Origin of the sequence: Streptomyces sp. 3N207 (assembly GCF_052246355.1) — a bacterium.
Classification (GTDB): domain Bacteria; phylum Actinomycetota; class Actinomycetes; order Streptomycetales; family Streptomycetaceae; genus Streptomyces.
Genome location: NZ_JBQQBV010000008.1, coordinates 228,415 through 283,097 on the forward strand (window position 1 = coordinate 228,415; position 54,683 = coordinate 283,097).

The 54,683-nt window shown below is 71.6% G+C and carries 52 protein-coding genes, 3 pseudogenes and 1 riboswitch (1 of these 56 running past the window's edge); of the genes and pseudogenes, 26 read left to right on the forward strand and 29 right to left on the reverse strand.

Features of this window, described 5'->3' with window-relative positions:
- Positions 1 to 102 precede the first annotated feature (102 nt).
- Positions 103 to 972 carry an NAD-dependent epimerase/dehydratase family protein gene (locus ACTWP9_RS15225; protein WP_443246657.1) on the reverse strand — a complete coding sequence of 290 codons (870 nt, stop codon included), beginning with the start codon at positions 970 to 972 and terminating at the stop codon, positions 103 to 105.
- A 264-nt stretch (positions 973 to 1,236) separates the two neighbouring features.
- Between ACTWP9_RS15225 and ACTWP9_RS15230 the strand changes: the two genes are divergently transcribed.
- Together ACTWP9_RS15230 and ACTWP9_RS15235 are read left to right on the forward strand one after the other, a co-directional pair.
- On the forward strand, positions 1,237 to 2,232 hold the full coding sequence (locus tag ACTWP9_RS15230) for a 5-dehydro-4-deoxyglucarate dehydratase (protein ID WP_443246658.1): 996 nt from the start codon (positions 1,237 to 1,239) through the stop codon (positions 2,230 to 2,232).
- The gene (locus ACTWP9_RS15235; RefSeq protein ID WP_443246659.1) at positions 2,232 to 3,476 is read left to right on the forward strand and encodes a hypothetical protein; all 1,245 of its coding nucleotides are present in this window, start codon (positions 2,232 to 2,234) and stop codon (positions 3,474 to 3,476) included. Before ACTWP9_RS15230 ends, ACTWP9_RS15235 begins: the two co-directional genes overlap by 1 nt.
- Before the next feature lies 1 nt (position 3,477).
- Here the strand turns inward: ACTWP9_RS15235 and ACTWP9_RS15240 are convergent.
- The 5 genes and pseudogenes from ACTWP9_RS15240 to ACTWP9_RS15260 all read right to left on the reverse strand — a co-directional run.
- Positions 3,478 to 3,780 (reverse strand): annotated as a pseudogene (locus tag ACTWP9_RS15240) (penicillin-binding transpeptidase domain-containing protein); the annotation flags it as partial.
- The gene (locus tag ACTWP9_RS15245; protein WP_443246660.1) at positions 3,777 to 4,436 is read right to left on the reverse strand and encodes a response regulator; all 660 of its coding nucleotides are present in this window, start codon (positions 4,434 to 4,436) and stop codon (positions 3,777 to 3,779) included. The pseudogene ACTWP9_RS15240 and the gene ACTWP9_RS15245, both read right to left, overlap by 4 nt.
- The gene (locus ACTWP9_RS15250) at positions 4,433 to 5,764 is read right to left on the reverse strand and encodes a sensor histidine kinase (protein WP_443246661.1); all 1,332 of its coding nucleotides are present in this window, start codon (positions 5,762 to 5,764) and stop codon (positions 4,433 to 4,435) included. Before ACTWP9_RS15250 ends, ACTWP9_RS15245 begins: the two co-directional genes overlap by 4 nt.
- 29 nt (positions 5,765 to 5,793) lie before the next feature.
- The gene (locus ACTWP9_RS15255) at positions 5,794 to 6,786 is read right to left on the reverse strand and encodes a hypothetical protein (RefSeq protein ID WP_443246662.1); all 993 of its coding nucleotides are present in this window, start codon (positions 6,784 to 6,786) and stop codon (positions 5,794 to 5,796) included.
- A 121-nt stretch (positions 6,787 to 6,907) separates the two neighbouring features.
- Positions 6,908 to 7,678 (reverse strand): IclR family transcriptional regulator, encoded by a 771-nt coding sequence (locus ACTWP9_RS15260; RefSeq protein ID WP_443246663.1) that lies wholly within the window; start codon positions 7,676 to 7,678, stop codon positions 6,908 to 6,910.
- A 173-nt stretch (positions 7,679 to 7,851) separates the two neighbouring features.
- Between ACTWP9_RS15260 and ACTWP9_RS15265 the strand changes: the two genes are divergently transcribed.
- Together ACTWP9_RS15265 and ACTWP9_RS15270 are read left to right on the forward strand one after the other, a co-directional pair.
- Positions 7,852 to 9,360 carry an aldehyde dehydrogenase (NADP(+)) gene (locus ACTWP9_RS15265; protein WP_443246738.1) on the forward strand — a complete coding sequence of 503 codons (1,509 nt, stop codon included), beginning with the start codon at positions 7,852 to 7,854 and terminating at the stop codon, positions 9,358 to 9,360.
- Between the two features lie 45 nt (positions 9,361 to 9,405).
- A complete protein-coding gene (locus tag ACTWP9_RS15270) occupies positions 9,406 to 10,470 on the forward strand; it encodes an aminotransferase class V-fold PLP-dependent enzyme (RefSeq protein WP_443246664.1) in 1,065 nt (354 codons plus the stop codon).
- A gap of 66 nt (positions 10,471 to 10,536) precedes the next feature.
- Here the strand turns inward: ACTWP9_RS15270 and thpD are convergent, their stop codons facing one another.
- The 4 genes from thpD to ectA form a co-directional block, all read right to left on the reverse strand.
- The gene (thpD, locus tag ACTWP9_RS15275) at positions 10,537 to 11,436 is read right to left on the reverse strand and encodes an ectoine hydroxylase (RefSeq protein ID WP_443246665.1); all 900 of its coding nucleotides are present in this window, start codon (positions 11,434 to 11,436) and stop codon (positions 10,537 to 10,539) included.
- Between the two features lie 172 nt (positions 11,437 to 11,608).
- Positions 11,609 to 12,013, reverse strand: a complete 405-nt coding sequence (locus ACTWP9_RS15280; RefSeq protein WP_443246666.1) for an ectoine synthase — start codon at positions 12,011 to 12,013, stop codon at positions 11,609 to 11,611.
- A 155-nt stretch (positions 12,014 to 12,168) separates the two neighbouring features.
- On the reverse strand, positions 12,169 to 13,437 hold the full coding sequence (gene ectB / locus ACTWP9_RS15285; protein ID WP_443246667.1) for a diaminobutyrate--2-oxoglutarate transaminase: 1,269 nt from the start codon (positions 13,435 to 13,437) through the stop codon (positions 12,169 to 12,171).
- A gap of 91 nt (positions 13,438 to 13,528) precedes the next feature.
- Positions 13,529 to 14,044, reverse strand: a complete 516-nt coding sequence (gene ectA / locus ACTWP9_RS15290; RefSeq protein ID WP_443246668.1) for a diaminobutyrate acetyltransferase — start codon at positions 14,042 to 14,044, stop codon at positions 13,529 to 13,531.
- Between the two features lie 515 nt (positions 14,045 to 14,559).
- On the opposite strand from ectA, the gene ACTWP9_RS15295 reads away from it, so the two are divergent.
- The 4 genes from ACTWP9_RS15295 to ACTWP9_RS15310 all read left to right on the forward strand — a co-directional run bounded on the left by ACTWP9_RS15295 (position 14,560) and on the right by ACTWP9_RS15310 (position 18,486).
- Positions 14,560 to 15,660 (forward strand): amidohydrolase family protein, encoded by a 1,101-nt coding sequence (locus ACTWP9_RS15295; RefSeq protein WP_443246669.1) that lies wholly within the window; start codon positions 14,560 to 14,562, stop codon positions 15,658 to 15,660.
- 207 nt (positions 15,661 to 15,867) lie between these two features.
- Positions 15,868 to 17,295 (forward strand): carboxyl transferase domain-containing protein, encoded by a 1,428-nt coding sequence (locus ACTWP9_RS15300; RefSeq protein ID WP_443246670.1) that lies wholly within the window; start codon positions 15,868 to 15,870, stop codon positions 17,293 to 17,295.
- 28 nt (positions 17,296 to 17,323) lie between these two features.
- A complete protein-coding gene (locus tag ACTWP9_RS15305) occupies positions 17,324 to 18,082 on the forward strand; it encodes a DsbA family oxidoreductase (RefSeq protein WP_443246671.1) in 759 nt (252 codons plus the stop codon).
- Entirely contained in the window at positions 18,079 to 18,486 is a 408-nt protein-coding gene (locus ACTWP9_RS15310; protein ID WP_443246672.1) for a J-domain-containing protein, read from the forward strand. Before ACTWP9_RS15305 ends, ACTWP9_RS15310 begins: the two co-directional genes overlap by 4 nt.
- 116 nt (positions 18,487 to 18,602) lie before the next feature.
- Here ACTWP9_RS15310 and cobC read toward each other — a convergent pair whose 3' ends face one another.
- From cobC to ACTWP9_RS15355, 9 genes are all read right to left on the reverse strand, one after another.
- Positions 18,603 to 19,712, reverse strand: a complete 1,110-nt coding sequence (gene cobC, locus ACTWP9_RS15315) for an Rv2231c family pyridoxal phosphate-dependent protein CobC (protein WP_443246673.1) — start codon at positions 19,710 to 19,712, stop codon at positions 18,603 to 18,605.
- Positions 19,709 to 20,197, reverse strand: a complete 489-nt coding sequence (locus tag ACTWP9_RS15320; RefSeq protein WP_443246674.1) for a cobalamin biosynthesis protein — start codon at positions 20,195 to 20,197, stop codon at positions 19,709 to 19,711. Before ACTWP9_RS15320 ends, cobC begins: the two co-directional genes overlap by 4 nt.
- The gene (locus tag ACTWP9_RS15325) at positions 20,194 to 21,600 is read right to left on the reverse strand and encodes a cobyrinate a,c-diamide synthase (protein ID WP_443246675.1); all 1,407 of its coding nucleotides are present in this window, start codon (positions 21,598 to 21,600) and stop codon (positions 20,194 to 20,196) included. Before ACTWP9_RS15325 ends, ACTWP9_RS15320 begins: the two co-directional genes overlap by 4 nt.
- A 37-nt stretch (positions 21,601 to 21,637) precedes the next feature.
- Positions 21,638 to 22,246 (reverse strand): cob(I)yrinic acid a,c-diamide adenosyltransferase, encoded by a 609-nt coding sequence (gene cobO, locus ACTWP9_RS15330; RefSeq protein ID WP_443246676.1) that lies wholly within the window; start codon positions 22,244 to 22,246, stop codon positions 21,638 to 21,640.
- Positions 22,246 to 24,366 (reverse strand): putative cobaltochelatase, encoded by a 2,121-nt coding sequence (locus ACTWP9_RS15335; RefSeq protein ID WP_443246677.1) that lies wholly within the window; start codon positions 24,364 to 24,366, stop codon positions 22,246 to 22,248. The genes cobO and ACTWP9_RS15335 overlap by 1 nt, the downstream gene beginning before the upstream one ends.
- A 58-nt stretch (positions 24,367 to 24,424) precedes the next feature.
- Positions 24,425 to 26,002, reverse strand: coding sequence for a cobyric acid synthase (locus ACTWP9_RS15340; RefSeq protein WP_443246678.1), 1,578 nt, complete (start codon positions 26,000 to 26,002; stop codon positions 24,425 to 24,427).
- Positions 25,999 to 26,991: a cobalamin biosynthesis protein gene (locus ACTWP9_RS15345; protein WP_443246679.1), complete on the reverse strand. Its 993-nt coding sequence runs from the start codon at positions 26,989 to 26,991 to the stop codon at positions 25,999 to 26,001. The genes ACTWP9_RS15340 and ACTWP9_RS15345 overlap by 4 nt, the downstream gene beginning before the upstream one ends.
- Before the next feature lie 187 nt (positions 26,992 to 27,178).
- Positions 27,179 to 27,300: riboswitch (cobalamin riboswitch) on the reverse strand.
- A 299-nt stretch (positions 27,301 to 27,599) separates the two neighbouring features.
- Positions 27,600 to 27,812, reverse strand: coding sequence for a hypothetical protein (locus ACTWP9_RS15350; RefSeq protein WP_443246680.1), 213 nt, complete (start codon positions 27,810 to 27,812; stop codon positions 27,600 to 27,602).
- Between the two features lie 17 nt (positions 27,813 to 27,829).
- Positions 27,830 to 29,158, reverse strand: coding sequence for an inorganic phosphate transporter (locus tag ACTWP9_RS15355; RefSeq protein ID WP_443246681.1), 1,329 nt, complete (start codon positions 29,156 to 29,158; stop codon positions 27,830 to 27,832).
- 346 nt (positions 29,159 to 29,504) lie between these two features.
- Here ACTWP9_RS15355 and ACTWP9_RS15360 point away from each other — a divergent pair, with 346 nt between their 5' ends.
- From ACTWP9_RS15360 to ACTWP9_RS15380, 5 genes are all read left to right on the forward strand, one after another.
- Entirely contained in the window at positions 29,505 to 30,662 is a 1,158-nt protein-coding gene (locus tag ACTWP9_RS15360) for an alpha/beta hydrolase (RefSeq protein ID WP_443246682.1), read from the forward strand.
- 142 nt (positions 30,663 to 30,804) lie between these two features.
- Positions 30,805 to 32,193 carry a hypothetical protein gene (locus tag ACTWP9_RS15365; protein WP_443246683.1) on the forward strand — a complete coding sequence of 463 codons (1,389 nt, stop codon included), beginning with the start codon at positions 30,805 to 30,807 and terminating at the stop codon, positions 32,191 to 32,193.
- Between the two features lie 193 nt (positions 32,194 to 32,386).
- Positions 32,387 to 33,985, forward strand: coding sequence for an ABC-F family ATP-binding cassette domain-containing protein (locus ACTWP9_RS15370; RefSeq protein WP_443246684.1), 1,599 nt, complete (start codon positions 32,387 to 32,389; stop codon positions 33,983 to 33,985).
- A gap of 347 nt (positions 33,986 to 34,332) precedes the next feature.
- A complete protein-coding gene (locus ACTWP9_RS15375; RefSeq protein ID WP_443246685.1) occupies positions 34,333 to 34,554 on the forward strand; it encodes a helix-turn-helix domain-containing protein in 222 nt (73 codons plus the stop codon).
- Positions 34,555 to 34,630: 76 nt separating this feature from the next.
- Entirely contained in the window at positions 34,631 to 35,410 is a 780-nt protein-coding gene (locus ACTWP9_RS15380) for an enoyl-CoA hydratase/isomerase family protein (protein ID WP_443246686.1), read from the forward strand.
- A 204-nt stretch (positions 35,411 to 35,614) separates the two neighbouring features.
- Here ACTWP9_RS15380 and ACTWP9_RS15385 read toward each other — a convergent pair whose 3' ends face one another.
- The gene (locus ACTWP9_RS15385; protein ID WP_443246687.1) at positions 35,615 to 36,412 is read right to left on the reverse strand and encodes a hypothetical protein; all 798 of its coding nucleotides are present in this window, start codon (positions 36,410 to 36,412) and stop codon (positions 35,615 to 35,617) included.
- Between the two features lie 211 nt (positions 36,413 to 36,623).
- Between ACTWP9_RS15385 and ACTWP9_RS15390 the strand changes: the two genes are divergently transcribed.
- The 5 genes from ACTWP9_RS15390 (at position 36,624) to amaP (ending at position 39,239) form a co-directional block, all read left to right on the forward strand.
- A complete protein-coding gene (locus ACTWP9_RS15390; protein WP_443246688.1) occupies positions 36,624 to 37,133 on the forward strand; it encodes an Asp23/Gls24 family envelope stress response protein in 510 nt (169 codons plus the stop codon).
- 152 nt (positions 37,134 to 37,285) lie between these two features.
- Complete coding sequence (locus ACTWP9_RS15395; protein WP_443246689.1) at positions 37,286 to 37,474, forward strand: hypothetical protein; 189 nt, start codon at positions 37,286 to 37,288, stop codon at positions 37,472 to 37,474.
- Positions 37,475 to 37,478: 4 nt separating this feature from the next.
- Positions 37,479 to 37,859, forward strand: a complete 381-nt coding sequence (locus ACTWP9_RS15400; protein WP_443246690.1) for an Asp23/Gls24 family envelope stress response protein — start codon at positions 37,479 to 37,481, stop codon at positions 37,857 to 37,859.
- A 74-nt stretch (positions 37,860 to 37,933) separates the two neighbouring features.
- Positions 37,934 to 38,632, forward strand: coding sequence for a DUF6286 domain-containing protein (locus ACTWP9_RS15405; RefSeq protein ID WP_443246739.1), 699 nt, complete (start codon positions 37,934 to 37,936; stop codon positions 38,630 to 38,632).
- Positions 38,633 to 38,642: 10 nt separating this feature from the next.
- Positions 38,643 to 39,239: an alkaline shock response membrane anchor protein AmaP gene (amaP, locus tag ACTWP9_RS15410; RefSeq protein ID WP_443246691.1), complete on the forward strand. Its 597-nt coding sequence runs from the start codon at positions 38,643 to 38,645 to the stop codon at positions 39,237 to 39,239.
- A 32-nt stretch (positions 39,240 to 39,271) separates the two neighbouring features.
- Here amaP and ACTWP9_RS15415 read toward each other — a convergent pair whose 3' ends face one another.
- From ACTWP9_RS15415 to ACTWP9_RS15430, 4 genes are all read right to left on the reverse strand, one after another.
- Positions 39,272 to 40,051 (reverse strand): SDR family oxidoreductase, encoded by a 780-nt coding sequence (locus ACTWP9_RS15415; protein WP_443246692.1) that lies wholly within the window; start codon positions 40,049 to 40,051, stop codon positions 39,272 to 39,274.
- A gap of 103 nt (positions 40,052 to 40,154) precedes the next feature.
- Positions 40,155 to 40,946 carry an SURF1 family cytochrome oxidase biogenesis protein gene (locus ACTWP9_RS15420; protein ID WP_443246693.1) on the reverse strand — a complete coding sequence of 264 codons (792 nt, stop codon included), beginning with the start codon at positions 40,944 to 40,946 and terminating at the stop codon, positions 40,155 to 40,157.
- Between the two features lie 25 nt (positions 40,947 to 40,971).
- The gene (locus ACTWP9_RS15425) at positions 40,972 to 42,027 is read right to left on the reverse strand and encodes a DEDDh family exonuclease (RefSeq protein ID WP_443246694.1); all 1,056 of its coding nucleotides are present in this window, start codon (positions 42,025 to 42,027) and stop codon (positions 40,972 to 40,974) included.
- A 96-nt stretch (positions 42,028 to 42,123) separates the two neighbouring features.
- Positions 42,124 to 42,435 (reverse strand): hypothetical protein, encoded by a 312-nt coding sequence (locus ACTWP9_RS15430; protein WP_443246695.1) that lies wholly within the window; start codon positions 42,433 to 42,435, stop codon positions 42,124 to 42,126.
- Between the two features lie 84 nt (positions 42,436 to 42,519).
- Between ACTWP9_RS15430 and ACTWP9_RS15435 the strand changes: the two are divergent.
- From ACTWP9_RS15435 to ACTWP9_RS15445, 3 genes and pseudogenes are all read left to right on the forward strand, one after another.
- Positions 42,520 to 42,669 (forward strand): annotated as a pseudogene (locus ACTWP9_RS15435) (acetoacetate decarboxylase family protein); the annotation flags it as partial.
- A pseudogene (locus ACTWP9_RS15440) lies at positions 42,669 to 43,051 on the forward strand (SDR family NAD(P)-dependent oxidoreductase); the annotation flags it as partial. The pseudogenes ACTWP9_RS15435 and ACTWP9_RS15440, both read left to right, overlap by 1 nt.
- A gap of 103 nt (positions 43,052 to 43,154) precedes the next feature.
- On the forward strand, positions 43,155 to 44,111 hold the full coding sequence (locus tag ACTWP9_RS15445; protein ID WP_443246696.1) for a sterol desaturase family protein: 957 nt from the start codon (positions 43,155 to 43,157) through the stop codon (positions 44,109 to 44,111).
- A 34-nt stretch (positions 44,112 to 44,145) separates the two neighbouring features.
- On the opposite strand, the gene ACTWP9_RS15450 is transcribed toward ACTWP9_RS15445, so the two are convergent.
- A complete protein-coding gene (locus tag ACTWP9_RS15450; protein WP_443246697.1) occupies positions 44,146 to 45,690 on the reverse strand; it encodes a S8 family peptidase in 1,545 nt (514 codons plus the stop codon).
- 259 nt (positions 45,691 to 45,949) lie between these two features.
- Between ACTWP9_RS15450 and ACTWP9_RS15455 the strand changes: the two genes are divergently transcribed.
- The 3 genes from ACTWP9_RS15455 to moaA all read left to right on the forward strand — a co-directional run bounded on the left by ACTWP9_RS15455 (position 45,950) and on the right by moaA (position 49,520).
- Positions 45,950 to 46,387, forward strand: a complete 438-nt coding sequence (locus tag ACTWP9_RS15455; protein ID WP_443246698.1) for a DUF485 domain-containing protein — start codon at positions 45,950 to 45,952, stop codon at positions 46,385 to 46,387.
- On the forward strand, positions 46,384 to 48,030 hold the full coding sequence (locus ACTWP9_RS15460; protein ID WP_443246699.1) for a solute symporter family protein: 1,647 nt from the start codon (positions 46,384 to 46,386) through the stop codon (positions 48,028 to 48,030). The genes ACTWP9_RS15455 and ACTWP9_RS15460 overlap by 4 nt, the downstream gene beginning before the upstream one ends.
- Positions 48,031 to 48,530: 500 nt before the next feature.
- Positions 48,531 to 49,520 (forward strand): GTP 3',8-cyclase MoaA, encoded by a 990-nt coding sequence (gene moaA, locus ACTWP9_RS15465; protein WP_443246700.1) that lies wholly within the window; start codon positions 48,531 to 48,533, stop codon positions 49,518 to 49,520.
- Positions 49,521 to 49,804: 284 nt separating this feature from the next.
- On the opposite strand, the gene ACTWP9_RS15470 is transcribed toward moaA, so the two are convergent.
- The 3 genes from ACTWP9_RS15470 to tyrS form a co-directional block, all read right to left on the reverse strand.
- A complete protein-coding gene (locus tag ACTWP9_RS15470) occupies positions 49,805 to 50,050 on the reverse strand; it encodes a hypothetical protein (protein ID WP_443246701.1) in 246 nt (81 codons plus the stop codon).
- A 192-nt stretch (positions 50,051 to 50,242) separates the two neighbouring features.
- Positions 50,243 to 50,620 (reverse strand): DUF3099 domain-containing protein, encoded by a 378-nt coding sequence (locus ACTWP9_RS15475; RefSeq protein WP_443246740.1) that lies wholly within the window; start codon positions 50,618 to 50,620, stop codon positions 50,243 to 50,245.
- 219 nt (positions 50,621 to 50,839) lie between these two features.
- Positions 50,840 to 52,258, reverse strand: coding sequence for a tyrosine--tRNA ligase (tyrS, locus tag ACTWP9_RS15480; RefSeq protein ID WP_443246702.1), 1,419 nt, complete (start codon positions 52,256 to 52,258; stop codon positions 50,840 to 50,842).
- A 249-nt stretch (positions 52,259 to 52,507) separates the two neighbouring features.
- Here tyrS and fabG point away from each other — a divergent pair, with 249 nt between their 5' ends.
- Complete coding sequence (fabG, locus tag ACTWP9_RS15485; protein WP_443246703.1) at positions 52,508 to 53,212, forward strand: 3-oxoacyl-[acyl-carrier-protein] reductase; 705 nt, start codon at positions 52,508 to 52,510, stop codon at positions 53,210 to 53,212.
- Positions 53,213 to 53,214: 2 nt separating this feature from the next.
- Positions 53,215 to 53,985 (forward strand): enoyl-ACP reductase FabI, encoded by a 771-nt coding sequence (gene fabI / locus ACTWP9_RS15490; protein ID WP_443246704.1) that lies wholly within the window; start codon positions 53,215 to 53,217, stop codon positions 53,983 to 53,985.
- Positions 53,986 to 54,035: 50 nt separating this feature from the next.
- On the opposite strand, the gene ACTWP9_RS15495 is transcribed toward fabI, so the two are convergent.
- Positions 54,036 to 54,683 carry the 3' portion of a FadR/GntR family transcriptional regulator gene (locus ACTWP9_RS15495; protein WP_443246705.1) on the reverse strand. Its footprint extends 63 nt past the window's final position, so only the last 648 of its 711 coding nucleotides appear in the window; the start codon falls outside the window, past its right edge — the gene reads right to left on this strand; it ends in the stop codon at positions 54,036 to 54,038.

A 54,683-nucleotide genomic window follows, 5' to 3' on the forward strand; every position in this document is an offset into this window, starting at 1 on the left:
AGCGGTGTGGCGAGCATGGGTGGAGCCTCCCCGTGGCTGATCGGTTGCGGCCCCATGATGCCTGCTGGGTCCGGCCTTCCCGGTACGCCCTTCAGCTCTCCCTCAGTGTGGCCACATCGGCGGCTGCGTGCAGAAGTGGCCGCCCAGGTACGCCTGGTCGGGCCGGGCGGGGTCCAACTCACCTTGCTCCGCGAGGAGTTCCGCCGCGTACGGCTCCGAGTCGTCGCGCGGTTCATAGCCCAGGGCTCGGGCCGAGCTGAGGTCCCACCACAGCCGGGTGTTGGCGGAGGAGCCGTGGACGACGGTGTGGCCGACGTGCTCGGCGGTCAGTGCCGCGTGGAAGAGGCGGGCGCCGTCGGCGGGGCTGAGCCACACCGAGAGCATCCGCACGGACGTCGGTTCGGGGAAGCAGGAGCCGATGCGGACGGAGACGGTCTCGATGCCGTGCAGATCCCAGTAGAGCTGTGCGAGGTCCTCGCCGAAGCACTTGGAGAGGCCGTAGAAGGTGTCGGGGCGACGCGGGGTGTCCACGGGGATCAACGCGGCCCCGCCCTCACCGGCCGCGCCCTTGCCGTCACCGGGTACCGGGGTGAAGCCGACCGCGTGGTTGGAGGAGGCGAAGACCATACGGCGTACGCCCTCGGCGCGTGCCGCCTCGTAAAGCGCATACGTACCCCGGACGTTGGCGTCGAGGATCTTCTCGAACGTGGACTCCAGCGAGATGCCCGCGAGATGGATGATCGCGTCCACGCCGCGTACGGCCGCGCGCAGGGTTTCGCTGTCCGCGGTGCTCAGGTCCAGTACGTGGGCTTCCGGCTCGCCGCAGACGGGGCGCATGTCCAACAGCCGCAGGGTGTAGCCGTAGGAGGGCAGCAGTCCGCGCATCAGGGTGCCGAGGCCGCCGGCGGCGCCGGTGAGCAGCACGGTGCGGTCGGCGGGCTTGGCGGGCTCGGCTGAGGGGCTCTCGGACATGGCGGCGGTCTCCATCCATGGACCTGGTTCATATATAGGGAGACGCTATGAAGTGCCCTCAGGCCCGTCAAGAGAGCGCCGAGCGTCGGGTCGTTGGTTCTCAGTGTGCGGCCAAGTTGCGGTCTTGACCCGCGAGTCCGACCTTGACCGGTGGCGCGCCACTGCCTTAGCGTGACCAGCGTTCAGGAATATGGACGCATATCAGAAGAGTGCACGACTGGAGGGCGTTTCCGCCCGCCCGTCCCGGCTCGCAAGGAGCTCCGTATGCCCTCGTCCCCGTCCTCCCCGGCCTCCGAGGCGTCGCTCGCCGAGCGGCTCGACGGACTGCTCTTCTTCCCCGTGACGGCCTTCGCCTCCGACGGATCCATCGACCTCGACGCCTTCCGCGCGCATGTGCGGCACGGGGTGGTGGCGGGCGCGGGGGCGGTCTTCGCGTGCTGCGGCACCGGTGAGTTCCACGCGCTCTCACCGGAGGAGTTCAGCGCCTGTGTGGCCGCGGCCGTGGCGGAGACGGACGGCAGGGTGCCGGTGGTGGCGGGCGCCGGCTACGGGCCCGCGCTCGCCCAGGACTTCGCCCGCCGGGCCGAAGTGGCGGGCGCCGACGGGCTGCTGGCGATGCCGCCGTACCTCGTTCTGGCCGACCAGGACGGGCTGGTGCGGCACTACACCGAGCTGGCGGAAGCCACCTCGCTGCCCACCATCGTCTATCAGCGCGACAACGCCCTCTTCACGCCCGAGGCCGTCGTACGCCTCGCCCGGCACCCGCGCATCATCGGCCTCAAGGACGGCCACGGCGACCCGGACCTGATGCAGCGCATCATCACCGCCGTCCGACGCGCGGGCCTGGAGGAAGACTTCCGATACTTCAACGGACTGCCCACCGCCGAGCTGACCGGGCTCGCCTATCGGGGCCTTGGCATCTCCCTCTACTCCTCCGCCGTCTTCTGCTTCGCGCCCGAGATCGCCCTCGCGTTCCACCGGGCACTGGCCACAGGCGACGAGGCGACGGTACGGGAGCTGCTCGACGGCTTCTACGTACCGTTCGTCGAACTCCGTAACCAGGGCCGCGGCTACGCCGTCTCGCTGGTCAAGGCGGGGGTGCGGCTGCGGGGTCGGGACGTCGGCGGGGTGCGCCCGCCGCTGTCCGACCCCGCGCCGGCGCACGTCGAGGAGCTGGCCGCGCTGCTGGAGCGGGGCCTGGAGTTGGCCGGCGCCGCGCCTGGCAGCACCGCGTCGGCTCAGGACGAGGGGGCGCGCTGATGCGGGCAGCGGCGTTTCTCTACCCCTGGGACGTGGTCGGCGATCCCGGGGCACCCGGCCGCCTCGCAGCGCTCGGCGTCCAGCAGGTCACTCTCGCCTCGGCCTACCACTCCACCCGCGCGCTCACCCCGCGTCACCCCCGGCACCGCGTCATCACGGCACGGCACTCCGCCGTCCTGTACCCGCCCGACCCCGCCCGCTGGCAGCACGGCGCCCCGCAGCCGTACCACCAGGACTGGGTGGTCTGCGACGATCCGGGCGGCCCGTACGCCGAGGCGGCCCGCGCACTGACCGAGGCGGGCCTGGAAGTGCACTCCTGGGTGGTCCTGGCCCACAACTCCCGACTGGGCGAGGACTTTCCGCACACCAGCGTCCGCAACGCCTACGGCGACCGCTATCCGTGGGCCCCGTGCATCGCGCGCCCCGAGGTGCGGGCCTACGCCGTCGCGCTGGCGGCCGAGGCAGCCGTACGGCCCGGCACCGGAACCCGCGGTACCGAACTGGAGTCCTGCGGCTGGTACGGGCTCGCCCACCTGCACGCGCACGACAAGACCGGTGGCGTCCCGCTGCACGGTGCCGCAGCCGCGCTGATGTCGCTGTGTTTCTGCGAGGTGTGCGAGGAGGGTTACGCCACCCTGGGCGGCGACCCCGAGCGGTTGCGGGACGGTGTGGTGCGGGCCCTGGAGCCGCTCTGGCGGAACGAGCGCGCCGCGGCCCCGCCCGGGGAAAGCGGCAGGGCGGGGGAGCGGGCGGCGATCGAGGGGCTGCTCGGCGCCGAGGCCGCGGCCCTCGTCGCGGGGTGGCGGGACGCCGCGGCGAGCCGCCTCCAGCGCGAAGCGGTCGCGGTGGTACGGCAGGAGGCGGCGCCCGGGCGTTTCCGGGTGCTCCTGCACGCCGATCCGGCCCCGCACCGTACGGGCGCCAACGCGGGCACCCGCCCCGCCGACGTGCTCGGCCATGCCGACGGGGTCGTCGTCCCCTGCCCCGGCGGGCCGGCGGGCGGTGCCGAACGCGGCGACGCGCTGGGCCCGTTCGCCGCGGACGGCGGCCCCGGTGCGACGCTCGCCGCCAACTTCACCGTCGTCTCCGGCATGGGCGGCAGCCCGCACACCCTCGCCGACGACGCGGCACACGCCCGCGCGCTCGGCGCGACCGAACTGCGGCTCTACCACGCCGGGCTGGCCTCGGACCAGGACCTCGCCGCGGTGGCCGAAGCTCTTGCGGGGCAAGGGCCCGAGGGCTGAATCACCGCAGCGCCGCCTCCATCATCTTCTTGGCGAAGGGGGCCGCCAGCCCGTTGCCGCTGACTTCGGCGCGGGCCGCGTCCGAGTCCTCCACCACGACCGCGACGGCGACCTTCTTGCCGGAGTCCGTCTCGCCGTAGGAGGTGAACCAGGCGTACGGCGTACCGCTGTTGTCGACGCCGTGTTGGGCCGTTCCGGTCTTGCCGCCCACCGTGATGCCGTCGATCTTCGCGTTGCTGCCGGTGCCCTTGTCCACCACCGTGTCCATCGCGGATCGCAGCTGTTCGGCGGTGCGCCGGCTCATCGCGGGGTCACGACACCGTTCTCGTACGCCAGGATGACCGCCTGGGTGCGGTCCCGGGCGCCCAGCTTGGCCAGCACGCCGGCGACGTGCGTCTTCGCGGTCGCCATGCTGACGGCGAGCTGTTCGGCGATCTCCGCATTGGTCAGCCCCTGGGCCATCAGCCGCAGAACCGCTGCCTCCCGGTCGGTGAGCCGCGCGGTGAGCGTCTCGGCGCGGCGGTCCCGCGCGTGATGGGCGGCCAGGGCGCGGACGGCGGCGGGGAACAGCAGCGAATCGCCGCGCTTCACCAGCCGGATGCCGGCGATCAGATCCTCGGCCGTCGCACGCTTCAGCAGGAATCCGTGGGCGCCGGCCCGCAGCGCGTCGTAGACATAGCTGTCGTTCTCGAAGGTGGTGAGGATCAGGATGCGCGGCGCCTCCTCGCCCATCGTCCGCACCAGGTGCTCCGTGGCGCGGATGCCGTCGACACGTGGCATGCGGACATCCATCAGCACCACGTCAGGGCGCAGCTCGCGTACCGCGGAGACCGCCTCGTCCCCGTCCGCCGCCTCGCCCACCAGCTCGATCCCGGGCTCGCTCGCCAGGATCGCGCGCAGTGCCGTACGGACCATGCGCTCGTCGTCCGCGAGAAGGACCCGCAAGGGCGCCGCTGTCATGGGGTGCTCTCCTGTCTCGTGCTTTCCCGTACCGCTCTTTGCGGCCTGCCGTCCCCTCGTACAGCCGGGGCCAGCGGCAGGCGGGCCGTCAGCCGCCATACGCCGTCCTCGCCGCCCGCCCGTGCGGTGCCGCCCAACAGCGCGGCACGTTCGGCGATCCCGGCGAGGCCCCGTCCGCCCGAGGCCCGGGTGACAGCTGCCTCGCTGGCCGCGTTCTCGACCGTGACCGCGAGCAGCTCGCCCTGCGGGGAGCGTTGCCGCTCCAGCCGGACGTCCACGGCGGCGCCGGGCGCATGCCGCAGCGCGTTGCTCAGCCCTTCCTGCACCACGCGGAAGGACTCGGCGGAGACTTGAGCGTCCAGCAGCGCGAGAGGGCCGAGCGCTTCGTCCACCCGCAACCGGACCTCGGTGCCGGTGGCGCGGGTGCGGGCGACCAGTGCGTCCAGGTCTGCCGCCAGGCTGGGGCCGGTCGCCGGGGCGCTCTCCCCCTCCCGCAGCACTCCGAGCACCGCGTCCAGCTCCGCCACGGCGTCCCGGCTGGTCTCCTCGATCGCGGCCAGCGCCTGCCGTACGAACTCCGGGTCGCCGTCCAGCACCCGGCGTGCGGCGCCCGCCTGGAGCGACACCGCGCTGAGCGCGTGCCCGACCGAGTCGTGCAGCTCGCGCGCCAGCCGGTTGCGGACCGCCAGGTCGGCGGCGCGGCGCTCGGCGGCGGCGAGCCGGTCGGCAGGCGTAGGGCCCAGCAGTACGGGCGCACAGCGCGCCAGCAGCGCCCCGGCCCCGTACACGGCCGCCACCAAGGCCGCCAGCAGCGCGAATCCGGCCACCGGGGCCGTCCACAGTGCGCTGCCCGCGTGGTCCCACGGCCAGGCCCAGTGCTTGCCGCGCAGGGCCGGGAAGAGCGGGAAGGCCAGCAGGACGACGGCCATCGGCGGTACCGCCAGCGAAGCCCCGCTCAGCAGTCCGCCGAGGCCCACGTGCAGCGTGAACCAGACCGCGGAGCGGCGCCGGGCCGCCCACGAGTCGGCGGGCCCCAGGGCGAGCGTGCCGCCGGGCAGTTCGCACAGGGTGCGCGCTGCGGCGGACTCCAGCGCCCGCAGCACCGGGATCAGCCCGGCAACCGCGACCAGCGGGAGGGAGAGTCCGTACGCCAGGAACTGCGGGCCGGGCCGGGTGTTGAGGAACTGCGACATATCGGGCCGCACGACGCCGATACCGACGTTCACCAGCAGGTAGAACGGCATCAGCAGCGCACCGCCCTGGAGCAGATGCACCCAGCGCAGCGCCAGGGTCCGCACCCTGCCGCGGACTTGCGGCCGTTCTGTCATGCCGTCCCCCCCTCGCTGTGTGTACCTGCTCAGGCGTTCGGCCGCACTGTCGCACCGGGCACAGGGCGGGACGCCGGCACACGCGCCCGGCGGCGCAGTTGCTGCGCGCCCAGCGCCGCGAGAAGCAGCCCGGCGAGTGCCTGGCAAGCGTAGGCGAGCAGCATCGTGGCGGTTGCATTCTCACCCAGCGATCCGCTGGAGAGCGCCCCCATGAGCAGCCAGCCGCCCCAGCACGCAAGCACTCCCGAACCGACCCAGGCCGCGGTCAGCGTCGGCCACAGCCGTGCACCCGAGTGCCCGGCCCGGTTGCCCCGGGGCAGTAGCCGTCCGACTCCGACGAAGGCGATGACCACATACAGCACGAATGTGGCGTCCGTGATCCGGCCGGCGATGCCGGAGTGCTCCGCGGTCAAGCCGGCCTCCGAGCCGGCAGCCCACAGCGTGTGCGCCACCAGAGCGGGCAGCGCCACGAGCGACGCTGCGGCAAGCCCCCATCTCGCCACCACCTGCGTGCCGTCAGCCCGGAGGCGGAGCGGTGAGCGCAGCAGCGGGCCCCAGCGGTCACGCACGTACAGCACGGCCAGCACGCTCAAGGTGATGGCCTGCGCCAGGAAGCCCGTGTAGACGAGCGTCCACACCCAGCCGTCCAGCAGCTTGTCGGCTCTGTCGTCACCGCCCCCGCCGGCGGAATCTCCCGTCAGCACCGTGTACACGGTCTGCAGCGGGAAAGCGACCACGATCGGGCCGAGCAGGCCGCAGGCGATCCAGATCGGCAGGGCCAGCAGCGGGCCGGGGACCCGTCGTCCCCAGGGACGGGTGAGGGTCAGCACCAGCAGGATGACGGCACCGTCCATGGCGACGGTCAGCGCGTTGACGATCCACAGCGTGGCGCCGCCGTCGAGCAGCCGGCTGCCCTCGGGGATGCCGATGTGGCTCCCCGAGAGCCAGAGCACCTTCAAGGTGAGATAGGGCAGGCAGGCGGCCACGGTGAGCGGCGCGAGGATCTTTCTCGTTCTCTCCATGGAGAACACGCTCCCGGCCGCACCCGGGTACGGGCGTCCTGCCCTGCGACGAACCACCTCCGCCGCGCGGCGGAGGCTTCCGCCCTCAGGGAGGGGGGAGGTGGCGTCCTGCGGCGGAGGGTCAGAGCGTGCGCGTGGCGTGCATCAGCCGGTCCCGCGCGTCGAACAGCGCGTCCTTGATCATCTGCTCGTGTGCGGGCGTCAGCCGGGCCACCGGCACCGAGCAGCTGATGGCGTCCCGGGCCGGGGTGCGGTACGGGACGGCGACGCCGAAGCAGCGCAGCCCCAGCGTGTTCTCCTCGCGGTCCACGGCGTACCCCTGCTCGCGCACCAGTTGCAGCTCCTCGATCAGCTGCTCCCGGTCGGTGAGGGTGTGCTCGGTGAGCTGGGCCAGCGTCTCGGGCAGCATGGTGCGCACCTGCTCGTCCGAGTACGTCGCGAGCAGTGCCTTGCCCAGCGAGGTCGAGTGCGCGGGCAGCCGCCGCCCGACGCGGGTGAACGGGCGCAGATAGTGCTGGGACTGGCGGGTGGCGAGGTAGACGACGTTGGTGCCGTCCAGCCGCGCCAGATGGATGGTCTCCGTGGTGTCGTCCGAGAGCCGGTCCAAGGTGGGCTTGGCCGCGGCCACCACCTCGTCACCGTCGATGTACGACGTCCCCACCAGCAGCGCCCGCACCCCGATGCCGTACCGGGTGCCGGTGGCGTCCGTCTCCACCCAGCCGAGGTCGACCAGGGTGCGCAGCAGCATGTAGAGGCTCGACTTGGGATAGCCGACCGCCTCCTGGACGGCAGCCAGCGTATGCATCCCGGGCCGCCCCGCGAAGAACTCCAGCAGCTCCACCGTCCGCACGGCCGACTTGACCTGCGAACCCCCCGCTTCGGTACCCGACATCGACCTTGACCCCTCTGTTCGCGCAGACCTACAGTCCCAAAGGAATTCACCTACAGGGATATTGTTCAGCATACCGAACAAGACGGCTCCGCAGGCCGGGAAGGCCGTGCGGGACGCCTGCAGGAGAGCAGATCCGCAGGACCAGGAGGACCCCGGTGGCAGCAGCAGTACCAGTGTGGAGCGTCGACCCCCGTACCGGAAAGCAGCGGGAACAGGTCGCCGACGAGGCCACGGCGGCCGACGTGGACGCCGCCGTACGGGCCGCGCACGAGGCGCTTCCCGCACTCGCCGACCGGGTGGTCCGCGCAGCCTTCCTGCGCGCCGCCGCGAAGCGCCTCGAAGCCGACGGCGAGCGGATCGTGGCGACAGCCGACGCCGAGAGTGCCCTGGGCACCCCCCGGCTGACCGGCGAACTCGCCCGTACGACAGGACAGCTGCGGGCCTTCGCCGACGAGATCGAGGATGGCGGCCACCTCGACGTCGTCATCGACCACGCCGACCCCACGCTCACCCCGCCCCGCCCCGATCTGCGCCGCTACAAGCTGCCGATCGGCGTCGTCGCCGTCTACGCCGCCTCCAACTTCCCGCTGGCCTTCTCCGTTCCCGGCGGCGACACCGCCAGTGCGCTCGCCGCCGGCTGCTCCGTCGTGGTCAAGGCGCACCCCGACCACCCCGCCACCTCAGCCCTGTGCGGAGCTGCGCTGCGGGCCGCCGCCGTGGACTCGGGACTGCCCGAGGACGTCGTCTCCGTCGTGTACGGATTCGAGGCGGGCGTCGAACTGGTGCGGCACCCGCTGGTGTCGGCGGCCGGGTTCACCGGCTCGGTCAAGGGCGGCCGTGCCCTCTTCGACGCGGCTGCCGCGCGGCCCCGGCCCATCCCGTTCCACGGTGAGCTCGGCTCCCTCAACCCGGTTGTGATCACGCGCGAGGCCGTCGCCGAGCGTGCCGAGCAGATCGGCGAGGGACTCGGCGGCTCCATGACCCTCGGCACCGGCCAGTTCTGTGTGAAGCCCGGCCTCGTCCTCGTCCCGGAGGGCCAGGACGGCGACCGGATGCTCGACAAGCTCTCCGAGACCCTGCGCGGTACGGCCCCCGGCCATTTGCTGGACGACCGAATGCGGCAGGCGTTCGTGGCGGGCGTCGCCGAACGGGCGGCGCTGCAACGGGTCGAGGCGCCGGTTGTCGCCGGGGTCGGTGACGACGAGCGGACCGTGCGCCCCGGGCTGTTCACCGTGGCGGCCGGTGAACTGGGCGAGGAGCACGAGCTGTTGCTGGAGGAGTGCTTCGGCCCGGTGACCGTCGCCGTCCGGTACGCGGACGAGGCGGAGGCCGAAGCCGTGCTGGCGCGGGTACCCGGCAGCCTCACCGCCACCGTGCACCTCGGTGCGGACGAGGCGGCGGGCGACGAGGGCGCGGCCTCGCTGGTCGCGCGGCTCACCGCGGTCGCGGGGAGGGTGCTGGTGAACGGCTGGCCCACCGGGGTCGCCGTCGCTCCGGCCCAGCATCACGGGGGGCCGTACCCGGCCACCACGTCGACCTCCACCTCCGTGGGGGCCACCGCCATCGAGCGCTGGCTGCGGCCGGTCGCTTTCCAGGACACGCCTGAGGCCCTGCTCCCGCCCGAGCTGCGGGACGGCAACCCGCTGGGCCTGCCGCGCAGGGTGGACGGCGTCCGGGAGTGACGTAACCCGGTGGACCGGTCGCAGCCGCCCCGCGACACTGGCGGGATGGATCAACGCGTGCTCGCCGCCGAGTTCAAGCCCGAGGTCACCTACTTCAACACCGCCTCCCACGGCCTGCTCCCCGCCCGCGCGGCAGCGGAGATCACCGGGGCCGTCGCCGGAATGTCCGTAGGCCGCATCGACCAGCCGGCCTACTACGCGGAGGTCGACAAGGCGCGCGCGGCGTTCGCGCGGATCGCCGGCACATCCACGGCCCGCGTGGCGGCGGGCAGCGCGGTGGCCACGCACACCGGACTGATCGCCGCCTCCCTCCCCTCCGGCGCCGAAGTCCTGGCGCCGGAGGGCGACTTCAGCTCCGTGGTCAACCCGTTCACGGTGCGCGACGACATCACCCTGCGCACCGTGCCCCTCGGCGAGCTCCCGGAGGCGGTGGAGCCCTCCACCACGCTGGTGGCCCTCAGCGCCGTGCAGTCGGCGGACGGCCGGATCGCCGATCTGCCCGCCGTCCGGGCAGCCGCCCGTGCCGCCGGTGCGCGGGTCCTGCTGGATGCGACGCAGGCGGCGGGCTGGCTGCCCTTCAGCGCCGACGACTACGACTACGTGGTGTGCGCCGCGTTCAAGTGGCTGCTGTGCCCGCGCGGTGTCTCGTTCCTGGTCGTCTCGCCCGAGGCGCAGCAGGAACGGGCGCTGCTGCCGCTGCATGCGGGATGGGTGGCGGGGGCCTCGCCCTGGGACGACTGCTACGGCCCCATCGCACGGCTCGCCCCGGACGCGCGGGCGTATCAGGAGTCGGTGGCGTTCCTGCCGTATCTGGGTGCCGCGCGCTCCCTCGAACTGGTCGGGGAACTGGGCGGGCCGGAGCCGATCGGGGCGCACGACAGGGCGCTCGCCGCGCGGTTCCGCAAGGGGGTCGCGGGGCTGGGCCGCGGGTACGAACCGGTTCCGGGGGACTCGGCGATCGTCGCGGTGCCCGGTCTGGGGCATGCCGCGGGCGCGCTGGCGGCGGCCGGGGTGGCGGTGTCGGACCGGGAAGGCAATCTGCGCGCTGCCTTCCACCTCTACAACACCGAGGAGGACGTGGACCGGCTGCTCAACCTGCTGGCGGGCTGAGCCACTTACGACACGGGGGCGGGACCGTGTGCGCCCCGCCCCCGCATCAGCAGGTCACCGGCAGGGTCACTCCACAGGCGTGAAGTCCCGCGCTCCGATGAACTCGGGGCGGCGGACCGGCGCGGCGAAGGGTTCCACCGCCTGGTTCTCGACGCTGTTGAAGACGATGAACACGTTGCTCCGCGGGAACGGAGTGATGTTGTCACCGCTTCCGTGCATGCAGTTGCAGTCGAACCAGGTCGCCGAGCCGGGCTTTCCGGTGAACAGCTTGATGCCGTGTGCTTCGGCGAACTTGGTCAGGGACTCGTCGGTCGGGGTCCCCGCGTCCTGCATCTGCAGCGACTTCTTGTAGTTGTCCTTCGGCGTCGCGCCCGAGCAGCCGAGGAAGGTCTTGTGCGACCCCGGCATGATCATCAAGCCGCCGTTGGTCTGGTAGTTCTCCGTCAGCGCGATCGAGACCGACACGGTCCGCATCCGGGGCAGACCGTCCTCCGCGTGCCAGGTCTCGAAGTCGGAATGCCAGTAGAACCCCGTGGCGCCGAAGCCCGGCTTGACGTTGATCCGGGACTGGTGGACATAGACGTCCGAGCCCAGGATCTGCCGTGCCCTGCCCACGATGCGCGGGTCGCGCACCAGCTGTGCGAAGACCCCGCTGATCTTGTGCACCTCGAACACGGTCCGGATCTCCTGCGACTTCGGCTCGACGATCGAGCGTTCGTCAGCACGCATCTCCGGATCCGAGGTGAGCCGTTCCAGTTCCGCGCGCAGCACATCGACCTCGTCAGGTCCGATGAGCTGGTCGATGGCGAGGAACCCGTCCCGCTCGAAGCCCGCCAGAGCCGCGGCCTCGATGGGCCCCGGCGTACCCGGTTCGGACCACACGACGGGGTCCATCCGCGGGATGGCCACCTCGGTGGTTCCGCGAGTCGGGTACAGGTCGGCGGTGCGCTCGGGTGCGGTGGTCATGGATGTGCCTTCCTCTCCTCTCGTACGGTCCTGTTCAGTTGGCGGAACGGCCAGGACGGCCGAAGTGGACCGGCGAACGGTCCAGTCACGAAGGGGCTTGCTGCCTCAGCGTGTCAGCACGTCGACGCTTCGGCGCGGCGGTGCTGCGGCGCGTCGCCGCTCAGCCTTCGGCTCAGTCGTCGTCGGGCTCGGTGAGCAGCGGGTAGACGCCGTTCTCGTCGTGATCCTCGCGGCCGGTGACCGGCGGGTTGAAGACGCACACGCACCGGAAGTCGGTCTTCGGGCGCATCGTGTGCTTCTCGTGCCCGTCGAGCAGGTACATCGTGCCGGGAGTGATCCAGTGCTTCTCGCCGGTCTCGTCGTTGGTCAGTTCCGCCTCGCCCTCGACGCAGAGCACGGCCTCTATGTGGTTGGCGTACCACATCGAGGTCTCGGTGCCCGCGTAGAGGACTGTTTCGTGCAGGGAGAAGCCCACCTTCTCCTTAGCGAGAACGATGCGCTTGCTCTCCCAGGTGCCCGACGCCGCCTTGACGTGTCGGTCTGTGTTTTCGATGTCCTTGAATGAACGCACGATCACGGTCTGATGGTGCCTTTCTCTGTGTTCCTTATGGAAGAGGCTCTTTGTTGTCCATTCCGGACGAAGCCCCTTCCAGCTGTGGCCATGACGGCTCTTGCTCATTACGGATGTGGCCCGTCCCGGCGGAAAAGCCGGGACGGGCCACGTAGTTCGGGTCAGACGGTCTCGCGGACTGCCCGTGCCAGGATGCGCAGCCCCTCGTCCAGTTCCTCGGGGGTGATGGTCAGCGAGGGCAGCAGTTTGACGACCTCGCTCTCCGGGCCCGAGGTCTCGATGAGCAGCCCCAGCTCGAAGGCGCGCCGGGCGATGGCGGTGGCGCGGCTCTTGTTGTGGAACTCCAGGCCCCACACCAGGCCACGGCCGCGGTGGTCGGCGACCTCCTCGGAGTGCTCCTCGGCGATCGCCTTGAGCACGGCCTCGACCTGCTCACCGCGGGAGAGCGTCTGCTTCTCCATCTGACCGTCGGCCCAGTAGGTCTGGAGCGCCGCGGTCGCGGTGACGAAGGCCGGGTTGTTGCCGCGGAAGGTGCCGTTGTGCTCGCCCGGCTCCCAGATGTCCAGCTCCGGCTTGAACAGGGTGAGCGCCAGCGGCATCCCGTAGCCGCCGATGGACTTCGACAGCGTGATGATGTCCGGCTTGATGCCCGCTTCCTCGAAGGAGAAGAAGGCGCCGGTGCGGCCGCAGCCCATCTGGATGTCGTCGACGATCAGCAGCATGTCGTGCCGCTCGCACAGGTCGGCGAGGGCGCGCAGCCACTCGGCGCGGGCGACGTTGATGCCGCCCTCGCCCTGCACCGTCTCGACGATGACGGCCGCGGGCTTGTTGAGCCCGGAGCCCTGGTCCTCCAGCAGCCGCTCGAACCAGACGAAGTCCTCGGTGGTGCCGTTGAGGTAGTCGTCGAACGGCATCGGGGTGCCGTGCACCAGCGGGATGCCGGCGCCGGCGCGCTTGAAGGCGTTGCCGGTGACGGCGAGCGAGCCCAGCGACATGCCGTGGAAGGCATTGGTGAACGAGACGATCGACTCGCGGCCCTTGACCTTACGGGCCAGCTTCAGCGCGGCTTCAACGGCGTTGGTGCCGGTCGGCCCCGGGAACATCACCTTGTGGTTCATGTCGCGCGGCTTGAGGACCAGCTCCTGGAACGTCTCCAGGAACGAGCGTTTGGCGCTGGTGGACATGTCCAGTCCGTGCACCACGCCGTCGCGCTCCAGGTAGTCCAGCAGGGCGCGTTTGAGCACCGGGTTGTTGTGGCCGTAGTTGAGAGTGCCTGCCCCGGCGAAGAAGTCGAGGTAGGTATGGCCGTCCTCGTCGTACATGTGCGCACCCTGCGCCCGGTCGAAGATGGTCGGCCAGCCACGGCAGTAGCTGCGCACCTCCGACTCCACGGTTTCGAAGACGCTGAGGTCCGGCTGGGTGATGGTCACAGCTTGCTCCAGGGAGTGAGTCGCGTGAGAAGAAAGTCTGGTTATGGGCGGTCGGCGACGGTGCCTACCCGCGGGTGTACGGCCGTATACGTCAGCGCTTCGATGCGCCGGGAAACACGACCGGGCCGATCCGGTACAGCACTTCCGGCAGGTGGCCGTCCTCCGGGAAGAGAGCGGCGTCGAACAGCACGTCCTGCGCGACCGCGGCCGAATGGCGCTGCGCGTAGGAGGTGAACAGCCGGTTGGAGGGGGTGTTGTCCGGGGTGACCGTGGTCTCGACGGTGTCGATGCCGTACTCCTCGGCAACGCGGAGGGTCAGTCCGTCCAGCATCGCTGCGGCGAGTCCGCGACCGCGGGCGGCCTCGTCCACGGCGACCTGCCAGACGAGGAGGGTACGCGGCTGCTCGGGTCGTACGTAGCCGGTGATGAAGCCGACCGGCTCGCCCGCGCCGTCGCGGGCGACGACCGAGGTGGCGGCGAAGTCGCGGCACCACAGCAGGTAGCTGTACGAGGAGTTCAGATCGAGGGTCTTCGAGTCGCGGGCGATGCGCCAGATCGCGGCTCCGTCGTCCACACGGGGTGTGTCGAGCTTCAGTCCCTCCGGCATTTCGAGAAATCCTCTATGGGCACGTGCATGGTCTGCTTGTGCGGCGGTCATGTGAATTCAACTTACCCAGCAGAATCCGAAACTGCACGGGGGTGAGGGGTTACGCAAAGGGGCGGCCCTGTGTTATCGCGCGCGGGCGGGCGGGCGCGCTGAATCGCCGCGCTGCGCCCCTGCTTAAAGGGATATGTCCCGGTATAGCAGGCGACCTGTTGGATGCGTCACAGTCCGATAACGTCCGCGAGATCTGCCGGTGATTAGTCCGCTGAAGCTGCGATGAAGCTAACGAAATCTTAGCGTTTGAGCTGGCGAAGAGCGGGCAGAAGAATACGGGCACCTGCACCGGAAATGCAGTCTGGATTGCATCGTAAAGCCGGAGCTTAGGGCCTGTCTGCCTTTTCGTGGATCTCATTCTTCGCTTTCGGTCCCGGCAATGTTCACGCAGCAGCCGCCCGCGGGCCCGCCGGCCGGGGACATGCCCTCGACGCCGCCACGGCGGGCACTCGTACAGTGCGGACATGAGCGAGTGCGCGAGTCTGCATATCAAGGGGCGGGTGCTGGTCGGGCCCGAGGAAGTACGGGACGAACTGTGGGTGGTGGACGGACGCGTCACCTACGAGCGGCCGTCCGGGCCCCGCGGTGGTGCCGAGCCCGCCGTGCTGACCGGCTGGGTGCTGCCGGGTCTGGTGGACGCGCACTGCCATGTCGGACTGGATGCGCACGGCCCCGTCGACGACTCGACCAGCGAGAAGCAGGCGCTCACCGACCGGGAAGCGGGCGCTCTGCTGCTGCGCGACGCCGGGTCGCCCTCCGACACCCGCTGGATCGACCACCGGGACGATCTGCCCCGCATCATCCGGGCCGGCCGCCACATCGCCCGTACCCGCCGCTATATCCGTAACTACGCACACGAGATCGAGCCCGGCGACCTGACCGCGTACGTACGCCGCGAGGCACGGCGCGGCGACGGCTGGGTCAAGCTCGTCGGCGACTGGATCGACCGCGACAAGGGCGATCTGAGCTCCTGCTGGCCGCGCTGGGCGGTCGAGGAGGCAATCGCGGCGGCCCATGAGGAGGGTGCCCGCGTCACTGCGCACTGCTTCGCGGAGGAGTCGCTGCAGGACCTGGTGGAGGCGGGTATCGACTGCATCGAGCACGCCACCGGGCTGACCGAGGAGACCATTCCGCTCTTCGCCGAGCACGGCGTCGCCATCGTGCCCACCCTGGTCAACATCGCCACCTTCCCGGACCTCGCGGCGGGCGGCGAGGCCAAGTTCCCGCGCTGGGCAGCGCACATGCGGGAGCTGCACGCCCGCCGCTACGACACTGTGCGGGCCGCCTGGGAGGCGGGCATCCCCGTCTTCACCGGCACCGATGCGGGCGGCTCCCTCGCCCACGGACTCGTCGGCCGGGAGATCGGCGAACTGGTCAAGGCGGGGATACCGGTGCTGGATGCGTTGTCGGCCGGCACATGGGGGGCCCGCGATTGGCTGGGGCGCCCTGGTCTGGCCGAGGGGGCGCCTGCGGATTTCGTTGTCTATGAGAGCGATCCGCGTGTTGATGTGCGGGTGCTGGAGGCGCCGAGTCGTGTGGTTTTGCGGGGGCGTGTGGTGCGTTGACTTGCTCCTTCGGGCTGGGGAGGGGGTGCCCCTGTCTGCCCGTCGCAGGCTGCGGATGCGTTGTGCTTGCTCGCGCAGTTCCCCGCGCCCCTCACGGGGCGCGTCTTTTGCGCTTGGGAGGTCTGCGCCCTGGGGGTACCCCCTGCTCGAAGAGCTTGGGGGAGTAGGGCTGGCAAGCGCAGCCCCCATGCCGGGTAGGCAGGATGTATGACCTCTACCGCGCGTACGCTGCTCGCCCAGGTGGCGAGCGATTTCACGGAGCTGCACGCCCCCGAGGGGCGGCCCGCGGCGGCGGACGGGCCGCTGGGTTGGCCCGGATATGACGAGATGCGCAAAAAGGCTCAGCAACGCACTGGGGAGCCCGAATCCGTGGTGTGCGGCACAGGGCGGGTCGGCGGCATTGAGGCCGTGCTGCTCTGCTTCGAGTTCGGGTACCTCGGCGGCTCGCTGGGGGAGCGCACGGGCGACCACATCGAGGCGGCCCACGTCCGGGCGCGTGAGGGGCGGCTCCCTCTCGTCACGCTGGTGGCCACCGGAGGCAGCCGGATGCAGGAGGGCATGCGCGCCCTCGTACAGCTCCAGCGCGTGGCCCGGCAGACCGCGCTGACCCGTGCTGCCGGACTGCCGCAGCTCGCGGTCGTCCGCGACCCCACGACCGGCGGCGGCTGGGCCACCCTCGCCGCGGGCGCCGATGTGGTGCTCGCCCTGCCCGGCGCCCAGGCCGCGTTCGCCGGCTCACGCGTACGGCCCCGCGGCGCCGACCCAGCCGCGTACACCGTGGAGGCCCAGCACGCGGCCGGCCACCTCGACCGGATCGTGCCGGAAGCGGAACTCCCCACCACCCTCGCCCGCTGGCTCGCCCTGCTTGCCGGGCCGGGCACCGGTCGAGCCCGGCCGACGCCCGCACCGGTGCCGTACGCGCTGCCCGGTCCGACCGCCTGCGGCCGGCTGCCCGACAGCGGTACGGAAGCCGTCGCGCGCGCCCGCGCCGCGGGCCGTCCGCGCGCCGCCGCCTATCTGGACGCCTACTTCGCGGACCGCGAGGAGATCAGCGGCGACCGCTGCTCGGGCGCCGACGAGGGCGTGCTGTGCGGGTTCGGGCTGCACGACGGACGTACGGTCGCCTACGCGGCACAATGCGGCACCCCGACCCGGCCGGCCGGCTACCGCACCGTCGCGCGGCTCATCCGGATGGCGGGGCGGCTGCACATCCCCGTCCTGACCCTGATCGACACGCCCGGCGCCGCCAACGGGCCGGAGGACGAGCGCAGCGGTGCGGGGCCCGCCATCGCCGAGGTGTTCGCCGCCGTCGCGGAGGCCACCGTGCCGGTCACCTCGCTGCTGATCGGCGAGGGCGGCTCGGGCGGCGCCCTCGCGATGGCAGCCCCCGGCAGGCTGTGGGTCAGCCCGGACAGCTACTTCTCCGTCATCGCCCCCGAGCTGGCCGCCGCCATCCTCAAACGCGACTCCGAGCAGGTGCCCCGAACCGCCGAGGAGCTGCGGCTGCGCCCCCAGGACGCCGTCGAACTCGGCGTCGCCCGAGGCGTGGTGGACACCGCGCACGGAGCGGTCAGGACACCCGGCGTCAAGGGAACGGTGCGCGGCGTCACGGGCATGCCGGCCGACGGGGAATAGCCGGTGCGCGGCGGCGGTTCGACCGGGCATGCGCGTAGAGATCTGGTCGGACATCGCCTGCCCCTGGTGCTACATAGGCAAGGCCCGCTTCGAGAAGGGCCTGGCGGCCTTCGCCCACCGGGACGAGGTGGAGGTGGTCCACCGCTCCTTCGAGCTCGATCCGGACGCGGGCGCGCCGACCGGGCTGCCGGTCACCAGGCTCCTGGCGGACAAGTACGGTCTCTCGCCCGAGCAGGCCGAGGCCGCCGAGGCACGGGTTGCCGGGACCGCGCACGGAGAGGGTCTCGGCTATGCGTCCGGCCGCCTGATGAACGGCTCCACCTTCGCACTGCACCGACTGCTGCACCACGCCAAGCGGCAGGGCCCGGCCGTGCACACCGCGCTGCTGGACGCCCTCTACCGTGCCAACTTCGCCGAGCTGCTGCCCCTCGGCGACCCGGAGACCGTCGTCTTTGTCGCCACCGGCGCCGGGCTGGACGAGGCGGAGGTACGCCGCGTCCTGGCCGACGAGGACGCCTACGCCGCGGACGTACGCAGCGACGAGCGCGAGGCAGCAGCCCTCGGCGCCACCGGAGTGCCGTTCTTCGTGCTGGACCGCCGCTTCGGTGTCTCCGGCGGCCAGCCGGCCGAGGTGTTCACCCAGGCGCTGGAGCAGGCGTACGCGGCGGCGGGCGGACCCGTGCCGGTGGTGGCGGCCGGATCCGGCGCACCCGGACCGCACGACGGAGCGGCGTGTGACGATGGGACTTGCGAAGTGCCCGCACACCGCACGGAGGACGTGCCGTGACCGAACGCAAGCCCCCGGGAGTCAGCTTCGAGAGCTGGGCGGACCGGCAGATCCGTGAGGCCGAGGAGCGCGGCGAATTCGCAAACCTCCCCGGCGCCGGAAAGCCGCTCCCCGGCCTCGACAAGCCGTACACCGATCAGTGGTGGGTCGAGCGCAAGATGCGCGACGAGAACCTCTCCTACCTGCCACCCTCCCTCGCGCTCCGCAAGGAGGCACAGGAAGCCCGGGAGCGCGCGGCGGAGGCGCGGTCCGAGGCCGAGGTGCGCTCGATCCTCACGGAGATCAACGCGAAGATCGACGAGGCGATCCGCCACCCCCTGGAGGGCCCACCCCATCGGCTCGTCCCCTTCGACGTGGAGAGCGCCGTGCGGCAGTGGCGCTCGGCGCGCCGGGAGCACCGCTGAAGCCGGTCCGGCTGGGCTGGGAGCGCCGTATCGAGCCGCGCTGACGGTGACCGGCGGCGTCGTCACGCCTCGCCGTAGTGTGCCGTGTGGGGGTGCCGGCACGGTGGCCGCTCCGGTCAGTGCTCGCCCGTCGTGTGCTCGCCTGCGGCGTCCAGCGTCTCCAGCGCGCGGTGCAGCGCGCCCACGAACCGGTCGGTCGTCGCCCGGTCCCGTACCGCCATCCGGAGCCACTCCTGGCCGAGCCCGGGGAAGGTGTCCCCGCGCCGTACGGCGAAGCCCAACTCGCGCAGCCGCTCGCGCAGCGTCGCCGCATGCGGGTGCTCCACCAGCAGGAAGGGTCCCTCCGGCGTGGGCGTCGCCTCGCGCAGGCCGGCCGTGCGCAGTGGCGCCAGTCGCTCCCGCAGATAGCCGCGGTCCGCTACGAACTGCCGGGCCGCCTGCTGGGCTTCGGCCAGTGCCTCCGGCGTGCTGCACGCCTGGGCCGCCACCAGCGCCGGGGCCGAGACGGGCCACAGCGGCTGCTGGTGTGCCAGTGCCCGCACCGTCTCCGGGTCGCTCAGCACATAGCCGACGCGCAGTCCGGCCAGCCCCCAGGTCTTGGTGAGGCTGCGCAGTACCACCGTCCGTCCGGGCAGCTGCCCCAACAGCGGGACCAGCGACTCCCGCTCGTCCGGTACCGCGTCCACGAACGCCTCGTCGACGACCAGCGTGCGCCCCGCGCGTGCGAGCCCGGCCAATGCCGTTGCGGGGTGCAGCACGGACGTCGGGTTGGTGGGGTTGCCCACCACCACCAGGTCTGCCTCGGGCGGTACGGAATCCGTCTCCAGCCGGAAGCTGTTCCCGGGCCGCAGCAGCACCCGCTCCACCCGGTGCCCCGCATCCCGCAGCGCGGCCTCCGGTTCGGTGAACTGCGGGTGCACCACGACCGGTCGGCGCGCGGACACGGCCCGTGCGAGCAGGACGAACGCCTCTGCCGCGCCCGCAGTCAGCAGTACCTGGTCCTCCGGCAGCCCGTGCCGCTCGGCCACCGCACTGCGCGCCGGAGTGCTGTCCGGGTAGGCGGCCAGCGTCGTCAGCGAGGCCGCCAGCCGCTCCCGCAGCCACGCCGGGGGAGTGCCGGTACGGACGTTGACGGCGAGATCGGTCAACCCGCTTCCGGCGCCCCGTACTTCCGCGTCCCCATGGTGCCGCAGGGCGTCGCCCAGGGTGGTTCCGTCTGCGCTCACGGCTCTCTCCCCGGCACGGCAACGGCAGCCACGGCGGCGGTGACGCGCACCGGAGCCCCGGCCGTCGCCCGCGCCTTGGTCTTCGGCACCAGCAGCACCGGCGCCCCTCCCTGCACCGCCGATCCGCTGCCCCCGTGGCTGCCCCCACCGCCGGCCAGCAGCGCCGCCGCCTCGGCGACGGAGGGTGTGCCGACTGCCGTACGGGAGAAGTCCGAGGGGTGCGGCACCCGTACGCGGGCCAGTGTCCGTGCGTCGTAGGCGATCAGCGGCAGGCCCAGCTTCCGTGCCGCCGTCAGCAGTCCCGGCTCCTCGGCCCGCGCCTGGACGGTCGCCAGCGCCGCGGCGTCGTCTGCTGCGAGCCCCGCGGCGGTCAGCACGCTTCGCACCAGCTCCAGCACCTCTTCGGCCGTCACCCCGGCGCAGGTGCCCACGCCGACGGTGACCAGGCGGGGGCCCGGCCCCGTACCGGCGCCGAACGGGCTCATGCCGCGTTCCCCGCCCCGTCGCCCACCTGGTCCCCGGCTTTGTTTCCCGTTTCCCATTGCGCCGCGCAGCGGGCCACGAACCGCGCCGCCATCCGCGGCGCCGCGGCCCAGTGCACATGCAGATAGGAGGCGTGCACATTGCCCTGGACGAACCCGTCCGGGCGCCGCTCGGGCCGCACCAGTCCCCAGGCGGGTACCTGCCCCGCGCCCGGCAGCAGTTCCGTGCGGTGGAACTCGTGCCCCCGCACCCGGGTGCCCGTCTCCGCGAGTGCGCTGTCCGCGACGGCCACCGCCTCGCGGTAGCCCAGCGTCAGCCGCTCCGCCATCCGTCCGTGCGCATCGAGCACACCGCACATCGGCTTGCCGTCCAACTCCCGTGCCAGATACAGCAGCCCGGCGCACTCGGCCGCGACCGGCCCCTCGAAGGCCGCGATCTGCTGCCGTAGTGGTCGATTTTCGGCCAACTCCGGAGCGTAAACCTCCGGAAAACCGCCGCCGATCACGAGCCCCGCCGTGCCGTGCGGCAGCGCCTCGTCCCGCAGGGGGTCGAACCCGACGACCTCCGCGCCCGCAGCCCGCAACAGCTCCGCGTGCTCGGCGTACGAGAAGGTGAACGCCTCACCGCCGGCCAACGCCACCCGCGGCGCCCGCGCCACCGGCTCCGCACCCACCTCGGCGGCCGGGTCCCACAACTCCTCCGGCAGCGGCGGAGCCTGCCGCGCCAGCGCCAGCAGCGCCTCCAGGTCGCACCCCTCGCGCACCCGTTCCGCCAGCGCCGCCACCGACTCGACGGCCTCCGCGCGCCGTTCGGCCACCGGCACCAGACCCAGATGCCGGGAGGGCGCCCGCACCACCTTCTCACGCCGCAGCACGCCCAGCACCGGCACCCCCGAGCCGTCCAGCGCCTCGCGCAGCAGCTCCTCGTGCCGGTCGGAGCCCACCTTGTTGAGGACCACGCCTGCGACCCGCACCTCCGGGTCCCAGGAGGCGAAACCGTGCACCAGCGCCGCCACCGAGCGCGACTGCGACGAGGCGTCCACCACCAGCACCACCGGGGCGCGCAACAGCTTGGCGACGTGCGCGGTCGACGCCAGCTCGCCCTGCCCCGCAGCGCCGTCGTACAGCCCCATCACGCCCTCGACCACCGCGAGATCAGCGCCCTGCGCGGCGTGGCCCAGCAGCGGTGCGATCCGCTCGGGACCGCACAGATACGCGTCCAGATTGCGGCCCGGACGGCCGGTCGCCAGCGCGTGGTAGCCCGGATCGATGTAGTCGGGGCCGACCTTGTGCGGGGAGACGGTCAGCCCGCGGCCGGCGAAGGCGGCCATCAGCCCCGTCGCCACCGTCGTCTTGCCGCTCCCGGAGGACGGCGCGGCGACCACCAGTCGCGGTACCCGGATCACGCGGCGTCCCTCCAGCCGTGCGCACCGGTGGCAGTCGTCACCACTCGATGCCCTTCTGCCCCTTCTGGCCCGCGTCCATCGGGTGCTTGACCTTGGACATCTCGGTGACCAGATCGGCCGCGTCGATCAGCTGCTGCGGCGCGTTCCGTCCGGTGATCACCACATGCTGGGTACCGGGCCGGTCCCGCAGCACAGCGACCACCTCCTCCACGTTCACCCAGCCCCAGTGCATCGGGTAGGCGAACTCGTCCAGCACCAGCAGCCGGTACGTCTCCGCGGCCAGATCGCGCTTGACCTGCTCCCAGCCCTCCCGGGCCGCCGCCTCGCTGCTCATCTCACCGTCCTGGACGTTGCGCTGGATCCACGACCAGCCCTCGCCCATCTTGTGCCAGGTCACGCTGCCGCCCTCGCCGGAGTCGCCGAGCACCCGCAGCGCGCGCTCCTCCCCGACCTTCCACTTGGCGGACTTGACGAACTGGAACACCCCGATCGGCCACCCCTGGTTCCACACGCGCAGCGCCAGCCCGAACGCGGCCGTCGACTTGCCCTTGCCGACGCCCGTATGGACCGCCACCAGCGGCCTGTTGCGCCGCTGACGAGTGGTGAGACCGTCCTGCGGCACGACGCTCGGCTGTCCCTTCGGCATTACGCCGCCCTCCCTGCCTGCTCGGCTGCCTGTTGTGCAGCACGCGAATTCCGTGAGTCGGTTGTCCGCCGGACGAGTTCGGTGACGGCGTCGGCGCGCAGCTCGTCCAGCGTGACGGCGTTGCCGCCCAGTTCGGCGGCGAGCTCGCGCGCCAGCCCCAGCCGCACATGCCCCGCCTCGCAGTCCACAACCACCGAAGCGGTACCGTCCGCCGCCAGCAGCCGCGCCGCCTGCCGGGCCCGCACCAGCGGCTCCGGGCCACCGGTGGCGCGTCCGTCCGTGACGGTGACCAGCAGCGGCCGCCGCGCCGGGTCCCGCAGCCGCTCGACCCGCAGCACCTCGCGTGCCCGCAACAGCCCCGCCCCCAGGGGAGTGCGCCCCCCGGTCGGCAGCGACTCCAGCCGGGCCGCCGCCGCATCCACCGACGAGGTGGGCGGCAGCGCCACCTCCGCCTCGCCGCGCCGGAAGGTCACCATGCCGACCTTGTCCCGCCGCTGGTAGGCGTCCAGCAGCAGCGACAACACCGCGCCCTTGACGGCACTCATCCGCTGCCGCGCCGCCATGGAGCCGGAGGCGTCCACCACGAACAGCACGAGATTGCCCTCGCGGCCCTCCCGCACGGCCTCCCGCAGATCGTCCCTGCGCACCACCAGGCCGCTGCCGCGACGGCCACGTGCGTGCTGGTACGGAGCCGCCGCCTGCACCGTCGCCGCCAGATGCAACGTGCCCAGCGCCCCCTGCGGGCGGCGCGCCCCTGTCGTACGGCCGTGCGCCGTGCGGGCCCGCGAGCGCCGCCCGGCCGCGCCCTCGCCGAGCCCGGGGACGGTGAGCGTGCGCGCCTTGAACGGTTCGCCGGAGGGAGCAGTGGGTTGATGCGCGGCAGCGGGGGCCTGCGGGTCGGGCTCGGGTTGCCCGGGGGAAGGTGTTTCGGATACCGACCGGTCGGTGGGTTCGGATCTCTCCCCCTCGGCGCCGTCCTGTGGGGCGTTCCCCGGATCGCGCTGCGGCGGCAGTCCGCCCCCGCCGTCGGGGCCGCCACCGGGCCCGTCGTCGTCCGGTCCCTCCGTCCCCTCCGGCCGTTCCGGCTCCGGTGTGTCCTCGTCCTGCGGTGGGCTGTTCTCCTCCAGCGTCTGGTCCAACTTGTCCTCGTCGAGGCCGGGGGCGTCGAACGGATTGCGCCTGCGCCGGTGCGGCAGCGCCAGCAGCGCCGCCTGCCGCACATCCGCCGACTCCACCTCGGTACGCCCCGCCCAGGCCGCCATCGCCGTCGCCGTACGGGCCATGACGAGGTCGGCGCGCATGCCGTCCACCTCGAACGCCGCGCAGGTGGCGGCGATCTGCCGGAGTGCCGCGTCACCGAGCCGTACCCGGGGCAGCAGTTCCCGCGCTGCGGCAATCCGCTCGCGCAGTTCCTGCTCGTCGTCCGCCCAGCGCGCCGCGAAGCCCTCCGGATCGTCGTCGTAGGCGAGCCGCCGCCGTACGACCTCCACCCGCTCGTCCGTCTCGCGGGAGGCGGCCACCTCGACCGTCAGCCCGAACCGGTCGAGCAACTGCGGGCGCAGCTCGCCCTCTTCCGGGTTCATCGTGCCGACCAGCAGGAACCGTGAGGCGTGCCGTACGGAGACGCCTTCGCGCTCCACGTAGGAGGCGCCCATGGCGGCGGCGTCCAGCAGGAGGTCCACCAGGTGGTCGTGCAGGAGGTTGACCTCGTCCACGTACAGCACGCCCCGGTGCGCGTCCGCCAGCAGCCCCGGCTCGAACGCCTTCACGCCCTCCGAGAGCGCCCGCTCGATGTCCAGTGCGCCCACCAGCCGGTCCTCGGAGGCGCCGACGGGCAGCTCCACCATGCGGGCCGGGCGGGACCCGGCAGCGCCGGCGCCCTCGTGCGGGCCGTCCGGGCACGCGGGGTCGGGTGCGGCGGGGTCACAGGAGAAGCGGCAGCCCGGCACGACCTGGACGCCGGGCAGCAGCGCTGTGAGCGCTCTGACGGCCGTGCTCTTCGCCGTTCCTTTCTCCCCCCGTACCAGGACGCCGCCGATCGCGGGGGAGACGGCGTTCAGCAGCAGGGAGAGCTGGAGGTCCGCCTGGCCGACGAGGGCGGTGAAGGGATAGGGGGTCACGCGACGGTCACTCCTTCGAGTGGCTTGGGTGTATCAAGGGCGGCGGACTGCGGGCCGGTCACGACGGCGCCCCCGGCGGTACGAACGGCAGGCCCTTGGGCACGCCGTCCTCGATGAGCCGCAGCAGCGCCGCCGTGTCCGCGTGCTCCTCGATCAGGTCGCCCAGCCGGTCGAGCTGTTCCTCGCGCAGTGCGGCGAACCGAGTGTCGGGCGCCGGTTCGAAGGCGCGGCCCGCGTCGGCGGCCACCTGGCGCAGAAAGGCGCGACGGAAGCCGTCCGACTCCAGCGAGCCGTGCCAGTGGGTGCCCCACACGCTCCCTACCCGGCAGCCGTCCAGCGGAGCACCCTCGGGGCCGCTCAGGAACGGCTCACCACCGTGCACATCCGCCACCCCGTGGTGGATCTCGTAGCCCTCCACCGGCTCGCCCAGCGCGATCCCGTGCGGCCGGGCCAGCGTCTTGTCCCGGTCGAACCGCACCCGCACCGGCAGCAGCCCGAGCCCGTCCACCACACCCGCGCGCGACTCGACCTCGTCCTCGATACGCTCGCCCAGCAGTTGGTAGCCGCCGCAGACACCCAGCACGGGCCGCCCCTCGGCCGCACGCCGCGCCAGCGCCCCGGCCAGGCCCCGTTCGCGTATCCACTCCAGCGCCTTGACCGTGCCCCGGGTGCCCGGCACCACCACCAGGTCGGCGTCGGCCAGTTCCTCCGGGCGGTCGCAGAACCGCACCACCACACCGGGTTCGGCAGCCAGCGCGTCCACATCGGTGAAGTTGGACATCAACGGCACCGGCAGCACGGCGACCCGCAGCACATCGGCCCCGTAGGGGGGCGCGACAGTGGACTCGCGTACGGTGCCGCGCAGCGAGACCCTCAGCCCGTCCTCCTCGTCGATGCCCAGCCCGTGCTGGAACGGCAGTACGCCCAGCGTGGGCCGTCCCGTCAGCCTGTGCAGCATCTCCAGGCCGGGCTCCAGCAGCGTGACGTCGCCGCGGAACTTGTTGACCAGGTAGCCCGCGAGCAGCGCCTGGTCCTCGGGTGCCAGCAGTGCCGTCGTACCGAAGAGCGAGGCGAACACCCCGCCGCGATCGATGTCGCCGACCACCAGCACCGGTAGCCGACAGGCGCGTGCCAGCCCCATGTTGACGATGTCGCTGCGCCGCAGATTGATCTCGGCGGGGCTGCCCGCGCCCTCGCAGATGACCGCGTCATGGGTGCTCCGCAGTTCCTCCAGACAGCCCGCGACGGTCTCCAGCAGCTCCGCACGCCCCCCGTGCCGTACATCGCCGCTGCCCTCCGGGTGGCGGCCGAAGTACCCCCGGGCCGACATCTCGCCGACCGCCTTACCCAGCAGTACGACCTGACTGGTGCGGTCGCCGCCCGGCTTCAGCAGCACCGGGTTCATCAGCGCGCTCGGCTCGACCCGTGCGGCAGCCGCCTGCATGGCCTGCGCGCGGCCGATCTCGGCGCCGTCGAGGGTGACGAACGAGTTCAGCGACATGTTCTGCGCCTTGAACGGCGCCACCCGCAGCCCCTTGCGGGCCAGCCAGCGGCAGATGCCCGCCGTCACCACGCTCTTGCCGGCGTCCGAGGTCGTCCCGGCGACCAGCAGCCCGCCTCCCGTACGCGCGCTCATCGCACCCCTCCCTCGCCGCGGCCACGCCCGAAGCGGCCTACTGCCGTGCGCACCAGACAACTTGTGGCCAGCGCCAACAGTCCTACCCGCCGCGACAGCCGCACAGCGCGCTCGATGTCCGCCGTGCGGACGGCCCGGCCGGGCGCGTTGAGGACGGGCCGGTGCTCCACCCGCCCCCCGTACGACAGCGTCCCGCCCAGCCGCACGCCCAGTGCGCCCGCGAACGACGCCTCTACGGGGCCCGCGTTGGGGCTGGGGTGGCGGTGCGCGTCGGCGCGCCAGGCGCGTACGGCACCGCGTGGGTCCGGCCCGGCGAACGCGGCCAGTACGGCGGTCAGCCGTGCCCCCGGCCAGCCCGCCACGTCGTCCAGCCGCGCGGCGGCCCAGCCGAACCGGCGGTGCCGCGGGGAGGTGTGCCCGACCATCGCGTCCAGTGTGTTGACAGCGCGGAAGCCCACCAGCCCGGGTACGCCCGCCAGCGCCCCCCACACCAGTGCTCCCACCACGGCGTCGGAGGTGTTCTCCGCGACCGACTCGACCACGGCGCGGGCCACTGCGGGCGCGTCCAGCCGCTGCGGGTCGCGTCCGCACAGCGCGGGCAGCCGTTCGCGTGCCAGCCCCAGGTCTCCCGCCTCCAGCGCGGCGCCCACGGCCCGGGCCTCGCGGGTCAGCGACGTACCCCCGAGGACGGCCCACGCGGTGGCGGCCGTCAGCGCGATGCCGGGCACCGGGGAACGGCCCGCTGCGGGGGAGGGGCTGCGTGCGGCACCGACCGTCTTCAGCGCGCCCGCTGCGGCGACGGCGCCCCCCGCGCAGAGGGCGACATAGAGCGCTCCCGCACCCCGGTGGTCGCGCCACATCCGGCGCTCCAGTGCCGCGGCCGCCCGCCCGAAGGCAGCGACGGGGTGGCCGCGCCGCGGATCACCGAGCAGCGCGTCGGCGGCGAACCCCAGCACAGTGCCGCGGACATGGACGTCACGGGCCCGCATCAGACGACGGTTCCGGCGCACGCATCCATGACGGCGGCAGTCGGGAGTCGTCCCGGCGGGAGTCCCCGGGGGTGCTCCCAGGGGGAGGCAGCAGGAGATACGGCAGCAACGGCTATGGCGACGGGGCCACGCATGGCGGTGTCCTCACTCAGGGTCCTCGCCCTGGCTCGACTCGACCGGCGGCGAGAGTCTCCTGGCTCCCGGATCCACACCGCCCCCGCCTTCCAGCCCGCGTGGGCCGTGGCTTCGTTGGAGGAGGCGCTCCCCGGTGACAGTGGCGGGACCGCGCCGGATTCGCACCGGCTTCCTCCCCATGCCGCCGTTTGGCACCCGGCAGTCCACCACGTTTGACCTGCGGTGGGCAAGCCGGACGTGGTGCTTGCGGCCGCGCGGACACCGCCGGACCCTCACCGTCGTGGCTTCCCGCCGCTGCGGCGGGAAAGAGTGGGGGCTCCGCCCCCACACCCCGGCGGAGTGCCAGGGGGCGTGGGAGGCGAAGCCCCGAACCCCTTCCCGCCGCAACGGCGGGCACTACAACGGCGAGGGTCCGGCGGAAGGATCGAGCTCCGCAACCACAGCGCGCGACTCCCTCACTCGCCGTGCAACGGCTACGCCGCGATCAGGTAGATGCCGTACGCCACCGCCGCCAGACACACGGCGTAGCAGGCGTAGGCGCCGGTACGCGCCAGCGACGAGGGGGCGTTGCCCGCGGTGCGGGGGGAGCCGGCGACGATGCCGAGGGTGAAGACGCCGACGAGTCCCACCGTCGCCGCCAGGCTGACGCCGAAGACCTGGCCGAGTGAGGCCCAGTCGATGTTCATGCGGTGGTCCCTTCTGCTTACCTGAAGCTGCTCGCCGACGCGGGGCGGCCGGTCGAACGCGCGGGCTCGGCCGCCGTCGTCTCCTCCGCGGCAACACCGGCCGCGCTCACTCCCGCCGGCGGCGGGGGCGGGGAGACGGCCCGGATGGCGTTGGTGACCACCCCGGCGGGCTCGGACTCGGGCTGCGGCTCCGGCTCAGCGGCCGGGCTCGGGATCTCCGCGGCCTGCGCGGCCACGGCGGGCTCGACCTCGTTGACGTTGGTGTGGTCCACCGGCGCGCGCCGGGAGCGGAGCCAGATGGCGCCGCAGAGCACGACGGCGAGGACGGCGACTGTCGTGACGCCCCAGTCGCCCTGCTTGGCCAGCAGCGCAGCACCGGCCGCGACCCCGCCGGCTGCAGGGAGGGTCAGCCCCCAGCCGATGAACATGCGGCCCGCCGTTCCCCACCGGACCACGCCGCCCTTGCGGCCGAGCCCTGAACCCATCACGGCGCCGGAGCACACATGCGTGGTGGAGAGGGAGAAGCCGATGTGCGAGGAGGCCAGGATGGTGGCCGCCGCGCTGGTCTGGGCTGCGAAGCCCTGCGGGGGCTGGATGTCGGTGATGCCCTTGCCCATCGTGCGGATGATGCGCCAGCCGCCGAGGTAGGTGCCCAGTGCGATGGCGAGCCCGGCGGAGGCGATCACCCACACCGGCGGGTCGGAGCCGGGCGCCAGGGCGCCGCCGGTGACCAGGGCCAGCGTGATGACACCCATGGTCTTCTGCGCGTCGTTGGTGCCGTGGGCGAGGGAGACCAGCGCCGCCGAGGTGATCTGCCCGGCGCGGTAGCCCTTCGCGGTCCGCTCCTCGTCGGCGTGCCGGGCGACCCGGTAGGTCAGCCGGGTGGCGCACACGGAGGCGATGCCGGCGACCAGGGGTGCGGCGAGCGCCGGGATGAGGACCTTCATGACGACGACGTCGCCGTTGACCGCGCCCATGCCGACGGCAGCGAGCGTGGCGCCGATCAGTCCGCCCATCAGCGCGTGCGAGGAGCTGGAGGGGAGCCCGGCGAGCCAGGTCAGCAGGTTCCAGATGATCGCGCCCACCAGTCCCGCGAAGATCACTTCGGGCTGGATGCCGGAACCTTCATCGATGATTCCTGAAGATATGGTCTTGGCCACCTCGATGGACAGAAAGGCCCCGAGGAGGTTGAGGACCGCGGACATGGCCACCGCCGCCCGAGGAGCCAGTGCCCCGGTGGAGATGGTTGTGGCCATGGCGTTGGCCGTGTCGTGGAAGCCGTTCGTGAAGTCGAACACCAAGGCCGTGACGATCACGATCCCGATGAGAAGCGTGATGTGTTCCATTCACCAGGCACAATCAGTTCGAGGGGCAATGACGTCGTGAACGTAAAGACGGCGAGTGAACGGAAGGTGAACTGAGGCAGGCATCGAAGTGTCGCCCCCTGACGCCTGTTGTGTGGGCCAGATCACACCGTAGGCCCGGCCGCTCCTCGGGGCCAAGGAAGACGCGTCCCGGCGCCGACACCAGATGTCTCCCGGAGGTCAACACGACGCGGCGCAAAGTCAGTTGGCGTGCCGGCCGACGCGCCGGTACGACCCGCCGCCAAGGCCCCCGCTCCTCCGGCCGGGTGTCACCCTCCCGGCCCGCCCCGCTGGTTTCGCACGCCCGATCGTGTCAACACTGACAACGATGCGTCTGCGAACCGCGGCACTGGCCGCCACCTCCGTGCTCGGTACCGGCGCGGCCACCCTGGCGGCCGGACGGTACGCCGCCGACGCAGCGCTGCGCCCGCCGCGCCCCCGGAGCGACGGCGGCAGCAGGGCCACCGCGGGGTTCGAGGGCACCCGGCTGACCGTGCACTCCCACGACGAGGGCCGGATCGCCATCACCCGCTCCCTTGCCGCCCGGCTGCCCGGTGTCTACGGACTGACCGGGTGCGGCGTCCACGCCGTCGTGGGGCCGGTGCTGGAGGAGGCGACGGCCGCAGAGCCCCGTCCGCACGCCGTCGTACGGGAACTGCGCCGTATCGACCGGGGCCGGCTCAGCGCCGGTGCCACCGTCCGCCTCACCCCGCAGGTGTACGTCGGCAACCCCGGCGAGGCCCTCGGTGCTGAGTACACCGACGTCGAGATCCCCGGCGAACTCGGGCCGCTGCCCGCCTGGTTCGTGCCCGGCGACCGCAACGCCTGGGTCATCACCGTGCACGGCCTCGGCGCCACCCGCGAGCACCCGCTGACGCTGCTCCCGTTCTACCGGCGCTACAGCGTCCCGGTGCTCGACATCGCCTACCGGGGCGACGCCGGCGCGCCCCCGCCGCTCGACGGCATCGGCCACCTGGGCAACTCCGAATGGCGGGACCTGGACGCCGCCATCCGTTACGCCGTCCAGAACGGCGCCCAGCGGCTGATCCTGCACGGCTGGTCCAGCGGCGCCACCATGGCCCTGCACGCCGCCGCCAACTCCCCGCTGCGGGACCGGGTGGCAGGGCTGGTGCTGGACTCGCCGGTGCTCGACTGGTCGCACACCGTGCGGGCGCTGGCGGTCTCCCGGGGCACCCCCCGTGCGCTGCTGCCGCTGGTGGTCCGCGCCGTCCAGGGCCGGGCCGGACTGCCCGAGACGCGCGACGCCGCGCTGGTCGACCCCGCGAAGCTGGCCGTGCCCACCCTGCTGCTGCACGGCCCAGCGGACACCATCGCCTCCTGGGACAGCTCCCGGGCACTGGCCGCGCACCGCCCGAAGCTCGTCTCCCTCCACAAGATCCCGCACGCCCCGCACGCCGCGATGTGGAACGCCGACCCGCACGGCTACGAGGAGAAGCTGCGCCGCTTCATCACGCCCTTCATGTGAGGCCGCCATACGGGCGACCATGTGAGGCAACGTCACGCTGAGCCCTTTTCAAGCACCCGCGTACACCTGGCCGGAGAAGGCGGACGACCGGAAACGGCACCCCAGGTTTGGGTTTCAACGGCACAGCGTGAAGACTGCTCCTGTGACGACGTCCCGTACCCCGGGGGACAACCGGCTCCGCCTCGTCCCCCGACAGCCCGTCGCCGCCGCCCGGCGCACTGTGACGACCAGGCGCTCCGCCAGGACGCCACCGCCCCCGGACGGTGTGCTGCCCCGCGACCAGCTTGCCCGGCACGCGCGTGCCTGCCTCGCAGACGCCGTCCGCGTGGCCCATTGGGCTGCCGAGACCGGCCGCTCCCCGCAGCCCGGGCCCGAGGCGGAACAGGCGGCCGAAGCGCTGCGGATGACCGTCCCGCTGGTGCGCACGCACTGGGACCGGGCCAAGCTGGCCGGCCTGATCGAACTCCACGGGGACACCGCCCGCGCCGGCTGGCGGCTGCGTGCCTGGGACCGTGACGACAGCGCCGTGCTGCGTGGCTGGGTCGCACTCTTCGACGCCTGGTCGCTGGCCCACCCCGCGCCGCTGCCGCACGAGCAGAGCCTGGTCGCGGAGATCGTCGAGGCGGTGCCGCAGTTCCTCTCCGTGATGCACCTGTCCGGCGGCCCCGTCACCTTCTCGCTGCTGCACGACCTGCTCGCCCAGCGCATCGCCGAGTTGCGGGCCGAGCGCGAGCAGGAGACGGGCCGCGCGATGGTCGGCGTCGCCCTGCCAGGACTGCTCGACTGGGCACTGGACGGGCTCTCCGCGGTCGGGGCGCTGACCCGCTGCCCGGACGAGGACCCCGCCGAGGAGACCGGCGTACGGCAGGGCTCCGCCGTCCTGACACCGCTCGGCAACTGGGCGGTGTGGACCAAGCTGGAGCAGATCTGCGTCGCCGCGCAGAGCCCGGCCGGGAACATCGAGCAGTCCGCCGAGGAGATGCTGCGCGGCTGCGCCCGGATGACCCCGGGTCCGGCCCGTGACGAGTACCGCGCCTGGCTCGCCGCGCGCCCCACCGGGCCGGCCGTCACCGAACTGCTGGAGGCGGCCCGGGGCGAGGACGCGCTCATCCGCGGGCTCGCCTTCGAGGCGCTGCGGGTGGTGGGTGCGCCCGCGGAGGAGGCCGTACAGGAGGCCGCGAAGGAGCCCACCCTGCGGCCGTACGCGCTGCTGTGGCTGGCCGAGCAGGCGGGCACGGACCCGGAGGACCTGGCAGGCGGTGCACCCGGCGTCCTCACCCGGCAGGAGGCGACCTGGCTGTGGGTGGACACCGCGGCGGCCGTCACCGATCACGGCGAGGAGCGGCTGCTGGTCGACCACCTGGGCACCGCCGTACAGGGGTCGGTGCCCAAGCTGCTGGAAGACGTCCGCGCCACCGGCCATCCGCGTACCGTCCAGGTCCTCGTCGCGCTCGCCGCGGCCCATCCGGACCCCGCGCTGGCCAAGGCCGTACGGCGGGCCGCCTTCCAGGTGCACACCGGCGGGGGGTGACCGCGTCGCCGGCCGGTGCCCCTCACAGGTGTGCCGGCGGTGCTGTCGAGCGTTCGGTCGTAGGCCGGAAAAGCGTTTGCCCGCCGCCGGTAGACTGGCTCTCATGCCTCATCTCCTCGTGCATTAGGCGTGCGTACGCCGCTTCCGCACTTCTGCCGTACGCACGTCCACAGTCCTGCCTTGGAGTTCTCCAGTGATCACCGCCACCGGTCTTGAGTTGCGCGCCGGAGCCCGCGTCCTCATCGAGTCGGCCACCTTCCGCGTCGCCAGGGGCGACCGCATCGGCCTCGTGGGCCGCAACGGCGCCGGCAAGACCACCCTCACCAAGTGCCTCGCGGGCGAGGGCACGCCCACGGCCGGCACCATCACCAGCAGCGGCGAGGTCGGCTACCTCCCGCAGGACCCGCGCACCGGCGACCTCGATGTGCTCGCCCGCGACCGCATCCTCTCCGCACGCGGTCTGGATGTGGTGCTGCGCAGGATGCAGGAGAACGAGGAGCGCATCGCGAACGGCAAGGGCGCCACCCGCGAGAAGGCGATGAAGAAGTACGAGCGCCTGGAGACCGAGTTCCTCACCAAGGGCGGTTACGCGGCAGAGGCGGAGGCCGCCACCATCGCCGCCAGCCTCGGCCTGCCCGACCGGGTGCTCGGCCAGCCGCTGCACACCCTCTCCGGCGGCCAGCGGCGCCGCGTCGAGCTGGCCCGCATCCTCTTCTCGGACGCCGACATCCTGCTGCTGGACGAGCCGACCAACCACCTGGACGCCGACTCGATCGTCTGGCTGCGCGACTTCCTCAAGACCTACCGCGGCGGTCTCATCGTCATCTCCCACGACGTCGACCTCATGGAGACGGTGGTCAACAAGGTCTTCTACCTGGACGCCAACCGGTCGGCCATCGACGCCTACAACATGGGCTGGAAGCAGTACCTCACCCAGCGCGAGGACGACGAGAAGCGGCGCCGCCGGGAGCGGGCCAACGCCGAGAAGAAGGCAGCCGCGCTCAACTCGCAGGCCGACAAGATGCGCGCCAAGGCCACCAAGGCGGTGGCCGCCAAGAACATGGCGCGCCGCGCCGAGAAGCTGCTGTCCGGGCTGGAGGGCGAGCGCCAGGCCGACAAGGTCGCCAAGCTGCGCTTCCCCGACCCGGCGCCCTGCGGCAGGACGCCGCTGATGGCCGAGGACCTGTCCAAGTCCTACGGCTCGCTGGAGATCTTCACCGGCGTCGACCTGGCCATCGACCGCGGCTCCCGCGTCGTCATCCTCGGCCTCAACGGCGCGGGCAAGACGACGCTGCTGCGGCTGCTGGCCGGTATCGAGGAGCCCGACACCGGCAAGGTCGTCCCAGGCCACGGCCTCAAACTCGGCTACTACGCGCAGGAGCACGAGACGCTGGACCCGGACCGCACGGTGCTGGAGAACATGCGCTCGGCAGCGCCCGACATGGACCTGGTCGCCATCCGCAAGACGCTGGGCTCCTTCCTCTTCTCCGGCGACGACGTCGACAAGCCCGCCAGGGTGCTCTCCGGCGGCGAGAAGACCCGGCTGGCCCTGGCCACCCTCGTGGTCTCCTCGGCCAATGTGCTGCTGCTGGACGAGCCGACCAACAACCTCGACCCGGCCAGCCGTGAGGAGATCCTCGGAGCGCTGCACACCTTCACCGGCGCCGTCGTGCTGGTCACCCACGACGAGGGCGCCGTCGAGGCGCTCCAGCCGGAGCGCATCATCATGCTGCCGGACGGTGTCGAGGACCTGTGGGGCCAGGAGTACGCGGACCTCGTCGCCCTTGCTTGATCCATCCGAGATGGATCATTCGGCCGACGGTTGATCCTTCATCTGAGTGAGTGCGGCTCGTACCCCGGCGCGGCCCCGCGGCTGCGCCGGGTCTTCGTGGCAGGAGCCGTCGACGGGCCCCGCTCATTTCGCGGGCACGCTGCTGACCTGCGGATTTCCCCACTGTTCCGGCTCGGTACGGGTCGTGCACGTGCATCTGCATGCGGACGGAATCGATTGCTCCAGGGCAATCGTGGTGTGCACAAGTTCCCAAGCTGCTCATGAAGACCTTGCCGAATGGGTGGCCAGAAGTGGGGGGAGGGGTGATCATGAGAGTTACAGAGCGCACTTCCCACGAGGAGGCACGGGTGGCCGAGACTCTGAAGAAGGGCAGCCGGGTGACCGGCGCCGCGCGCGAAAAGCTCGCGGCAGACCTCAAGAAAAAGTACGACTCCGGAGCGAGCATCAGGGCGCTGGCCGAAGAGACGGGCCGTTCCTACGGGTTTGTGCACCGGATGCTCAGCGAGTCGGGTGTGAACCTGCGCGGACGCGGCGGAGCGACCCGAGGCAAGAAGTCGAGCTCCTCCTGAGGAGGCTTTCGGGCGTTCCCTCCGGTGGTTACTCTTCGGTTGAACATACTGCTGGGTAACCACCGGAGGAACCTCGATGACCCTGCTCAACCAGGACGGCGTGCACGTCGCCGCCGACGGTGAGGTGGCCGCGGTCACCCTCACCAACCCGGCCAAGCGCAATGCGCAGTCGCCCGCCATGTGGCGAGCACTGGCTGAGGCGGGACGCGTGCTGCCGGGGACGGTCCGGGTCGTCGTGCTGCGCGGCGAAGGCAAGTCCTTCTCCGCAGGGCTCGACCGCCAGGCGTTCGAGCCGGACGGCTTCGAGGGCGAGCGGTCCTTCCTGGAACTCGCGCGCGACACCGACGAGGAACTGGACGCCGCCATCGCGGAGTACCAGCAGGCGTTCACCTGGTGGCGCCGCCCCGACCTGATCAGCATCGCGGCAGTCCAGGGCCATGCCATCGGCGCCGGGTTCCAGCTCGCACTCGCCTGTGACCTGCGGGTGTGCGCGCAGGACGTGCAGTTCGCCATGCGGGAGACCAGCCTCGGACTGGTACCCGATCTGACCGGTACCCACCCCCTGGTGGGCCTGGTCGGCTATGCGCGCGCCCTCGAGATCTGCGCCACCGGCCGTTTCGTCCACGCCGAGGAGGCCGAGCGCGTGGGGCTCGCCAATCTGGTCGTACCCGCCGAGGAGCTCGACGGCGCCGTCACCGATCTGACCGCAGCCCTCCTCGCCGCTCCCCGCAACGCGGTGGTCGAGACCAAGGCACTGCTCGCCGGAGCCGGTACGCGTACGTACGAGGAACAGCGCGCCGCGGAGCGCTCCGCGCAAGCCCGCCGCCTCCGCGACCTGGCGGGGCTCGGCGACTAGGTCAATACAACTGGGGCTTGCCCGGCGTCTTTTGGCCCGCCCCTCCGTTGCTCCGGTAAGGGGTGCCGCTGCCCGGCGTCCGCGGGCTGCGGGTGTTCCCCCAGGCTCTTCGAGCAGGGAGGTACCCCCATGGCTGGTCGCGCAGTTCCCCGCGCCCCTTGCGGGGCGCGTCCCCCATGCCGGGCACGCAAGATCCGCGGGGCGTCACACCCGGTCGATGGCGGTCACCACGACGGCGACGGTCACCTTGCCGGAGGCACCCAGCGCATCGCGCGCCGCGGCTCCGGCGGCGCGAGCCGTGTCGAGGGCGCGGCGGGTGGGCGAGAGCCCCAATTGGAGCAGGACGTGACAGCGGCCTTCTTCCGGGTCGCCCTCGATCTGGACGGCACTGACCGCCGCACCGGCGGCGACGCGGGAGAGGGCCGGGCCCAGCACGGGGACAAGCCGGGCCACACCTTCCACGGCGAGCACGGCGCGGGTGACGCGGTCGACCGCGGCACGGTGGGCTGCCCCGGCGGAACCGGCCGAGCCCGACTCCCGGGCTTCCTCCGCGTGGGGTACCCCTTCGGGCTTGGGCCCGCCGGCCTGGGCCGAGCCGGTGGACTCGGCCTCCACGAGCTCGGTGACCCGCAGATCCACGCTCTCCAGCGCGAGCCCGAGCTCTTGCTCGGCGGCGGCCAGCAGCGCGCGTCGTACATCGTCGGCGGCAGCGGGTACGGGCCGGTCGGCGGGGGCCGCCAGTTCGGCGGTCAGCGTCAGCGGACCGGGCGGCATGGCGCTGGGCGGCGGGGGGACGGCGGGTTCGACGGCAGCCCGCGGACTGGAGAGCTCCACCCGCATCGCGCTCAGCCGCACGCCCGGTACCGGCCGTACCGAGCGGCCGAGTACGGCGAGCGCTGCCTCCTCCGTCACCCAGGCGCCGTCCGACGCCTCGCCCAGCGGCAGGAGCCGCCCCAGACCGAGCTGTTGGCGTACCGCCTGGGTCAGCCGTTCCGCCGTCATGGTGCGCACTCCCTTTCCGCATCCTGCTGCTTGCCGCAAGGAGAACCTTCCGCGTCGGCGGTGCCCCCTCGCGCACCGCACTGCGTACGGGGGCTGTAGTCACCCGGTCGGCGGCGCGCCCCGGATCTGCGCGAGCGGTGCACACCGGGCCGTGCTTACGGTGAGCAGTGGAGCGGCAGGCCGCTTCGAACCTCCGAAAGGGGCGACAGAGATGTCCGAGACCAGTACGTCCGCCCGCTCCGAGAGCCGCACCGCGAGCACGGCCAACCAGCCCGCCGGTGGCGCGACCGAGCAGCCGCGCCGGATCGGCGGGCTGGCGCCCGCGGGCTCCCGCGGCCGCACCACCATCTCCGACGGTGTGGTCGAGAAGATCGCGGGCATGGCGGCCCGCGACGTGGTCGGCGTCCACGCGATGGGCGGTGGCATGGCCCGTACGTTCGGCGCCGTCCGCGACCGGGTGCCCGGCGGCGGCCGGTCCGTCACCCGCGGCGTCAAGGCCGAGGTCGGCGAGGTACAGACGGCGCTCGATCTGGAGATCGTCATCGACTACGGCGTGTCGATCTCGGACGTGGCGCGCTCCGTGCGGGAGAACGTGATCTCGGCCGTCGAGCGGATGACGAGCCTCGAGGTGGTCGAGGTCAACATCGCGGTGAGCGACGTCAAGCTGCCGGAGGAGGAGGAAGAGGAAGTGGAGGAGCAGGAACGGCCTCGCCTGCAATGAGCACTGAACGCGCAATGAGCACTGAACGCGCAATGAGCACTTGCAGTGAGCAACGCAGTGAACAGCAGCGCCGCGGTGAGCACTAGCGGCGCCCCTGGCGAAGTGATCGCGCGCCGCGCGCCCCACCGCGGTGCCGAGCGAAGGAGCGCACGATGAGCATGGCCTTTGTCGGCTTGATCGCCGGCCTGGCGCTGGGCTTCGCCGGGTACTTCGGCGGTTTCGGAGCCTTCGTGCTGGTGGCGGCGCTGGGGGCCGTCGGCTTCCTGGTGGGCAGGTTCGTGGACGGGGATCTGGACGCGGGGGAGTTCTTCCGTGGCCGGGGCAGCGAGCGCCGCAGGTGACTCCGTGACGGATGTGCAGGTTTCCGCGGGTGAGCGCGGGGCGATCCGGATCGCCGACCGCGTGGTCGCCAAAGTCGCGGCCCAGGCGGCGCGGGAGGCGCTGCGCGGGGCCCGCGAAGAGGACGGCCGGCCGACGGGCGTGCCGCCCGTGCGCGGGCCGGTGCGCCGTACGGCGGTCACGGTCCGGGAGCGGACGGCGCGGGTGCGGATCGGGCTGGAGCTGGGCTACCCCTCGAACATCGGCGCGCAGTGCGGCGCGGTGCGCCGGCGCGTGATCTCGCGGGTGGGTGAACTGGTCGGCATGGACGTACCGGACGTGGCCCTGGACATCGAGCGGCTGCACTCGGCGCAGCTGAAGGGCGACAGCTCCGGGAGGGTGACGTGACCCGGGAAAGCGATACGGGCGACCCCCGCCCGGCCGCGCGGAAGCAGGGATCCGGACACCGGCCGGGCACCACGATGGAGAAACCCTCCCAGCCCCCCGAGCACCCCGAGACGCCCCAGACCCCCGAGAGCCCCAGGACTCCCGAGCCACCGGAGCCACCCACCCCCGAGCGCCCCGGATCCGAGGCGGCGCCCCCCGGCGCGGACGGCGGGCCGGGCACGGGCGAGGGGAAGGCGGGACGGTTCTGGTCGGTGCGCAGGGTGCCGGCCGGCATCGTCGCACTGTTGCTGTTCGCCGGGGTCGGCATTCTGCTGTACGACGTGGCCTCCGTACGCGCCGGCCGTCCGGGCATGGTCTGGCGCCGCACTCTCACCGACGAGCTGGCAGGCCGACGCCTCGATGACCCCTACATGCTGGCGGGTGCCGCGGTGGTCGCCGTGCTCGGGCTGTGGCTGCTGGTGCTGGCTCTCACGCCTGGGAAGCGGTCGCTGCTGACGATGCGGCCGGATGTTCCGCACGTGCGCGCCGGGCTGGAGCGGTCGGCCGCGGCGCTGGTGCTGCGGGACCGGGCGATGGAGATCTCGGGCGTGCAGTCGGTGCGGGTCACCGTCACCCGCCGCAAGGTCCGCGCCCGGGCGGCAGCGCACTTCCGCGACCTGGACGAGGTACGCAGCGACCTGGACGGCGCGCTGCGCGAAGGCATCGGACAGCTGGGTCTGGCCAGTCGGCCCGATCTGTCCCTACACGTACGACGGACGGCGAAACGACGGTGAGGCGAGGGCGATGCTGCGGATCGTGAACCGGGTGCTGACCGCGCTGATCGGGCTGGCGCTGCTTGCGCTCGGCCTGGCCGTGCTCTTCGCCGGGCTGGACCTGCCCCGCCACTGGGGGGTCACCATGCCGTCCGGCTGGCCGTGGGACCGGCCACGGGATGTGGTGCTCAGCGATGCCGACCGCACCCGGTGGACCGATGAGGGCTGGTGGTGGCCGGTGGCCCTCGCCGTCCTGGCTGCGCTGTTCGTTCTGTGCATCTGGTGGCTGCTGGCGCAGTTGCGGCAGCAGCGATTGGACGAGGTACTGGTCGACAGCCGGGACGGCGAGGGCGCGGTGCTGCGAGGCCGTGCCATGGAGGACGTCATCGGGGCGGAGGCGGAATCGCAGCCGGGTATCGACCGGGCGCGCGTCGTGCTGACGGGGCGGCGCCGCCAGCCCCGGGCCCGGATCGGACTGGTGCTGGCCGCGTACGCCAAGCCGGGACCCGCCGTGCACCAGCTCCGCCGTGAGGCCATCGCCCATGCGGTGACCTCGGCCGGACTGGAAGCCCTCCCGGCCGAGGTCAGAATGCGCGCCGCCCGCCACCGCGCGGAGCGCGTGAGCTGACGGCCGGGAAAAACCGGCGGCCGGCGCCGCGATCAGAGCCCGCGCAGTGCCCCGCCGTCCACCGGAAGCATCACCCCGGTCAGATACGAGGCGGCGGGGGAGAGCACGAAGGCCGCCGTGCGGCCGAACTCCTCCGGGGTGCCGTAGCGGCGCAGCGGGATGCCCGCCGAATTGCGTTCGCGGGCGGCGTCCCCGTCGCCGGAGAGGGAGTCGAGGTACTGCATCCGCTCGGTCCCGATCCGGCCCGGCATCAGCCCCAGCACCCGGATGCCGCGCGGGCCCAGCTCGTTGGCGAGGGTCTTGGCGAAACCGGCCAGGCCGGGGCGCAGTCCGTTGGAGAGCGTCAGCCCGGGGATCGGTTCGCGTACGGAGCCGGAGAGTACGAAGCCGATCACCCCGCCCTCGCCCAGCTCGCCCGCCGCCGCGCGCGCCAGCCGGACGGCGCCGAGGAAGACACTGTCGAAGGCCGTCTGCCACTGCTCGTCGGTGAGCTGGTCCGCTGGCACGCCCGCCTGCGGGCCGCCGACGCTGACGAGGATGCCGTCGAACCGCCCGAACCGCTCCCGGGCCGCCGCGATCACCCGCCCCGGGGTCTCCGGGTCGGCGTTGTCAGCGGCAACGCCGAGCGCCCGGCCTTCGGCTCCCGACGCCTCCACCCCGAGCTGCGCCGCCGCCTCCTCGGCCGACTTCTCCGACCGGCCGGTCACGACGACACGTGCCCCCTCGGCGAGCAGTTGAGCAGCAGTGGCGAACCCGAGCCCCCGGGTGCCGCCGGTGATGACGTAGACGCGCTCTGATAGTCCAAGGTCCATGCCCTGCAGTGTGCCTGACCGCGGCGAACGTTGTGGCTGCGGAGGTCGTCTCTGACTCTCGCCGTCGCGGTCGCTCGCCACCACGGTGAGGTCCGGCGGGGTGTCAGACGGGCTCAGGCACCACGTTCGACTGCTCCGCAGAAGCGCTCCGCTCCGCGGTTTCGCGGCGTACGAGGATGACCCAGCCGACGGGTACCGCGGCGGTGAACAGCCACCACTGGACGGCGTAGGCCATGTGCGGGCCGATGCCGCTGTGGTCGGGCTCGGGCAGCACCGCGGGCTGTTTGCCCGTGGGCTTGGGGGAGGTCTTGATCAGCTGGACGAAGCCGCTCAGCAGCGGGCGGCCCACCTCTTCGGCCTGCTTGTGGCTGTTGATCAGCATGACCTGGCGGTCGGGCAGGCCCTTGGTGTCCTTGATGCCGCTGGCCTCGGTGGTCTCGTCGGGCATCATCCGCCCGACGACGCCGACCCGGCCCTTCGGCGGCGCGGGCACCTGGGGGAAGGCGGTCAGATCGCGGTCGGCGCGGATCCAGCCGCGGTTGACGAGGATTGCCGAGCCGTCCTCGAGCACGAGCGGGGTGACGACGAAGTAGCCGATGGTGTCGCGGTCCGGGCCGGTACGGTGCCGGATGACGACCTCGTGCGCGGTGTCGAACGTCCCGCGCGCGGTGACCGTACGGAACTTGTCGTCGTCGGCGGGCTTCCGGCCCTTCCCGGTCAGCTCGGTGACCGGCACCTTGGGTGCCGCCAGGCTCGCGGCCACTTCCTCGTTGCGCGCGACCCGGCTCTCATGGCGGTGCAGCTGCCAGAAGCCCAGCTTGATCATGGTGGGGATCAGCACAAGGCCGAGCAGGGTGAGGATCACCCACTGCCGGGACAACAGGAAGCGGTACACGTCTACTGACGGTACCCCGCGCCGTTCAGCCCTCCGGCGCGGGGGCCACGTCCTGGAGAAGCTGGGTGAAGGCGGCCTCGTCGATGACGGGCGTGCCGTAGGAGCGGGCCTTCACCACCTTCGACGCAGGGGAGTCCGGGTCGTTGGTGACCAGCAGGCTGGTGAGCCGCGAGACGCTGGTCGCGATGTGCAGCCCCGCCTCGATGGCACGGTCCTCCAGCAGCTCCCGGTCCACGGAGGTGTCCCCGGAGATGGCCACCCGCATCCCCTGCACCAGCCGCCCCTCCGGTTCGTACCGCCCCGGGTTCGGGTACGGGCAGGCGGGGCGCTTGCGCGAGGGGCGCCAGGTGCCGTACCCGCGGCCGTACGAGCCGTACGCGGATCCGGCACCCGCCCCGCCGCCGGCCCGGCGCGGCACCACCGCGTCGGACCACTCGCTGAGCGGCTGGCACGCCAGCAGCGGCAGCCGCACCTGCTGCCGCGCCGCCAGATGGAGGCTGGGGCGGAACGCCTCGGCCAGCACCCGCGCGTCGTCCAGCGCGTGGTGCGCCCGCTGCTGGACCACGCCGTAGTGCGCGGCGAGGGACGCCAGCTTGTGGTTGGGCAGCGGCAGTGACAGCTCCTTGGACAGCGCGATGGTGCACAGCCGCTGGCGCACCGGGGCCTCGCGCTTGGCCCGCGCGTACTCCCGCGCGATCATCGACCAGTCGAACATGGCGTTGTGCGCGACCAGGACGCGGTCGGCCAGCCGGGTGGCGAACTCCTCGGCGATCTCCTCGAAGAGCGGCGCGTCGGCGAGCGCCTCGGCCGTCAGCCCGTGGATCCAGGTGGGGCCGGGGTCGCGCTGCGGGTTGACCGGCGTGTACCAGTGGTCCTGGACCTCGCCGCGGGCGTCCAGGCGGTAGACGGCTGCGGACACTATCCGGTCGTCCCGCGCGAGGCCCGTGGTCTCCACGTCCACCACCGCATAGCCGTCCGGGTATGCGGCAGGCCAGCTGAGCGGCTGCGGGGCGTCGGCGGCGGGCTCCGCGGGGATGCGCGTGGACGTCCCGTCCGTGCGTGCCGTCTGGTCTTCGAGCATGGTCACAGAGAATACGGGGCGGTACTGACAGTGCCGTCGTGCACGCCCGCCCGGAGGTTGACGCGGGCGCACGTGTTAGGACATGCCGGTGTCGCCCTAACACCCGCCGGAGCGGGGCGAATCGGGCACTCCCAGCAAACCGTCGACCATCGCCCGCATCGCCGCCGAGAACACCTTCTCGGTGTACGGCGGTGTCGCGAGCGCCCGCGCCGGCGCCGGGTCGTCGATGCCGCGGTCGTCGCCGCCCCACAGTCCCGGTTCGTCCGGCCGCTGCGCGGGCGCCCGTTCCCGGTTGCGCTCCAGGAGGACGTGGCCGACGACCGAGAACTGCACGGCCCGCACCGCCTCCGCCGCGCGCGCCCCGCGCAGCCCGGCGGCGTGCGCCTCCTGGACGAGCGCCTGCTGCACCGCCGGGAACATCCGTTCCGCCAGGCCCCGTTCGTGGACCCTCGCGATCAGATGCGGGCGGACTCGCAGCTATCACCCTCGGCCGAGAAGACCAGCGACCAGCGCGTCCGAGTCGCCGAACGCGTCGGCGCCCAGGCCCTGTTGCCGTACGTGCACCAGCGCTACGACGACGCGCCACAGGTGCTCGACGCCCCACCACAGCCGGCCGGCGTGGCGTCAGAGCGGAGCGTCTGATGCGGCTGCAACCAGCGCAGACCACCGTCCTCACCGGTGCCGCCGGTGGAATCGGTCTCGCCCTGGCGCGCCGGTTCGCCGCCGAGGGGCTGTGCGTCGTGCTCGCCGACCTGGAGCGCGGCCCCTGGAGAAGGCCGCCGACTTCTGCGCCGAGGCGCCGGGACAGCGGGCCGGTGTCGCTCAGATTCTCCTCAACGACGGCGACGAGGCCGTACGTGAGGTGCGCCGGACCCATGAGGCAGGGCTGAGAGGTGGCGTACTGCTGTCGGGCGTACCGCCGGGTTCCGGTATCCCCGAGCTGTACTCCGAGGTCTACGACCCGCTGTGGGCCGTCTGCGCGGAACTGGACATTCCCGCGGCGGGGCCTTCCGCCGCCAGCCCGGCCTTCGCCCCGGGGGGAGCGTACGGGTGTGGTGAGGCAAGAACTTCATACCGGGCGGTAACAACCCCTGGCGCGGCGCCGTCACCGGCTCTACCTTGCTGACATGCCGTCTAGCCTGCCCGATGTCGTCCTCTGGTCCATCCCCGCCTTCGTCCTGCTCACCGTCATCGAAATGGTGAGCTACCGGCTGCATCCGGACGAAGACTCCGCCGGTTACGAGGTGAAGGACGCCGCGACCAGCATCACCATGGGGCTCGGCAGCCTGGTGTTCGACGCGCTGTGGAAGATACCGATCGTCGCGATCTACGCGGCGATCTACGAACTCACCCCGCTGCGCGTACCGATCCTCTGGTGGACCCTGCCCCTGATGCTGCTCGCGCAGGACTTCTTCTACTACTGGTCGCACCGTGGCCACCATGTGATCCGCATCCTGTGGGCCTGCCATGTCGTGCACCACTCCAGCGAGAAGTTCAACCTCACCACAGCGCTGCGCCAGCCGTGGACGACCTGGACCGTGTGGCCGTTCTACGTCCCGGTGATCGCTTGCGGCGTCCATCCGGCGGCCCTCGCGTTCTGCTCCTCCGCCAACCTGGTCTACCAGTTCTGGATCCACACCGAGCGGATCGGGAAGCTGCCCGCGCCGATCGAGTTCGTCTTCAACACGCCCTCGCACCACCGGGTGCACCACGCGTCCCAAGGCGGCTATCTGGACCGCAACTTCGGCGGCATCCTGATCGTCTGGGACCGGCTCTTCGGCTCGTTCGTACCGGAGACCGACGCCTGCGTCTTCGGGCTGACGAAGAACATCAACACCTACAACCCGCTGCGCGTCGCCACCCACGAGTACGCGGCCATCGCCCGCGACCTGCGCACGGCGCGCAGCTGGCGGGAGCGCGCCGGCCGGATCTTCCGCGGCCCGGGATGGCGGCCGTCGGCCGACACCGGCGCGGCACAGCCCGGGCCGGAACCGGGGCAGCTCATGGCAGAGGCGCCGGGCCGGCCGGCAACGGAAGGGGCCGGACCGCGGGATGTGCGGTCCGGCCCCTCACCACTGCCCTAGCCGCCGTGACGGCGACGGGCTGTCGGCGCGGTCATCACTTCGTGACGGCCGCCAGCGCGTCCACGAGCCCGTGGCCGTAGAAGCTGTTGTTGCCCTTCACACCGGTGCACTTCGCGGCGTAGGTCCCGCGGTTGCCCGGGTCGTACTTCTCCGGGCACGGCAGGGTCTGCGCCTGCGCCTTCAGCAGCCAGGAGATCTCCTGAGGGCCGGCCTTGGGGTGCTTGCTCTTGAGCAGCGCCGCCACGCCCGCGACCTGCGGCCCGGCCATCGAGGTGCCCTGGAGGTAGGCGTACTCGCCGTTCGGCATGGTGGACAGTACGCCGCCGTCCTTGGCCGGCTCCTCCGGCGTCTGGAACGACCGGTCACCGCCGGGGGCCGTGACGTCGATCTGGTCCCGGCCGTAGTTGGAGTAGTACGACTTCAGGTTCTCCGGCCCTGTCGAGGAGACGGAGGTCGCGCCGTTCAGCATCGTGGGCACGTCCGGGCAGGTGGCCGGATCGATGGTGCGCTTGACCGGAGTGCTGTCGTCCGGGCTGGTGTCGTCCACGATCTCGCTCGCCGCCAGGTCGTGCGAGGAGTTGCCCGCCGAGCTGACCGTGGTGACGCCCTTGCCCTGCGCGTACCTGATGGCACGCTGCACCGACTCGGCAATGGCCTTCTGATCGGCCTGGTCGTCGCAGTTGTAGAGCCACGGGTCGACGTAGTAGCTGTTGTTGGTGACCTTGATGCCGTGGTCGGCCGCGTAGACCATCGCGCAGACGACGGCCTCGCTGTAGAACAGCGCGGTCTCGGGCTCGCTCACCTTGAGGGACGCGATCTTCACACCGGGAGCGGTGCCCGCGATGCCGACGCCGTTGCGAGGGGCGGCGATGATGCCCGCAACGTGAGTGCCGTGGTAGTCCCCGTCCGGGTTGTACGGCCGCCAGGCGCCGGGCGTGGTGTCGGCCTTGCCGCCGACGCAGTTCGCCGACTGCTTCGCGGAGAAGTTGGGCTTCAGGTCCGGGTGGGTGTCGTCCACGCCGGTGTCGATGACGCCGACGGTGACCTTCCTGCTGCCCTCCTCGACCTTGGCCGCCTTGTCGGCCTTGATGGCCCGCTTGTCCCACTGGAGGGATTCCAGCGGCTCCTGCTCCTTGGCCTTCGCCTTCGCCAGGGTGGACTTCGCCTTGGGCTCCTTGACGAAGTGGGGCTTGCCCACCTCGGTGGTGGTGGCGGCCTTCAGCGGGGCGGTACGGGTGGCACCCGCCGAGTCGACGCCGTCGACCGCACGCAGCGTCTTGCCGAACTCCGGGTTGCTGGAGTGCGCGACGATGACGCCTATTTTCCGGTACGTGGCGACGACCTTGCCGTCAGCCTCGCGTATTTCGTTCTTGACCCGTTCGACGGTACCGCCGCCGGTTTCGGTGTTGACGATGTAGCTGAGCTTCTCGCCGGACTTCGCCTTGGGCGCCGCGGCAGCGGCCCGCTCGGTGGTCTGCGCATTGGCGGCAGCCGCGCCTGCCAGGCCGAGGGAGGCGGTCAGTACCAGTCCCAACGGCACCGCGAGGGCGCGCCGCCGTCTGGATGGTCTCGAATCCATGCGGTCTCCATGTCGTCTGAAGTTGTCCACAGACGACGGAAGTTATCCCTGTGGGCCAGGTAACTGCAATGGATTGATGAAGAAAGTCCGAAGGCTGTGCACAACCGTGATCGGTCTTTTCTGTTTCAACTACCGACCCCCTGTTGTCGGGCCCGGACACGATCTACGATGCGCGAACTGTGCGTCCATTGAGACGTGGGTCACACCTTCTGTCCGAACCGTCCCCCAAATCGTTCCTCACGTTCCGTCTGGAGTCACTGTGGACACCGCCCCAGAGCACGCGAGCCCCGGCCCACCGGGGCCCCGGGACTACACGGACGTGCAGCACAGCGCCGAGTTCGGTGAACTGCGGCGCGGCTACCGTTCGTTCGTCTTCCCGCTCACCGCCGCATTCATCGTCTGGTACCTGCTCTATGTCCTGCTCTCCAACTACGCGGGCGGGTTCATGGACAACAAGGTCGTCGGCAACCTCAACGTCGCCTTCGTCTTCGGACTCGCGCAGTTCCTGACGACCTTCCTGATCGCCTGGTGGTACTCGCGGTTCGCCGCCGCGAAGCTCGACCCCAAGGCGGAAGCGCTCAAGACGCGGCTGGAGGCGGAGAACCTCCAGCGTGCCGCCGGGGGAGGCATCGGCCACCAGGCCGATCACCTCATCAAGGACAAGAGCGAGCTCACCGGCAAGGAGGACGACGCATGAGCGCCACCCACGCACTCGCGGCCCCTGCCGTGCAGCTGGCCGCCGAAGGGGCGAGCGAGCACCGCCCGCTGATCATCACCCTCTTCTCCGTCTTCGTCGTCGCCACTCTGGCTGTCACCGTCTGGGCGGGCCGCCGCACCAAGGACGCCACCGACTTCTACGCCGGAGGGCGGCAGTTCACCGGCTTCCAGAACGGGCTGGCCATCTCCGGCGACTACATGTCGGCCGCGTCCTTCCTCGGCATCGCCGGCGCCATCGCCCTGTCCGGATACGACGGGTTCCTCTACTCCATCGGCTTCCTGGTGGCCTGGCTCGTCGCCCTCCTGCTGGTCGCCGAACCGCTGCGCAACTCCGGGCGCTACACCATGGGCGACGTACTGGCCTACCGGATGCGCCAGCGGCCTGTCCGCACCGCCGCGGGCGTCTCCACCATCGTCGTCTCGATCTTCTATCTGCTCGCCCAGATGGTCGGCGCCGGCGCGCTCGTCGCACTGCTGCTGGGCATCACCGGCGATACGGGCAAGAACCTGATCGTCGTCTTCGTCGGCGTCGTCATGATCCTCTACGTGACGATCGGCGGCATGAAGGGCACCACCTGGGTGCAGATGATCAAGGCGTGCCTGCTGATCGGCGGCACCGTCATCATCACCGTCCTGGTGTTCCACAAGTTCAACTACAACCTTTCCGCACTTCTCGGCGCTGCCGCCGAGAACAGCGGAAAGGGAGCGTCGTTCCTGGAACCGGGACTGAAGTACGGCGTCACGACGACCTCGAAGATCGACTTCATCTCCCTCGGTATCGCACTCGTCCTGGGCACAGCCGGGCTGCCGCACATCCTCATCCGCTTCTACACCGTGCCCACCGCCAAGGCGGCGCGGAAGTCGGTCAACTGGGCCATCGGCATCATCGGCGTCTTCTACCTGATGACCATCGCGCTCGGCTTCGGCGCCGCCGCGCTGCTCAGCCCCAAGACGATCACCGACTCCAACGAGGCGGGCAACACCGCGGCACCGCTGCTCGCCCAGGAGATCGGCGGCGGCGCGGACTCGACCGGCGGCGCCGTACTGCTGGCGATGATCTCCGCGGTCGCCTTCGCCACCATCCTCGCCGTGGTCGCCGGACTGACCCTCGCCTCGTCGTCGTCCTTCGCCCACGACCTGTACGCCAACGTCATCCGCAGGGGCAGGGCCTCCGAGAAGGAGGAGGTCAAGGCGGCCCGCATCTCGGCCGTCATCATCGGTGGAGTCGCCATCGGACTGGGCATCTTCGCGGGCAAGCTCAACGTCGCGGGCCTGGTGGCCCTGGCCTTCGCGGTCGCCGCTTCCGCGAACCTGCCCACCCTCCTCTACAGCCTCTTCTGGAAGCGCTTCACCACCACGGGCGCCCTGTGGTCGATCTACGGCGGACTGCTCTCCTCCGTGTTCCTGGTGTTCTTCTCGCCGGTGGTCACCGGCAAGGACACCTCCATGTTCCCCGACGCCGATTTCGCCTGGTTCCCACTGGAGAATCCCGGCCTCATCTCCATTCCGCTGGGTTTCCTGCTCGGCTGGATCGGGTCCCTGCTCTCCCGGGACGAGGGCGCCGGCGGGGCGAAGTACGCCGAGCTGGAGGTGCGCTCCATGACAGGCGTCGGCGCCCACTGAGCGCTCCGCGAGTGCGGGCCGCCTCCATTACTAGAGGGCCCAGCCCTCTGACGGGTGGATGAGGGCGGCGGTGGCGTGAGGGCCCAACCTTGGGCCCTCTCCCTTCGTTGGGGGCTCCGCCCCTGCTCCAGGACCACCCGCAGACAAAGGGCAGCAGCCCCCGGGCGGAGATCCCTCACGTCAATGGCTTCCGTGATTGCGGAAGGGGGGTTCTAGGGGGGCGAAGCCCACCTGGCGGGGGGCCGTTGGGGGGCGGAGCCCCCCGACACGACCTGTCGGCGGCAGCCGAAAACGAAACGAGGCGTGCCCCCACAAGCACCGGCAGGCAGCCGAAAACACAAGAAGGCGTGCCCCCACAAGCGACGGGCCCCCTCCCGCGTATGCGGCCCCCCAGAGGGCGCAGCCCTCTCAGGTGCGAGGGCGCAACAATTGGCGCTGTCGAATGTCACACCCGTGACCTACGCTGCGAAGCAGATCACGCACCTGGGAGGCCCGTCAGCATGCTGCTCGACACCTACGGCCGGGTCGCCACCGACCTGCGCGTCTCGCTGACCGACCGCTGCAACCTGCGCTGCACGTACTGCATGCCGGAAGAAGGACTGCAGTGGCTCGCCAAGCCCGAGCTGCTGACGGACGACGAGCTCGTCCGTCTGATCCGCATCGCCACCACGGACCTCGGCGTCACCGAGGTCCGCTTCACCGGCGGCGAGCCCCTCCTACGCCCGGGCCTGACCAGCATCGTGGCGCGCTGCGCGGAGCTGGAGCCCCGCCCCAGGATGTCGCTGACCACCAACGGCATCGGCCTGGAGCGCACCGCGGCGGCGCTGCGCGAGGCGGGCCTGGACCGGGTCAACGTCTCGCTGGACACCCTCGACCCCGAGACGTTCCAGCGCATGACCCGCCGCAAGCGCCATGCCGACGTGCTGCGCGGCCTGGCCGCGGCCCGGGAGGCGGGCCTGACGCCGGTGAAGGTCAACGCGGTGCTGATGCCGGGGCTCAACGACCAGGAAGCCCCCGACCTGCTGGAATGGGCACTGGAAGAGGGCTATGAGCTCCGCTTCATCGAGCAGATGCCGCTCGACGCCCAGCACGGCTGGCAACGCGAGGGCATGATCACCGCCGGTGACATATTGGGGTCGTTGCGTACCCGCTTCACCCTCACCCCGGAGGGGCAGGAGGAACGCGGCTCGGCCCCCGCCGAGCGCTGGCTGGTGGACGGCGGCCCGCAGCGGGTCGGCGTCATCGCGTCGGTCACCCGGCCGTTCTGCCGGGCCTGCGACCGCACCCGGCTCACGGCCGACGGACAGGTGCGCACCTGCCTGTTCGCCACGGAGGAGTCCGACCTGCGTGCCGCACTGCGCAGCGGCGCCTCCGACGCGGAGATCGCGGCGCTGTGGCGCAAGGCAATGTGGGGCAAAAAGGCGGGCGCCGGCATCGACGACCCCTCGTTCGTCCAGCCGCAGCGCCCGATGTCGGCAATCGGCGGCTGACGCTCAACGAGGCGCCCCGCGCCCGGGCGAGGCAGCGCCCCGCGCTCAACGAAGCGAGCCCTCACCCAGCGAGCCTCCGATCCGCGGCCCGGCGACTCGGCGAGCGCGCGCTCAGCGACGCGCCCCGCGCTCAACGAAGCGACAGCCCTCACTCAGCGAGCCCTCTGATCCGCGGCTCAGCGACGCGGCTCAGCGACGCCCCCCGCGCTCAACGAAGCGCCCGCACTCGGCGACTCGGCGATCGCGCGCTCAGCGACGCGCCAGTCCGCCCTCAGCGAGCCGCGCTACCCGCCATGGCCCGACTCCCACTCGGCCAGCGGCACGGTGTCCTTCAGGAAGCCGCGGACGCCGAGGAACTTCGAGAGGTATTCGCGGTGCTCCTCACACGCCAGCCAGGTCTTGCGGCGGTCAGGGGTGTGCAGCTTCGGATTGTTCCAGGCGAGCACCCACACGGCCGGCTCACGGCAGCCCTTGGCGGAGCAGATCGGGGTGTCGGGCCCCTCGGCGGAGGGGGAGGCGGAAGGGATCACGCCTCCATCTTCCCGCACGCCCCGGACATTAAGCGACGCCGGGCAGCCACGGGGGGAGCCGCCCGGCGTCGGTCCATCGCTCCGACGGGGGATGCGGAGCGCCCCTGAAGTATGGCATGCGGGAGCGCTCGCAGTGCACCGGAACCGCAGGATTGATCTGAGGTTTTCTTGAGCTTTGTGCGAAGAGCCAGATCAACTGCGGTCGCTCGTCGTCTGGTTCGAGCCCGGCTCAGCCCCTTCCGGGGCGGTTTCGTCCTCCGCCTTCGTCACCCGCGAAGCTTCCAGCGCTTCGTGCGGAGAATCAGGCGGAACCGTCGGCGGAGCCGAAGGAGCATTCTCCCGGCCCGCGTTGGCGATCACGACCGCGATGTACGGAAGAGTCAGTCCGAGCACCAGCGCCACCACTGCCAGCGGACGCTGGACGTTCCACAACACCACGGTGAGCAGGACGGCGACCGTGCGGATCAGCATGGAGATCACATAGCGACGCTGTCTCCCGCGCACGTCTTCCTGCAGCCCCTGACGGGCGCCGGTGATCCGGAAAACCTCCGGCTGGTGCTGCTTCCGCATCACGTTTCACCACCTGCTCACCTGCCGTTCTCCGTGGCCCTGCACGGAGATCCGGACGTTTTCCACGGTACGCCTCGGGTGCGTCCGCTACGAGACCGGGGCGCTGGTCGCACCGGACCGGCCGCCCTGCGTACGACGGCGGCACGGCGGATCCGACAGGCTGCGTACCCCGGCCGGAGAGCCGGGTACGGCATGGCCCGCCCGGTCCGCCGCGCAACCTCACAGACCGCGGATCTCTGCGACCTTGCGGCCCGCCTTCAGATACACCGCGTCGGCCGCGCCGCCCTCCTGCCTGGCCATCGCGTCCCGGGCGACCTCGGCCAGCGGGCGCAGGGCCTCCGCCTCGGAGAGCACCACTGCCTGCTGCTTCTGACCGCTCTTCTCGATGATCAGCCGCAGCCCGTTCTGCTTCGCGATCCGGCGGGCCGCCGAGGCGCTCGGGGTGAACTCCAGGACCTTCGTCAGCACTGCGGCGACGCCCTCCTCGCCGTGCTCGGCCACCTCTACGGAGGGCAGCGTCTCGACGTCTGAGAAGGACTTTTTGGAGAACTGGGCCACGAAGTGGGCACGGGCCGCCATCGCGGCGGGCACTCCGTGCAGCGCCGCGGCGACCTCGCCCGCCAGGACCTTCTTCAGATCCATCGGATGCAGCGAACCCGCCTCGATCCGGGCCGTCACCTGGTCGATCTCCGCGTCCGTCCACTCGGTCCAGGCGCGCAGGTAGGGGGCCATCAGCCGGTCCGGGATCGACATGATCTTGCCGAACACCTCGTCGGGTGCGCTGCCCAGGCCCACGTAGTTGCCCTTGGACTTGGACATCTTGGCGCCCGAGCCGTCCGTGCCCTCCACCAGCGGCATGGTGACCACGAGCTGCGGCTGCTGCCCGTACGCCTCCATCACCCGGCGGCCCATCTGCAGGTTGAGCAGCTGGTCGACACCGCCCAGCTCCACGTCGCAGGCCAGCTCGACCGAGTCGAGGGCCTGGGCGACGGGGTAGAGCAGCTCGGACATCGTCAGCCCCGAGCCCTCCGAGAGCCGGTTGCGGAAGTCCTCGCGCTGGAGCAGTGAGGAGACCGGCACCTGTGCCAGCAGGCCCAGCAGCTTCGGCAGCGTGAACGGGGCCAGCCACTCGCTGTTGCGGGCGAACCGCACCTTCTCGAAGTCGAAGAAAGGCCGCACCTGCTCCTGGTAGCCGGACAGGTTCCGTGCGATGTCCTCGTCGGTCAGCGGCGGGCGTTCGGCCGTACGACCCGAGGGGTCGCCGATCTTGGCGGTGAAGTCACCGATGATCAGCGTGACGTCGTGGCCCATCCGCTGGAAGCGGCTGAGCACGATCACCGGCACCGCGTGCCCCAGGTGCACGTCTGCAGCCGTCGGGTCGATGCCCAGCTTGATGTGCAGGCCCTTGCCCTGCGCTGCCCGCTCCTCGATCCGCTCGGCGAGCTTCTCCACCGACGGCAGCAGCTCCACCGACCGCGCCCCGATCAGCTCGGCCTGCTCCTTGGCCGGCAGATCGCTCAGGTCCAGATAGCGCCGCGCCCCGGTCTCCGCGAGCAGCCGCTCGACGTTGGTGTCGGAGGAGAGGTCCTGGGCCAGCAGCTCACTGGCGCGCTGTACGGAGTCGCCGAGGCGTGTCACGTCACTGTCCTGGTGTGGTGGTTGCTGAATACGGTCACAGGAAGTCTATGCGCCTGTACTGACACCGGCCGCCCGCGGCGGATCGCCACCGCTCGCCGTCTGCAGGTCTTTCGGCCGGCGTTTCTGTAGGGACTCCACAGGAGGCCGCAGATGCCCCTGTCCGTGCCCGAGTGCTCGTGACCTGGCGGCGCCGGATAGGTTCTCTTTGCGACAGACCGCGACAGCAGAAGCAGAAAGGGTGGTCACACAGTGAGCCGCTCAGTGCTCGTGACCGGAGGGAACCGCGGCATCGGCCTCGCCATCGCCCGTGCCTTCGCCGAGGCAGGCGACAAGGTCGCCGTAACCTACCGCTCCGGAGAGCCGCCCGAGGGCTTCCTCGGCGTCAAGTGCGACATCACCGAGCCGGAGCAGGTGGAGCAGGCGTACAAAGAGATCGAGGAAAAGCAGGGCGCGGTCGAGGTGCTCGTCGCCAACGCGGGCGTCACCCGCGACCAGCTGCTGCTGCGGATGTCCGAGGACGACTTCACTTCGGTCCTCGACACCAACCTCACCGGCACCTTCCGGGTGGTCAAGCGCGCCTCCCGCGGCATGCTGCGTGCCCGTAAGGGCCGTATCGTGCTGATCTCCTCGGTCGTCGGACTGATGGGCCAGGCCGGTCAGGCCAACTACGCGGCGTCCAAGGCCGGTCTCGTGGGTTTCGCCCGCTCGCTCTCCCGTGAGCTGGGCTCCCGCAACATCACCTGCAACGTCGTCGCGCCCGGTTTCGTCGACACCGACATGACCCGTGCGCTCACCGACGAACAGCGCGAGGACATCGTCAAGCAGGTGCCGCTGGGCCGCTATGCCGCCCCGGAGGAGGTCGCCTCCTCGGTCCGCTTCCTGGCTTCCGACGAGGCCGCGTACATCACCGGAGCCGTCATTCCCGTGGACGGCGGATTGGGCATGGGTCACTGAACATGAGCGGAATCCTCGCCGGCAAGCGGATCCTTGTCACCGGCGTCATCACCGACGGGTCGATCGCCTTCCACGCGGCGAAGGTCGCCCAGGAACAGGGCGCCGAGGTCATCCTCACCGGCTTCGGCCGGCTCTCCCTGGTGGAGCGCATCGCCAAGCGGCTGCCCGAGGCCGTGCCCGTCATCGAGTTGGACGTCAGCAACCAGGAGCACCTGGACGGGCTCGCCGACAAGATCCGTGAGCACTGGGGCGCCGACGCGCGGGTGGACGGTGTCGTGCACTCGATCGCCTTCGGTCCGCAGGGCGCCTTCGACTTCCTCGGCGGGACGTGGGAGGACGTCAGTACGGCTGTGCACGTCTCGGCGTACTCGCTCAAGTCGCTCACCATGGCCTGCCTGCCGCTGATGCACGAGGGCAGTTCGGTCGTCGGCCTCACCTTCGACGCACAGATCGCCTGGCCGAAGTACGACTGGATGGGCGTGGCCAAGGCGGCCCTGGAATCAACCAACCGCTACCTCGCGCGCGATCTGGGTCCCCAGGGCATCCGCTGCAACCTCGTCTCGGCCGGGCCCATCAAGTCCATGGCCGCCAAGTCCATCCCGGGCTTCGAGGAACTGGCCGACGTGTGGAACCACCGCGCCCCGATCGGTTGGGAACTGTCCGATCCGGACCCGGCCGGCCGCGGCGTCGTCGCCCTGCTGTCGGACTTCTTCCCCAGGACCACGGGTGAGATCGTCCACGTCGACGGCGGCGTCCACATGATGGGAGCGTAGTCCGCTTCGCGTACTCCAGGGGGAGTGAGGGCTGAGCCCCCACACCTCGACTACAGCGCGCCGTGGCCCCATTCCGCCGTATGGGAGGCCGCCTCCTTGGAGGCGGCCTCCGCGTCCTGTGCGCGGATGGCCTCCAGCAGCCGGGTGTGGTCCATGTAGTTCTCCGGGCGCAGCTCCTCGCCGACGTCCTGCCGGAGATAGGCCCGCAGCACCTCGCCGAGGTCGGCGTACACCGCCGCCAGCACCTCGTTGTGGGAGGCCGAGACCACACCCATGTGCAGGCTCCGGTCGGCGTCGATGAAGTGCTCGACGTCGCCCGAGTCCCATGCCGCCTCGCGGCGTTCCAGCAGTCCGTCGAGCTGCTGCACGTCGGCAGCCGTACGGCGGCGTGCCGCCAGCCGTGCGCCCGCCGTCTCCAGCGCGGAGCGCAGCTCCGCCACATGCCGCAGATCGGCACCGGCGAACCTGCGGTGCATCACCCCGGCCAGCTCGCTGGTCGCCACCACATAGGTGCCCGAGCCCTGCCGGATGTCCAGCAGCCCGTTGTGCGCGAGGGCACGCACCGCCTCCCGCACCGTGTTGCGGGCCACGCCGAGCTGCTCGACCAGTTCCGACTCGGTCGGGATACGGCTGCCCACCGGCCACTGGCCGGCGGTGATCTGCTGCCGCAGCGTCGCGATCACCTGGGCGGCCAAGGG

Coding starts and splice junctions, on each gene's coding strand:
- ACTWP9_RS15225 (WP_443246657.1), bottom strand. CDS start 972: ATGTCCGAGAGCCCCTCAGCCGAGCCCGCCAAGCCCGCCGACCGCACC.
- ACTWP9_RS15230 (WP_443246658.1), top strand. CDS start 1,237: ATGCCCTCGTCCCCGTCCTCCCCGGCCTCCGAGGCGTCGCTCGCCGAG.
- ACTWP9_RS15235 (WP_443246659.1), top strand. CDS start 2,232: ATGCGGGCAGCGGCGTTTCTCTACCCCTGGGACGTGGTCGGCGATCCC.
- ACTWP9_RS15245 (WP_443246660.1), bottom strand. CDS start 4,436: ATGACAGCGGCGCCCTTGCGGGTCCTTCTCGCGGACGACGAGCGCATG.
- ACTWP9_RS15250 (WP_443246661.1), bottom strand. CDS start 5,764: ATGACAGAACGGCCGCAAGTCCGCGGCAGGGTGCGGACCCTGGCGCTG.
- ACTWP9_RS15255 (WP_443246662.1), bottom strand. CDS start 6,786: ATGGAGAGAACGAGAAAGATCCTCGCGCCGCTCACCGTGGCCGCCTGC.
- ACTWP9_RS15260 (WP_443246663.1), bottom strand. CDS start 7,678: ATGTCGGGTACCGAAGCGGGGGGTTCGCAGGTCAAGTCGGCCGTGCGG.
- ACTWP9_RS15270 (WP_443246664.1), top strand. CDS start 9,406: ATGGATCAACGCGTGCTCGCCGCCGAGTTCAAGCCCGAGGTCACCTAC.
- thpD (WP_443246665.1), bottom strand. CDS start 11,436: ATGACCACCGCACCCGAGCGCACCGCCGACCTGTACCCGACTCGCGGA.
- ectA (WP_443246668.1), bottom strand. CDS start 14,044: ATGCCGGAGGGACTGAAGCTCGACACACCCCGTGTGGACGACGGAGCC.
- ACTWP9_RS15295 (WP_443246669.1), top strand. CDS start 14,560: ATGAGCGAGTGCGCGAGTCTGCATATCAAGGGGCGGGTGCTGGTCGGG.
- ACTWP9_RS15300 (WP_443246670.1), top strand. CDS start 15,868: ATGACCTCTACCGCGCGTACGCTGCTCGCCCAGGTGGCGAGCGATTTC.
- ACTWP9_RS15305 (WP_443246671.1), top strand. CDS start 17,324: ATGCGCGTAGAGATCTGGTCGGACATCGCCTGCCCCTGGTGCTACATA.
- ACTWP9_RS15320 (WP_443246674.1), bottom strand. CDS start 20,197: ATGAGCCCGTTCGGCGCCGGTACGGGGCCGGGCCCCCGCCTGGTCACC.
- cobO (WP_443246676.1), bottom strand. CDS start 22,246: ATGCCGAAGGGACAGCCGAGCGTCGTGCCGCAGGACGGTCTCACCACT.
- ACTWP9_RS15340 (WP_443246678.1), bottom strand. CDS start 26,002: ATGAGCGCGCGTACGGGAGGCGGGCTGCTGGTCGCCGGGACGACCTCG.
- ACTWP9_RS15345 (WP_443246679.1), bottom strand. CDS start 26,991: ATGCGGGCCCGTGACGTCCATGTCCGCGGCACTGTGCTGGGGTTCGCC.
- ACTWP9_RS15350 (WP_443246680.1), bottom strand. CDS start 27,812: ATGAACATCGACTGGGCCTCACTCGGCCAGGTCTTCGGCGTCAGCCTG.
- ACTWP9_RS15355 (WP_443246681.1), bottom strand. CDS start 29,158: ATGGAACACATCACGCTTCTCATCGGGATCGTGATCGTCACGGCCTTG.
- ACTWP9_RS15360 (WP_443246682.1), top strand. CDS start 29,505: ATGCGTCTGCGAACCGCGGCACTGGCCGCCACCTCCGTGCTCGGTACC.
- ACTWP9_RS15380 (WP_443246686.1), top strand. CDS start 34,631: ATGACCCTGCTCAACCAGGACGGCGTGCACGTCGCCGCCGACGGTGAG.
- ACTWP9_RS15385 (WP_443246687.1), bottom strand. CDS start 36,412: ATGACGGCGGAACGGCTGACCCAGGCGGTACGCCAACAGCTCGGTCTG.
- ACTWP9_RS15390 (WP_443246688.1), top strand. CDS start 36,624: ATGTCCGAGACCAGTACGTCCGCCCGCTCCGAGAGCCGCACCGCGAGC.
- ACTWP9_RS15395 (WP_443246689.1), top strand. CDS start 37,286: ATGAGCATGGCCTTTGTCGGCTTGATCGCCGGCCTGGCGCTGGGCTTC.
- ACTWP9_RS15405 (WP_443246739.1), top strand. CDS start 37,934: ATGGAGAAACCCTCCCAGCCCCCCGAGCACCCCGAGACGCCCCAGACC.
- amaP (WP_443246691.1), top strand. CDS start 38,643: ATGCTGCGGATCGTGAACCGGGTGCTGACCGCGCTGATCGGGCTGGCG.
- ACTWP9_RS15415 (WP_443246692.1), bottom strand. CDS start 40,051: ATGGACCTTGGACTATCAGAGCGCGTCTACGTCATCACCGGCGGCACC.
- ACTWP9_RS15425 (WP_443246694.1), bottom strand. CDS start 42,027: ATGCTCGAAGACCAGACGGCACGCACGGACGGGACGTCCACGCGCATC.
- ACTWP9_RS15445 (WP_443246696.1), top strand. CDS start 43,155: ATGCCGTCTAGCCTGCCCGATGTCGTCCTCTGGTCCATCCCCGCCTTC.
- ACTWP9_RS15450 (WP_443246697.1), bottom strand. CDS start 45,690: ATGGATTCGAGACCATCCAGACGGCGGCGCGCCCTCGCGGTGCCGTTG.
- ACTWP9_RS15460 (WP_443246699.1), top strand. CDS start 46,384: ATGAGCGCCACCCACGCACTCGCGGCCCCTGCCGTGCAGCTGGCCGCC.
- moaA (WP_443246700.1), top strand. CDS start 48,531: ATGCTGCTCGACACCTACGGCCGGGTCGCCACCGACCTGCGCGTCTCG.
- ACTWP9_RS15475 (WP_443246740.1), bottom strand. CDS start 50,620: ATGCGGAAGCAGCACCAGCCGGAGGTTTTCCGGATCACCGGCGCCCGT.
- fabI (WP_443246704.1), top strand. CDS start 53,215: ATGAGCGGAATCCTCGCCGGCAAGCGGATCCTTGTCACCGGCGTCATC.